This window comes from Fervidobacterium sp., from assembly GCA_026419195.1.
GTDB lineage: Bacteria > Thermotogota > Thermotogae > Thermotogales > Fervidobacteriaceae > Fervidobacterium.
Map to the genome: position 1 here is coordinate 267,574 of JANZZV010000003.1, position 57,671 is coordinate 325,244.

Sequence of the window (57,671 nt, forward strand, 5' to 3'; positions counted from 1 at the left end):
TAATTTCTGTGGGTTGTGAACCACTAACGTCATAAACAAGCTTATATATCTTACCTGAGAGCGTACCGAAAAACGCGTAAGCCTTATTATTTGTTTTATCTGAATAAGCAACAAGTCCTATGGAAGCATTGTCTATATCTTTCGTAACTGAAGAATTAGCCTCAACTTTGTGAATCACGAACTTATTTTGCTGGTTTTGCGCTTGCGCAGTAACGTAAACTACGTAGTTGTTATTTGAGCCAAACTCTAAATACGCAGGTGGAGCGACTACATTAACTATTGCTGGAGCTTGTCCTCGGGCGGTCACCGCTCCTGTTGGTGTTATTTCATACAGCTCTCCAAATTTTGATAAAAACAAAATATTACCACCGTTTTTTACTATTAACCCTGGTCCTTGTTTGCCTATCTGCTTAATGTATCCAGTTTCAGCCCACAGACCTTCGTAGTAGAATGAAAATATAACACTACTGAGAGCAAAACAAAAAATAACCAAAATGTTTGCAAACTTCATCTTATATCCCTCCAACTAAATGTCCTATCATAAGTAATTATCGACACAAGTTAATGGAAAGTTAAGAAAAATCCATTAATTTACTGAACGTAAATTAGAAATCTTCCAATGTCTCGCATTAGATTTCCACTTTTATCGGCAACATTCATAATAGATAGGTAATAGTATCCAACAGCAACATATGTTGAAACAGCAAATGTTACCTTTCTAAGATCACTTGAGACTTCAAAAACCTCCATAACAAGGTCTCTGTAAAATCCTTCGCTTTCATCTTCTTTAATAAGCAACCTTGGTTTTGTCGTTAAGCTTATTCCGCCAGGATCCTCAACTGTTAACTTAAATGTTATGAGCCCCGGTGAAACAAAATTATCCTGACCAAGTTTTAATTCAACATTATTAGCGTACAAGGAGACAAACTTTGGTCCATTGTAATCTCTTACAGCGATCGTAGTTTCAGCGATGCCTGCTCTCCCGTCCTCAGATTCCGCATAAATTGTTATGTAATGTTCACCCTCCTCCACTTCCCAGAGAGTGAACAATTGAGGATTTTTAACATTTTCATTTGGGTATTCAGCAATTCTTTTCCCATCCACAAGATATATTATCTTAGAATATTTTACATCCTTTTCCTCAGGTATCATAGCTATCACAGCAGTGCGACCGGCAGTTAGCTCACTAGGACTCAGCTCTACCTTGAACCTTAACGCTGTTCCACCGACGTATATTCTTTTTGCAAAGGTGTACATATTTCCTTCTTTATCATAAGCTACAACGTTTATCGCATGAGTTCCTGTATCTTTTTTACCTATGGAGATTTCTTCCGTATAAATGGTACCACTTATATTTCTTTCAACAACAGCCTCACCATCAAAGGTTAGTCTAAATTTAGAAAGCTCAACATTATCTCTCAAAGTAACCCTGAGTGTTATATTTGATTCTGGGGAATAAAAAGTATCAGCTGATACTGTTATTTCAGGTGGAATTTTATCATTCTGGTTTACCCGAAGAACTAAGGTAGTTGAATCTTGCGTATCGTATGCTTTCGTTCTTACAAACAACTGGATTAAACCACTTTTTTGAATTTTTCCAAGCCTAATAAAATTGTAACCAGGAGAAACTTGAATATTAGTCGTGTTTGACGAATCAACTAATAGACCATTTGCAGTCAGATCTATCTTTGGATTGCTACTTCCAATTTTTAGCTGTAATAATACTTCATCACCTTCGTACAACTTATTTGGTATAACACTTATTTTCTCTATATAAGGTGGTAAAGAATCATAAACAACAATTTGTTTTTGATCTACATAAGTTTTGCCATCAACAACAGAAAATCCTTTGGCTTCCAATTTATAAATTCCTGGTTTTTCTGGTTTCCAACTAAACTTGTAAGGATAAGATTTCAACAATTCTGTGATCTTTGTATCACTACTTTCTATACTCAAAAATATCTTTGGAATACCAGGTTCAAGTGTTTCAATCATCATATCAATAGTTTTCCCAACTTTTCCAACTTGACTCACTTTGATGTCCAGAGCTTTGAAAGGTTTGCTAAGTTCTGCTGATTTCATACAGCTTTGGAGCACTACAATCGAAATAACTGCCAAAACAAAAACTCCAACTGAAATTGCAAATCTTCCCACTTTCTCACTCCCCAAAATACTTCAGTTTTCATATGGATTATTCTTCGTTTTTCGTTTTATCTCCTAAATCCAACTTGATTTTTCAAAAATGTGTGTTATAATTTTGCTGGATTATGTCCGGGGCCGTAGCTCAGGTGGGAGAGCGCTACCATGGCACGGTAGAGGTCGTGGGTTCAAGTCCCATCGGCTCCACCAAAAAATCAACTTTTTTGTAGATTATTAACGTTGGGCATTCGTCCCAACGTTTATTTTTTATTTTCAAGCAAAAATTTACATTGGCTTGGTGCGAAAAAAAGCAAAAACGACATATAAAGATCAATAATTTCATTTAAAACAGATTAGTTGCAATTTTTCAGGATTCACAATTTGCTTTTTTTTGTTATACTCAAATTAGCACACGAAATATTAGAGTGATAATAAACCAAAACTGTGACAGGAGGGGGTAAAGTGTATGAAAGTGAAACCACTTGGTGAAAGACTGCTTATAAAGCCTATTGTTGAGGAAAAGAAAACAGCAGGAGGTATTGTACTTCCAGATGCTGCAAAGGAAAAACCTATGAAAGCTGAAATAGTTGAAATAGGTAAACTTCCCGAAGGTTGCGAGCTTAAAGTTGGAGATAAGGTTATCTTCAACAAATATTCCGGTACGGAAATAAAAATCGAAGAGGAAGACTATATCATTATTGATGTAAACGACATTCTTGCAAAAATTGAACAATAAAGGAGGAGGTGTGAGTTATGGCAAAGTTGTTGAGATACAGTGAAGAAGCAAGAAGGTCTCTTGAATCAGGTGTTGACGCAGTTGCTAATGCTGTTAAGATAACACTTGGTCCAAAAGGGAGAAATGTTGTTATCGAAAAATCTTGGGGTAGTCCGACTATTACAAACGATGGTGTTTCTATTGCAAAAGAAATCGAACTTGAAGACAAATTCGCAAATTTAGGTGCTCAGCTTGTAAAAGAGGTTGCAAGTAAGACAAACGATGTTGCGGGTGACGGTACAACAACAGCAACAGTACTTGCACAAGCAATGATTAAAGAAGGACTAAAAATGGTAGCAGCAGGTGCAAATCCAATACTTGTGAAAAGAGGTATTGATAAAGCTACAGCCAAGGTTGTCGAAGAGATTAAGAAGATTTCTAAGAAACTTTCAAGCACTGAAGATATTGCTCATGTTGCAGCAATCAGTGCAAACAGCGAGGAAATAGGTAAGCTTATTGCGGAAGCAATGGAAAAAGTTGGAGAAGACGGTGTTATTACAGTTGAAGACAGCAAAACGATCGATACTTATGTCGAATTTACAGAAGGTATGCAATTTGATAGGGGTTACATATCGCCATACTTTGTAACAGATCCAGAAAAAATGGAAGTTGTTTACAACGAACCATTCATACTTATAACCGACAGAAAGCTTTCGAATGTCAAGCCTCTCATTCCAATTCTTGAGAAAGTTGCTCAAACTGGCAGACCACTCGTAATTATTGCAGAAGACGTTGAAGGTGAAATGCTTACAACGCTTGTTCTTAACAAACTTAAAGGTACGCTCAACACAGTTGCAGTAAAAGCTCCTGGTTTTGGTGATAGAAGGAAGGCAATGCTACAAGATATCGCTATCTTAACAGGCGGTATCGTTGCAAGTGAAGAAGTCGGAATTAATCTTGAAGATCTGACATTGCAAGATCTTGGAAAAGCAGACGTTGTAAGGGTTAAAAAAGACGAAACGATAATCGTAGGTGGTAAAGGTAAACCAGAAGAAATCAAAAAGAGAATTGCTCAAATCAAAGCTCAGATAGAGCAAACAACAAGTGAGTACGAAAAAGAAACACTCCAAGAGAGAATGGCAAAACTTGCTGGTGGTGTTGCAGTAATTAAAGTTGGTGCCGCAACAGAAACAGAACTTAAAGAAAAGAAGCACAGAATCGAGGATGCTCTTAGCGCTACTAGGGCAGCAGTCGAAGAAGGTATAGTTCCTGGCGGAGGAATTACGTTGTTAAGAGCAAGAAAAGTTCTCGAACCACTCCTTGGTGAGCTCACTGGTGATGAAAAACTTGGTGCACAAATTGTTTACAATGCACTCGAAGCACCTATCAAACAAATTGCTACTAACGCAGGTTACGATGGTGCAATTATTGTACACAATGTGCTTTCAAAAGACGAAGTTGCCTATGGATTTGATGCATTGAAAGGTGAATACTGCAACATGTATGAACGTGGTATAATTGACCCGGCAAAGGTCACAAGAAGTGCTCTCCAAAATGCCGCATCAATCGCAGGTATGTTGTTGACAACCGAAGTTCTTGTTGTTGAAAAACCTGAAGAGAAAAAGGGTGCATCAACTCCTGAAATGCCAGAATATTAATTAACAAAATGATAAAGCCAGGGTGAATTTCCACCCTGGCTTTTTATTTTTTGTGGTTCTCAATCTACAGCTCAAAAGGAGTTGTTTTTATGCGTGTGAGGCTTTTGGCCGTAACCGATATTCGTGGGACGATTGCTTTGAGCGAATTTGATAAAATAGACTGGTCAAGTAAAGAAGATAAACAATTTTTTAAAAAGATAACGATGCAATCCGGCGTTGTAATCATGGGACGTAAGACATTCGAAACTATTGGTAAAAAGTTACCTCAAAGAGTTAATGTTGTATTAACTCACAACAGCGAATATGTTTTCGGTGATCTGTTACCAGACGTAGTATTATCAGGAAATTGTAAGAAAATTTTACAAGATCTTCTCGAACTTGGCTACAACGATGTTTGTGTTATTGGTGGTCAAAGTGTTTTTACACAATTCGTACGCGAAGGCGCTGTAACAGACCTCTACTTAAGTATAGAGCCTATCGTACTTCCAAGTGGAATAAATTTGTTTAGCAATGAAATATTGAAAAAGATGGAGTTAAAATTAGAAAATATCTTGAAATTAAACGATAAAGGCACAATAAACGTCCATTACGTGGTAAAAAGAGATGTTTAGACGTAATGGGTCACTGTGGATTATAAAAGAGATGATTTGAAAAAAGCAAATATTTTGGTAAAATATACATCAGTGTATCGTTTCCAATAAGCATGCTTGGAGGTGGGGAAATGGTTTCAAAGGATAAACGAACGGTGGTACTTGTAGGACACAACGGTTCAGGTAAGTCCACTCTCATGGTTGCTGCGTTGAACATGGGTGGATTCAACGTGACAAGGAAAGAGATCGACTCAGACCCAATTGAGATGCATAGGGGAGCAAGTATAAACTCGCACGTTGGGACATTCAAATTTGAAGGAAAACAGTATACGTTTATAGACACTCCTGGTTTCAGTGATTTTATAGGCGAGGTTATAAGCGCTGTATTCGTGTCTGAAAACGTACTTAGTGTGGTTAACGCAACAGCTGGTGTGGAAATTCAAACAGAAAGAACTTGGTCAATAGCAAACGAAATGGAAAAACCGATAATGGTATTTATCAACCAGATGGATAAAGAAAGGGCAAACTTTGAGAATACACTTTCTTCTTTAAAAGAAAGATTTGAAGCAAAGATAGTACCTATCGTCTATCCGATAGGTGAGGAATCAAGTTTTAAAGGTTTTGTTGATATACTTTCTGGTAAGGCATACATTTACGATGGAGGAAAATCTAAAGTATCCGAAATACCATCAGAAATAAAAGATAAAATTGACGAATTTAAAATGTCCATAATGGAAGACATCGTATCACTCGATGATGGCTTGATGGAAAAATACTTTGCAGAAGAACCGATCTCTCCCGCAGAACTAATAAGTGCCCTAAGAAAGGGGTACATTGAAAGGCAGGTAGTACCAGTACTTGTTGGTTCGGCAGAGAAAAACATAGGTATAGATTTCTTGCTAAGGATAATAAACGACATAGGTGCAACACCTCTTGAGGCAAAACCTTACAAAGGTAAACTTGAAAACGGAGACGAAATACAAATAAATCCATCGGAAACAGACCCACTTGTAGGATACACATTCAAAGCTGTAGTTGATCCATTTGTTGGAAAATTAAGCTTTATAAAGATAATTTCTGGCAATATGAAACCTGGCGATTCGTTTAACAATGTGACAAGAAGCACGCAAGAAAAAGCTGGACATTTGTATTTTGCCAAAGGTAAAGATACGTACGAAGTAGACGAAGTTTCATGTGGTGACATCGTAGTATTACCAAAACTGAAAGAAAGTGGTGTCAAAGATACTATCACCCACAAGGATAGAAAACTTACAATCGTTCCTCCAGAATATCCAGAACCAATGATCTCAAAGAGCGTTAATCCAAAGTCAAAATCTGATATCGATAAGATAAGTAATGGGCTTAGCCGACTTGCAGATTCTGATCCAACATTTGCTTGGGAATTTGATCCAGAGACTTCGGAGACAGTTATTTCCGGTATTGGTGGTATGCATTTAGATGTAATGGTTGAAAGACTGAAAAACATTTTCGGTGTAGATGTTGAAGTTGGAAAACCGAAGATAGCTTACAGAGAAACTATTCTCGGAAAAGCAACATCCGAACACAAGCACAAAAAGCAATCTGGTGGACATGGTCAATATGGGCATGTTAAGATCGAACTTGAACCAGCAGAGAGAGGCACAGGATTTGAGTTTGTTGATAAAATCGTTGGCGGTGTAATTCCAAGAAACTTCATTCCATCCGTTGAAAAAGGTATCAGAGAAGCTATGAAAAAAGGTGTGCTTGCAGCATATCCTGTCGTTGATGTCAGAGTTACGCTTTTTGATGGTTCATATCACGAAGTTGATTCTTCAGACATATCGTTCCAGATTGCCGCTATTCAAGCATTCAAGAAAGGTATGCAACAAGCAAAGCCTGTCTTACTTGAGCCAGTAATGTATGTTGAAATATTCACACCGGATGAAAATGCAGGAGATGTCATGGGAGACATAAGCTCAAGAAGAGGAAGACCCATGGGAATGGAACCAGCCGGTAAAGGTACAACAGTTGTTAAGGCTGAAGTGCCACTTGCTGAAATGCTCGATTTTCAAGGAAGATTATCCTCCATTACAAGTGGTAGAGGGTACTTTACCATGAGATTTGCTAAATACGAAGTTGTGCCACCAAACATCCAAGAAAAAATAATTGCTGAGCGCAAAAGATACCTTGAAGAACAAGCAGAAGAATAATCTAAAGCTAAGTCTAAATATCCTTAATAAAAAACCGAGGCATTTTCTACTGCCTCGGTTTTCATTTTTTGTGTATAGGAAACACCACACGTTTAGAAGAATAAATAAATGGAGGTGAACTAATGAAAAAAAGTAACTTGGTAAAGATACTCTTGGGTATATTCATAGCAATTGTTCTTATATTTATACTCTTTCTCATAGGTTACTCATCTTTCTTAGAAAAACAACTGTATGGCGAAAAATCAAGCCTTCTTCAGGCATGGAGAAATTACTTAAGTTATCTTTTTTCTCAAATACCGATTGTAAAAAACTTTGTAAAATATGAAAGCCTTGACATAATGAGTGCTAAGGAATATTTTGAAAAAATTTACAATCAATATTCTATCCAACTCAACGAAAAATTAAAAGAACTGGAGAAAAAAGAACTGGAAATCGCAGAAAAATCAAAACAAATTGACAATATACTAAATTCTTTGAAATCAATTGAAGAAAGTTGGAAAGAACAAAGACTGAAAGAAGAATTGAACAAAGTTGAAGACATTATAACATTAAAACGACTTCAAGACATAGTCGACACATTTTCTAATTCTGATCCTGCGCAATTGAGAAGATTGATGAGTTCCGATAACATGTCTGTTGAAACATTAGCAATTGTGCTTTCAAGATTGACACCAGATATAAGAGCAGAAATGATCCAGCAACTTACATCAGCTAACCCAACGAAAGCTGCACAAGTAGTTGAAAAAATTGGTGGAGTGGACCAGATAATAAGCGAGCTTGACCTTAGAACTGAAAGCTTGAGAAAAACAATAGAGGAAATGGTAACAACCGAAGCAGAAATTGTCACTCTGAGTGGATTTAGTAAAGGATTATCTGCATTTTTAAAAGAAATGAGCTATGAGCAATTATGGGATTTTATAACAAAGATAAGATCCAAACCTGATCTTGTTTTTTACCTTATATCAAGTGTAGACAACCAAACAATGGTAAGGTTACTCAAGGACATAAAGGATAAGGATGAAGAACTGTTTATCCAAATAATGAACAAGGGGGCAAAGTTTTGAGCAATATAGTAAATTTAGCAAAGATCTTTGAGATAGCCAATCCAGAGACGATAAAAACCGTAATAAATAAGATACAAAATTCTGCAGACGCGAACGGAAAAACATTCGAAGAGGTTCTGCAGCAAGTTTTTTCACAATTGAATGATGAAAAACTTAAAGAAATTTCTGAAGATAACAGCAATGCAATTAATCCAAGTCAAGCAATCGAAAAACAGAAAGGTAAAAATTCCACTTTACAAGCCTCATATGCAGATAAAAACAGCCAAAATCAACAAGTCTCTGAAAAGCCTGTCAATATTGACAAAGAAAGACCAACCGATATCAAAGATACCGAACAGAATTTAGTTATGGAAAACTCTGAAAGTACAGAAACAAGTGAAATAAACCAGAAAGATTTCGAAAATGACAATTCTCAGCTAATAAGATTAAATGTCAAAGATGAAAAATCAGGTATAACACAACAGTTACAAAGATTTTTCGCACAAAAAATCTATACTACAGATCCAATAGACCAAAAACCTAACACAGACACTGGTGAAAACAAAAAGATGGATTATGTCACAAATTTCGAAAATACACCCGAGTACTTGTCAAATAAGCAAAAAACTCTTCCAACCAAAGAACCTTTGCAATCTTTGAAAAGCATGGTAGGTGAGCTAAAAGACCGAACTCACACAAACAGTGGAGAAACTGTCGATTTAGAAAATATATACTTCGAACTTCCCAAAATAACCGAGTATCAAACCGGTAAAGATGCAAAGGTAGATAATCAGAAAGATACAACTCAACTATCAAATCAAGCAAATAATCCACAGTCACTGAATTTTGGCAATCAACAGAATTACATTAGTTACTCTGAAAACATGTTCAATGCAATACCAAGTAACATGCATTCTCACTCTCTATATACGAAGGAATCTGACAACAGGATTTCTGAAGATGTATTGCATTCTTACAACGAAATTGTTAATTTAATCAAAGAAATGGAAAATCACACAAAGTCCTCCGCACCAAAAAATTCATCAGCTCCCGAAGACACAAGAACTTATGTTCAAATCCATCCACACAATGCTGAAATGAAAGCGAGTAAAGATGAAATCATTTCTGTTTCTATTGATAAACTCAAAGAAAAATTACCAGTTGCATTAGAATCACCAACGTTTATAAATTCGCAGTCACAAGGAAAAGATGATGCCCGTTACAAAAATAATATTGGTGATACAAACAACAGTTTAATGGAGACAAACTCAGAGCAAACGTTTAAACTGGTTGGCGATGCTAGCAAAGAGTTTGGAAAAACCAGCTACGGTAGTTACAATTCACTTGATCAAGACCTCCAGAAATTGAAGCAAATAGTAATAAGCTTTAATTACATTGCGATTATTCAGAACAATATCGACAACTTAGATACAGTCAAACCAAACTTGGTCAATTACTCGAATGCTGAGAAATCAAACAAAACCAAGGCGCATGATAATACCATCAAGCTAATACCACAAATAACTTCAGAGAACATCCAAAATACTTACAAACCACAAGAAACCTCTAAGAAACTTACTGGAAATTTAACAACTTCAAATCAACAAAACAACGAAAATGGTTCAATAATAAACAACAAACTACAAGGAGATATCAAAAAAACCAATGGAAATCTAACAATCTTCAATCAACAAAACAACGAAAATAACTCAATAGCGAACAGAAAACCACAAGAAATTTATAGGAAAACTAATGAGAATGCAGCTATCTTCAAACAAGAAAACAATGAAAACAACTTAACAATAAGCAATAGACTACAAGAAGTTCAAAGAAAAACAGACGAAGATTTGTCGGGACTTGATGTAGAGCCTAAGAGTTATAACAAGATACAGCAAGTGGATAATAATCATAGATATTTTGTGCATAGCGATACTGTTGAAATGGAAAAAATTCATTCAGTCAACAGCGAAAAAAGAATGCAAGAAGATATAGAAGTATCGCCCTTAGTACTTGTAAATCAAGCAGGTCAGCAAGCTTTTTCGTTGAAATACAACACATCAGAGGTTGAAAGAAAAAACGATAAATTTTCATCGACTGATGTTGTAAACCCAGAAATCACAGACGTCAAGAAAAATGCAGAAAAGCCGAAAGTAGATGAAACTTCTGAATCTAAAACTTTAAACACAAATGAAAACATTGCTGAAGATCTCAAAGAAATTACAAGAGCAAGTGTAACAAATTTAGAAGATCGACGGATTGGTGAGCAAAGACAGCAAAATGAGAGTCAAATTGCAGACAATCAATCTGCTTCTCAAACCAAGCAAACAAACGAAAGTAATAAATCTGACCAACGTGGACAACAAACCAAACAAAGTCAGTATAATGATACAAACAATCAAGATAGTTTAAGGAAAAGTGCATCCGATTCAACGAAGAATAATATAGAAATAAAATCATTTCATGTAGAGTACAAAGAAAAATCTGAGAATAACGAAAAAGAAAATACATTAAACGGAGAAAAACCAAAAGTTTCAAATAAGTTTGTTGAAAGGTTAGCCGAATTAACCTACAAATTCTCTGAGCAAAAATTAGAAACAGTTTCGAATGTTTTAAATGGAAAATACGAGTTAGCCGAGAGACTACAAGCCTCAAGAAACCTTGAGGAAATATACGAAAAAATACGTGAATTTGGCCTTTCAAACAGGCTTGAAGAAAGAATCCAAATGAAGCTTGTACCTCAAAATCTCGGTAATCTAGATGTTGAAATGAAAAAGGAAGGTAGACAATTAACTGTGCTTTTTGTTGCGGAAAATGAACGAGCAAAAGAAATTATAGAGAAAAACATATACGTGCTTCGAGAAAAATTGAGTTCGCTTGATTTTGATGTAAGGAATATTGAAATTAGATTAAAGGAAGAAGAAAGATACTATGATCATGAGAAAAATCATCAACAATCAAATCAAAATAACCAAGATGAAAATAGAAGAAGATATATGAAAACAGAGGTGAACGAAGATGATGATGAACGTGAATACGATATCTAATCTCTTTTCACAAGCGAACGATAGAACAACAAAAAAGGATCTCGATAAAGAAGCCTTCTTAAGACTTCTTCTGACGCAGTTAAAAAGCCAAGATCCACTTGAACCGATGAAAGATAGAGATTTTGTAGCCCAGATGTCTCAACTTTCTTCACTTGAGCAGGTGATGAACATGAGTAAAGCAGTTCAAATGTTTGTTGACAACGCATCACAACTTTACAGAACCCAGGCTGTTTCGATGATAGGCAAAACAGCCGTAGTAAAAACGAATGTTATCAACGTTCAAAACGGTGTTGCTGAATCAAAGGTGTTTAAACTGGATTCACCTGCTAATATAATCATCAAAATATTTGATGAGAATGGAAAACTTGTCAAAGAGGAGAAAATAGGACAAGTCGAAGCAGGGATGAGATTTTTTGCATGGGATGGCAAAGATGAAAAAGGTACAAAAGTAAAAGATGGAAAATATATTTTCAAAATACTGAAAACTGCAGCAGATGGAAGCTATGAGGAAATACCTTCAATCGAAAGTGGTAAAGTATCAGGTGTGCAGTTTGATAAAAATAAGATCAATATAGTTGTAAACAATAAAATTTACGATATATCACAAATATCAGAAATTTATGCGTAGGGGTGAGTGTATATGATGAGATCACTATACAGTGGTGTTACAGGCCTACAAGGTTTTCAACAAGAAATTGATGTTGTTAGTAACAACATCGCCAATGTAAACACAATCGGGTTTAAAGGTTCGCGTGTTACATACGCAACTAACTTTTCCCAGATTCTTGCAATGTCCCGCAGAGCCTCTGACAGTACAGGTGGCACAAACCCCAAGCAAATTGGTTACGGAATACGTGTGGCATCGATTGATAAAATAATGAATCAAGGTAGCTTTCAAAACACCGGTAAGAAAACAGACCTTGCTATTCAAGGTGAAGGGTTCTTCATTCTTTCAAACGGTCAAAGACAATTCTATACGAGAGCAGGAAACTTCGATCTTGATTTACATGGAACCGTTGTGCAACCTACAACTGGACTGAAGTTACAAGGATGGGTTGCAGAGGTAGATCCTGTTAGTGGTAGAAGAGTTGTGGATACTAACAAACCAATAGGAGATATAAAGATATCTTCAGGACTCAGTATGGCGGCCAAACAAACATCAAGAATGCAACTGGCAGGAAACTTGGATGCCAGAGTTGGCCCTGAAAAATTCGTTATTGCAGTTAATGGTTACGGTGGTAGAACGATAAATACAAAAGTTTCCTTTGAAAGAGATTTTGGAGGTCTTGAGGATACGTTTGGAGATTATCAAATATACTTGGGAAAAATTGATGCAAATTTGGATGATAAAATTGATGGAAAAATCTTTATTAAGTTTGACAAATTTGGGAATGTAGTAAACGCTGGCGCAATTAAGCAAAAACTATCAGGTACTGCCTCAAACGGAGTGCTTAGTATAACTACACCCATTCAACAGCAAGATGGAAACTACTTGTTTATAATAAGAGATAACACCGGAAGGATAGTAGATACAATATCAAGAAATGTTTTGAACGGCACTACAACAGAATCTATAACTTCCGAAAAACTTCAAAATGGTGCTACTTATTTTGTTGAAATTGCTGCTTCCACTCAGGAAATTGTTCCACTCGGATTGCAATTTGATTACCAAACAATTTCCTCAAATACTAATGGGCAGCTTTCAAGAAATTTTACAGTACAATACATCGTCGAAAATCTTGATGGTACACCAACGACTGTACCTGCTCAAAACATAAATGCCCCTGGGACTCAAAGTGTCACAAGTAACGCTTTAACACCAGGTGTGCAGTACCGTGTTAAAATTTTGATAAACGGAAAAGTTTTCGGCTCTGAGATTGTAACAGCTACTGACGTTGGAGGAGGAAATAGCAAAATATCTTTTGATTACACTCAAGGAAAGTATGGCATTGTAAGGGTAGTAAGAGACTCTGTGTCAGGTAATGCTGTGGGTACTTATAATATGTTATTAGTTAATGGAGCAAATGTAGTTTACGATAACAATTTTTTGAACGGTAGTTCATACATAGACGAAATTTACCAACCATCGAAGATGGACTTACTTACAATTCCGGGTGCAGGTGAACCAAGATTTTACGAGGCAGACAATCCAACAAATTTTTCAGTAGTTTCATTTAAATCACCATTCTATACCACGTCCACACAAGTTTATGATTCTCTTGGAAATGCATACACACTGTATATAGATTTTGTCAAACTTGCCTCTGTTTACGGTGATAAAGAAAACGTTTGGGCGTTCAGAATCAGGAGTGCATCAGGTGAGAATATCAAGTACCTATCAAACTATGAAACTGGAACGGAAATAACAAGTGGTAAGTACGGAATTGTAAGATTTGACAAAACTGGTAGGTTGGTTGGTGTAAATCCATTTGATCCTTCTACAGGTAAAGTTGTCGAGGGAGAAAATATAGATGCTATAATGTTCAATGCCGGGGAAAATGGTGATGGTATAGTCAAGATAAAACTTGACTTAAACAGCATGACCCAATTTGCTGCCCTTGCTGATGCGTTTGTGAAATATCAAGATGGAAATGCGCAAGGTGTTCTTGAATCTTTCTCCATTTCCGAAAATGGTGACATAATAGGCTCGTTCACAAATGGTTTAGTTGATACTCTTGGAAGAGTAGCTCTTGCAACATTCAACAACCCAGCAGGTCTTCTTGAACTTGGTAACTCACTCTACGGAGAAAGTTCAAACAGTGGAACAGCTAGAATAGGGCAACCGGGCAAGGGAGGATTTGGTTCCCTTATAGCAGGTGCACTTGAAATGTCGAATGTCGATTTATCCGAAGAATTCACAAAATTGATAATCGCTCAGAGAGGTTTCCAAGCAAATGCAAGAACTATTACAACCGCCGATCAGATACTCCAGGAAGTTGTAAATTTGAGAAGATAATGATATACTAGAAACCTTAGCCATCGGTTGTGGAATTTGCAAGGTAAACTGAAGGAAGGAGTTTTCAAATGATAAGACTCACAACACTTAATGGTAAAGAATTTTATCTAAACGCAGAATATATAGAAAAAGTCGAAGCAAATCCGGATACCACCATAACTCTGTTTAACGGAAAAAAGTATATTGTTGCAGATCCAGTTGAAGAAGTAATTAAAAAAATAATGGAATACAAAAAAAAGATCTCTTTACCCCCCGTGGTAGGTGAGGAATAGTGGATATAACGGTTATAATTGGTGTTGTTCTTGGGTTTGGTATGATGATCTATGGTATAGTGAGCGGTGCCGGAGATTTTGCAACGTTTATAAACATACCTTCTCTTGTCATAACAGTTGGAGGAGCAATTTCATCTGCCATTACGGCAAACAAAAAGAATGTGGTTTTTGGAATTGTTAAAGTTATCATGAATGCTATAAAAGAACCCAAGATAGATTATGCAGGCACGTTGAGAACTCTTGTCAGTTTCTCTGAAAAAGCCCGTAGAGAAGGATTACTTTCACTTGAAGCTAACCTTGAAGAGATACAAGATCCGTTCTTTAAAAAGGCAGTGCAACTTGTCGTTGATGGTACAGAACCAGAAGTGTTAAAGAATATGATGGAAATTGAGATTGACATGGCAACTTCTGAATTGTTGGATCAAAAGGGATTTTTTGACTCACTTGGAACATTTGGACCGGCGTTTGGTATGATTGGTACACTTGTCGGATTGATTCAAATGTTGAAAAGTTTGAACAATCCCGAGACTCTTGGTCCTTCAATGGCTGTTGCACTGATAACAACACTTTACGGTTCGATACTTGCGAATATAGTTGGTATTCCTGTAGCAGAAAAGATCGCAAGACGAGCGGCAGATCTTGAACTATCCAAAAGAATGATCTTGGAAGGTGTACTTTCTATCCAAGCTGGTGAAAACCCAAGAGTACTTGAAGAAAAATTGAAGTCATATTTGCCGTCACAAGAACGTACAAAATATGAAGCCCAGGTCCAGGGAGCTGGTGCTTAGTGGCTAAAAAGGAAAGGTGTGTCTGCAAATCTGTTCCTGAATGGCTTAATACCTACGGAGATATGGTGACATTACTACTTACATTTTTCGTTCTGTTGTTTTCAATGTCAACGATAACACCGGGAAAATTTCAACAGGTGGTTGTGGGTATTACAGTCGCGCTAAAGGGAAATCCGCCAAGTGTTTTAACTGGCGGACAAACTTTGAGTGAAGAAGCTCTTATATCAAGCAAGCCCGGTGTTTATCAAGAACTTTTGAGAATATCCGAAGAGTACAAAGGAAAAATTACAATAGAAGATAAAGACGAAGGTACACTAATAACACTTAGTAATTTTAAAATATTCGATCCTGGTAGTGCAAGGCTAACTGCGGAAGCAAAGGAAATAATTGAAAAGCTCGGTGCTGTAGTGATTGAGCATACGTCGAATATTTTAGAAGTAAGAGGTTATGCAGATGATAGACCAGTCACACCGGATTCTATATACCCGTCAAATTGGCATTTGAGTAGCGCAAGGGCATCAAGTGTAGTTAATTTTTTATTAACGCAATTAAGGCAAAAAAGGTATGTTTTAAGATTAGCTGATATAAGGACAGGATTGTTTGACATTGACTATTTTTATTCGCCTGACAGATTCGTTCCCATCGGAAAAGGCGATGTGGACGTAAACAAAGAGCTTAAATCTTTGAAGGCAAACTACGATTTCGATATCTCAAAACTTCAAAGCGATTATGAGAGCGGTAAAATAACCTTTAATGAATATCAAACAAAAAAAGCGGAAATTACGTCTAAGTATAATAGAGATGTGGAAATAACAAGAAACAAACACAGAAAAATTGAGATAATGATAAAGCGTGAGACAAGGGGTGGATGATAATGCCAGAAGAAATGGAACAGCAAGAACAAGCCGGTAAGAAACCGAACCCTATAATGGGAATTGTAAAAATTTTGGTTATTCCTCTAATTATTTCGTTGGTTGTTAGCTTGACTGTATTTTTTGTCTTAGGTTCCAACAGACAACCACAAGAAACACAACAAGAACAACAAATGACAACACCTACGCAAATTAAAGCTGTTGTTATACAAGCTGGTAAGTTCCAAACGTTTATGCTTAAAGGTGGAAGAGATGTGGTAGTTGTAGATTCCCTGACTCTACTTGTCGGAAGTGAACCGTGCAGAGCTGCTGTGGCTGACAAAAATGATGAAATTATGGATGCTCTAAGTACCATCTTTTTAAGCAAAGAAAGATTTGAGCTTACCACTCCAGCAGGGCTTGATTTGTTGAAAAAGCAGATACGCGAGGCGGTGAATGAAATCACAGGGTTCACTGGTGAAAAAGAAAAATTCGGTGTTATTAATGTTTACATATACGTTAAATCAATAAGCAGTGTTCAATAAGTTCGTAATCCAATCTTTTTCACACTTGCTTGTGACCATGTAGCATAACAGTAAATAGTTAACGATCAGTAATCGAGAGAGTGAGGTGTCTCACTTGTCAGATGTACTTAGTCAAGAGGAAATAGATCGTTTGTTATCTGCGCTATCTCAAGGCGAAGTTAGTATAGAGGAAGTAAAGAAAGAACGCGAAGAAAAAAAGATTCGCACCTATGATTTTTTACGACCGCAAAAATTTTCTAAAGAGCAAATCAGAACCGTTCAAATGATCCATGAAAACTTTGCAAGAAGTGTCTCAACTTATTTCTCTGGAAAATTAAGATCTTTTACCTCTGTCAACGTTGTTGGTATAGACCAGCTTACGTATGATGAGTACATGAAATCCATAGGTAATCCTTCTTTTATAACAATTTTCACAGCAAGGGAATTTGTTGGGAGCGCGATACTCAATACAAGTCTTGAAATATTCTATGGTATATTGGATGTGTTACTTGGAGGACCAGGTGAAATCGTTGATGTGAAAAGAATACCAACTGAAATAGAGATGGGAATAATTAAGAAAGAGATAGTAAATATACTCACAGCACTCTCACAAGCTTGGATTTCAATCCATCCTTTCATACCCGTTGTTGAATCAACAGAGACTAACCCACAATTTGTCCAAATCGTACCAAGTAATGAAATGGTTCTTGCAGTTACATTTTTTGTAAATTTTGGAAAAGTCGAAGGTTATATGAGTATATGTTGGCCTTCATCTGTCATTGAGCCTATAGGCGAAAAACTAACAACACAGAGTTGGTTTAAGGTAAAGCAAAAAGAAATCACTCAAGAGTTAATTGATAATCTAAAGGAGAACATAAAAAAGACGAAGGTAGAAGTTATTGCAAAGATTGGAGAAACAGTTTTGACTCTTGGTGAGATACTCACCTTGGAGGCAGGAGATGTAATAAGATTGAAAGAACACTATGACGAACCTATAAAAGTTGAAGTTAACGAAAAGGTAAAGTTTTTTGGAAAACCAGGTCAATACAAAGGAAATTACGCAGTTAAAATCACTCAAGTCATAGAGGAAGGTGAAGAAGAATGATGATGGGAAACGAATTCCTTTCTCAAGAGGAACTTGACGCGTTACTTGGTCAAATTGCAAAAGTTGAATCGTTGACTGATATAGAAAAAGATATGATAGGAGAAGTTGGGAATATTATACTTGGTGCTGGCGCAACTGCACTGTCAAATATTTTGGGCAGGAAAGTTGATATATCCACACCGGAGGTCGAAGTAAAGACTCTAAAAAGTCTCAGAGAGGAAATAAAAGGAGAAAAGGTTTGTGTTGTTATCCATTTTGAAGGAGCAGTAGAAGGACTTAACGCACTTGTACTTGAGAAGAGAACAGCTGCGCAGATTGCAGATATAATGATGGGTGGTGTTGGAAAAATAGAAAGCGACGAACTCGATGAATTAAAATTAAGTGCAGTTGGTGAATCAATGAATCAAATGATGGGATCTGCTGCGACATCGCTATCAGATATGATCAAAAAACCGGTCAATATAACTCCACCTGCTGTTGAAATATTAGACTTTAGTAGACAAGATGTCAAATTCCCACCGATAGGCGATGAAAGTGAGAAAGTGGCGAAAGTGAACTTCAATATGTCTGTAGAAGAACTTGAATCGGCAAGGTTTTTTCTTGCAATGCCTATACCTTTTGTAAAAAAATTGCACGAAATGATCTTTGGTGCTACTACTTTTGAATCCAAACCAGCTGCACAAACTGCACAAAAACCTTCCACTACCGTTTCACAAGGATTTACACCACCAAAAAAAGAAGAAAAACCAGTGGTAGCAGCAAGACCTGTTCAATTTGAAGACTTTGGTAAAACATCGACTGTTGAACAAAAACCACAAGTTATCGATGAAAGATTGCAATTGCTTTTTGATGTACCGCTAAATGTTACAGTTGAGCTCGGACGAACCAAACTAACACTAAAAGAAGTTATGGAACTTGGCGTTGGTTCACTTATAGAATTGGATAAACTTACTGGCGAACCTGTTGATGTATATGTGAATAATAAGTTAATAGCACGCGGAGAAGTTGTCGTGATAGATGAAAACTTTGGTGTCAGAATCACCGAGATAGTTAGCCCAAAGGAACGATTGTACGGAATTAAATAAACATAAATCCGGGATTTAATCTTGCGCAAATCCCGGATTTAGCTTTACGTTCAGCTTTTCAAGAATTCCTTAAGCCAATAGGCACTTTTTTTCAATATTCGCTTCTGTGTGTTGTAATCTATATAAACGATACCGAATCTCTTTGAATAACCATATGCCCATTCGAAGTTATCCACAAGTGACCATATGAAATATCCTTTTAAGTTTACGCCAGCGTTTATAGCTTCAAGTGCCTTTTCAAAATGTTTTACGAGATACTCTATTCTGTAATCGTCCTCTACTTTTCCATTCACTACTTTGTCAGGTCCTGCCATACCATTTTCGGTGATATACAAAGGTAATCTATACCTCTCCTTGAGATAAACAAGCATGTCAAACAGTCCTTGTGGATAAATTTCCCATCCCATCTCCGTTTTCGGAAGGTTACCTTGTACGTAAGAAAATCTCATAGGATTGCTTTCATCATGGATAACTAAAGTTCGGGTATAGTAGTTAACACCAAAGAAATCTATCGGTGTTGATATTATATTTTGCTCATCTTCTGGCACATTTATTCCCATCTCAATATAATTTTTCACAGCTTCTTCTGGATACTTTCCAAACACTACAGGATCATAAAACCATGCATTAACAACTTTGTCCACAATACTTGCCATTAGAAAGCTTTCTGGTCTTGAGTCACCTGGCTCTACTTTCATTGCGACGTTTGTTATACCAATTTGGCCATCTTTTATTTCTTCCCTAAATGCCATCACAGCATGTCCATGTGAACGCAGTAAATTATGTGCGGCTATGATAGCTTCTTGTAAATTTTTATGCCCTGGTGCATGTTCTCCAGTGAAATACCCAAGGAAAGATGAACACCATGGTTCATTCAATGTTATCCAGTGTTTTACCCTATCTCCAAGTTCATTAAACATCAGTGTTGCATATGCTCTAAAGTACATGGCAGTATCTGGATTTAACCATCCACCTTTTTCGTACAACGCATATGGTAAATCCCAATGATATAGTGTTATGAAAGGTGTTATGTTATTTTCAAGTAGCTCGTCAACCAATCGATTATAGAAATCAAGCCCTTTTTGATTTATATTCTTCCCATCTGGCATAACCCTTGACCAGGAGATGGAAAATCTATACGCATCAAGTCCTATCTCTTTCATTATAGCTACATCTTCCCTGTATCTGTGATAATGATCACATGCAATATCACCGGTGTCACCATTAAGAATTTTTCCTGATGTGTGAGAAAAGACATCCCAAATGGACGGGCCTCTTCCGTCTTCCTTTGCAGCGCCTTCTATTTGATAAGCCGCTGTGGCTGTACCAAAAATAAAATTTTTCGGAAAGTCAGACCTCTTAACCATTATCCTCACCTCACTTCTTGAATAATTCAACTTGAACAATTCATCACAACTGCTCTTTCACTTACTTTTCTAAAACTTTCTCAGATTCAGGATTATCAATTCTTAGTTTCGAACTTCGAATATCGTTTGTCTGCTTTGCAAGGTAAGAGTTGGCTACCGCCGAGAATATTCCGAGTAACATAACAACGGGTAATAATCCATAAATAGCAGAAGAACCTATGAGCACACTACCGACGAGAAATTGTGTAATGTTGTTCGTTACCATACCTATGATACTAACACCAACAATACTGAACAGATGTGATTTTGAAGCTAATCCTTGGAAAAAAGCAGCACTTAAACTACCCAAAAATCCCATGAAAAAGCCAGGTGTAAGAAAAGTACCAGACAATACCGAGCCAATCAAAGACTTCAACACCGCAAGTAATACACCATCTGCTATGTTTTCGTAATATGAAAAGTACAAGACGAGAAAATTAGAAAATCCCCATTTTCCTCCTGGCACGGGAAACGGAATCAAGCCTTCGACCACGTACACTACACTACTAAGTGCTGTGAAGACACCAAAGATTACCACGTCTGTGCGTCTGCGTTCTTTTGAAAACTTCTGAATTCTATTATCATCCGATTGGGGACACATATTATACTTCCTCCCGGCCCAATTTTACCTGTCTTTTCACAAATCTTATCAGGACAATCCGAATCAGTCACCCAAATTAATCTTCCGTCGTAGTGTAAGGTTGTTATGTACTTTCCCTGCTTATTTTTAATCTCCAAATTACCTGGTTTAAATATCTTGTAAGTTTCTTGACCAGCTATTTTTACAACTACCTCCTTCGTATTTGGTAAAATTCTAAACTTTCCAAACAGAATGCTTACAAGCGAGATGAAAATTATAATAAAAATAACAACAAAATCAGCTTTTTTCAAACTACCATCCTTCCATCTATAAAAACGTGTTCAACAAAATTTTCTTGGAACATATATGGTACGTCAAGAAAATCAGATGTTTTCCAAATTATTAAATCGGCCGGAAAGTCAGGTTTGATGATTCCAGATCTAAATCCAAGCAAATGTGCACTATTAACCGTGTATGCATTTAATACTTCTTCTGGTTCCATATTTAGAAATCTAATAGCTAAATGCATTACAAAAGCCGGTAAATAAATTGGACACGAGCCCGGGTTAAAATCAGAGCCTAAAGCTACCGGTATACCAGAATCTATTAATTTCCTCGCAGGAGCGTACGATTCGCCAAGATAAAAACTCGTAGAAGGCATTAGGGTTGCCATTGTGTTGCTTTTTGAAAGAATTTGTATGTCTTCATCTGAGATTTTCAATACATGATCAACACTTACGGCCCCAATGTTGGCTCCGAATATTGATGCTCCAACATTTTCTATCTCGTCCGCATGCAACCTAACTTTAAAACCAAGATTTTTTGCTTTTGAAAAGAAATCCTGAAGCTCTTGTGGCAAATAAACACCTTTATCAACAAACGCGTCAACAAACTCAGCTAATTTTTCTACTTTAACAACGTCAAGTAAATTTTTCATAGCTTCAATATACTCTTTAACAGTATCTTCATCTTTCTTTTCAGAGTCCATCAAAGGTTTTGCATGAAGCCCCAGAAACGTGCTTGCAATTTTATTTGGTAAGTCAGCTCTCAATTTTTTTATAACCCTCAGTTGCTTTAGCTCGTTTTCCAAATCAAGTCCATAACCACTCTTACACTCCAAGCCGACAACACCGTAAGAAGTGAGTTTGCTGATGTAAGATTTACTAGTCAAATATAAATCATCCTCTGTCGCACTCTTAACAAATCTTGATGTATAGTAAATTCCTCCACCAGCGTTTAATATCTCAATATAACTCTTACCCTTAGCTCTCATTAAGAATTCTTTTGCTCTCGATCCAATAAACGGTATATGGGTATGCGCATCAAAAAATCCAGGAGTCACCAACAATGCGTGCATATCCGCATTTTTATGTTTTCTGATATCTACAATCTTTCCATCTTCGATAACTATGTCCACGTCGAAATCTTCTGTTATACGTTTCATTTCATCACCTTTAGCTGGTTGAACAACAGGACTTAATAGTCTATCCGCGTTTATAGTAAACATTCCACATCACTTCCCATGGTTATTCAGTTCTCCAAGCTTGATTAGTATGTCAAACAATTTTCTAAAGGCTATGCTTCTATGACTTATAATTTTCTTAACATCTTCTCCGAGTTCTCCAAATGTCTTATCATAACCATCCGGAACGAATATCGGATCATACCCAAAACCTTGGTCGCCACGTATTTGATATGAAATTATACCCTCAACATGACCTTCTACGGAAACCAAGAAACTATTGAGTGGATTATAATACGACGCAACACAAACAAATCTTGCTTTTCTTTCTTCTTGACTCTTAAAATTCTTCATCAATTGGAGGATACTTTCCATTTTCTGAACATAACTTGCACCTTCCATGTACCTTGCAGACATAACACCCGGGAATCCATCAAGAGCCTTTATGGAAAGCCCCGAATCATCAGCTATAACTGGTCCATTTACGTATTTTCCATATTCTATAGCTTTTATAATTGAGTTCTCAAGAAAAGTTTCACCATCCTCAACGACGTCTATCTCGGTATCTACATTTAACAACTCAACAAAATCAGGTGCAACAAGTTTGATTTCATAAGCTTTATGTTTGTTCTTACTTGCTATATAGATTGTAAATGCCAAATCAATCCCTCCAAAGAACCGACTTTAGATATTTACCTGTCCAAGAATTAACATTTGTCGCAACCTCTTCTGGAGTTCCAGTTGCAACAATATATCCTCCATTATCTCCACCATCCGGTCCAAGGTCAATTATGTAATCTGCACATTTTATTATGTCAAGATTATGTTCAATGACAATAACCGTATTACCCTTATCTACTAACCTGTTGAGCACGTCAATTAACTTTTTAACATCTTCAAAGTGCAAACCAACTGTTGGTTCATCAAGTATGTACAAAGTTTTCCCCGTCGCCTTCTTTCTGAGCTCAGAGGCCAGTTTTACCCTTTGTGCTTCACCACCTGATAGTGTAGTAGCTGGTTGTCCGAGTTTTATATAGCCAAGACCAACGTCAGATAGCACCTGCAATGTATCTTTTATATTAGGTATATTTTTGAAAAACTCAAGTGCTTCGTCAACAGTCATATCAAGCACGTCTGCAATGTTTTTGCCCTTGTAAGTTACCTCTAATGTTTCGGAATTGTACCTTGTACCTTTACATACTTCACATTCAACGTAAACTTCTGGAAGAAACATCATTTCAATCTTCACAACACCTTGTCCACTACAAGCCTCACATCTTCCGCCTTTGACATTAAAACTGAATCTGCCTTTATCATAACCTCGAGCTTTTGCTTCTGGTGTCATCGCGAATAACTCCCTAATACTGTCGAAAACCTTTGTGTAAGTAGCCGGATTACTTCTTGGGGTTCTTCCTATCGGAGACTGGTCTATGGCAATTATTTTATCTATCCACTCAACGCCTTCTATTTTCTCGTATTCGCCAGTTTCATATTTTGTTTTGTACAGTTTATTAGAGATCGCAGGGTAAAGTGTATCCAGTATTAACGAACTTTTTCCAGAACCACTGACACCTGTTACGCATATAAATGTTCCAAGCGGAAATTCAACAGTTATATTTTTCAAATTATTGTGCTTTGCTCCTGTTATCCTGATAAACCTTCCGTTACCTTTTCTTCTTTCTCTAGGTGTATCTATGCGCAATTTACCGGACAAGTACTTGCCGGTTAACGAGTCTTCTGACTTTAGCAATTCATCAACAGTACCTGAGAACACTATATATCCGCCGTTGACACCTGCTCCAGGTCCTATATCGATTACATAGTCCGCATTTTTAATAACATCTTCATCGTGTTCAACAACGATTACCGTATTTCCAAGATCTCTTAATTGTTTTAACATGCTTATCAGTTTATCATTATCCCTTTGATGCAATCCTATGGTTGGTTCGTCAAGCACATAAATAACACCGGTCAATCTTGAACCAATTTGAGTCGCAAGCCTTATCCTCTGCGCCTCTCCTCCAGAAAGTGTACGCACATTACGTGATAAAGTGATGTAACCTAAGCCGACTTGTTCTAAGAAATCTAATCTTTTTTCTATTTCATTTATTAATTCGTGTATAGCCTCTAGTTGTCTAAACGTCAGTGAACTTTTTAAATTTCTAACTAACTGCAATTCTCTTGATATAGGTAATTCTGTGAAATCGACGATACTAAGTCCATTGATTGTAATACTCAAAGCCTCATGTCTTAACCTTTTGCCTTTACAAGTTTGACAGGTTCTTTCAACGAAAAAATTTTCTACAAGCCATTCTCTTGTTTCTTCAGAAGAGTATTCTTCGTAACGTTCTTTTACAAGTGCGACTATTCCTTCAAAATATTGTGTACCATAAAGTATTGCCTGCTTCACTTCATCGGGTTGATGAAAGAATGATTTTTCTGGAAATCCTCCGTACTCTCTTACAATCCTTTCAATCCTTCTTGGAAGCCATCCATCACTTTTGTGTCCTATTTTTAGACCTTGTGACACAGGCTTATCTTCTTCAAAAAGTGAATCTTCATCAACTTCAAGTTTGAACCCCAAGCCGTGACAATCGGGACATGCACCGTATGGACTGTTAAAAGAAAATAATTTCGGAGTAATTTCTGGCATAGAAAAACCACACGATAAACAAGAAAGCTTTTCAGAATACAGATGCTCATGTCCTCCATCTTCCGTACGTACAAGCACAAAACCGTTTCCTTCTTTTAGTGATAATTCAATCGATTGAAACATTCTATGTGGATCCGCACCGTTCACAGAAAGTCTATCAATAACCAAGTTAATATTATGACGAACGTTCTTATTCAACTCCGGCACTTCTTCAAGTCTGTAAACTTTACCATCCACCTCTATCCTTGTAAAACCACGATTGATGAACGAATCAAATTCATCTTTAAAAGTACCTTTCTTTTCACGTGCGATAGGAGCTAGTATTAAGATCCTTCCGTTGGTGAAGTTTTGTTTAATATGACTTAGTATCTCATCAACACTCATTTTTTGAAGTTTCTTCCCACAACTTGGACAATGTGGTATACCAATTTGGGCATACAGTACCCTTAAATAATCGTATATTTCCGTAACTGTACCCACAGTTGAACGCGGATTGTGAGATACACTTTTTTGATCAATCGCTATTGAGGGGGAGAGACCTTCTATACTCTCAACGTCTGGCTTTTTCAATTCACCTATGAATTGTCTTGCGTACGTTGACAGACTTTCCAAATAGCGTCTTTGTCCTTCGATAAAAATTGTATCCATCGCCAAAGAACTCTTCCCAGAACCAGAAAGCCCCGTTATTACCACAAACCTATTTTTAGGTATCTCAATATCGATACCCTTCAAATTATGAACTCTAGCTCCCTTTACAAGTATTTTGTCCATTATATTATTTCCTAAACCTCCTCAAGAATGCAGCGGAAAGAACAAATAACATTATTATACCAAAAAACAGCGCCTCTACACTCAAAGCTATTAGTTTTCTTCTCACGTCGTCCGGTGACAAGTAACCGTATGCCCTAACTTGAAACGGAAAAAACCATGTTATAGCCATTATCGCAAATATAACCACCATGGTTATAAAGGCAGTTCTCAGGGTAGACCATGTATCATCAATATCGTTTCTGAGCCTTTCGATTTTAAAATTCAGTTCTTGAATATCTCTCTCATATCTTTCAATATGCTCATCAAGTTTTTCTAAAGACTCGAACAATTTCTTCTCAAGTTCTTCTTTTTCCAAACATTTCACCTCTTTAAATTATACTCTCAAGATGGCATGAGCTATATAGAAATAAATCATTATACCTCCAAGGTCTGCTAATGTTGTTATAAGTGGACCAGACATCAAAGCTGGATCTATGTGAAATACTTTACCTATAAATGGCAACATAGAGCCTAAGGTATTTGCAAAAACTATTATAATTAAAAGGGAAATCGCTGCTGAGAAATTCACCATTACGTTATTAGATATCATAAACCCTCTCAAAAATAGCACGCCACCAAGTATACTACCAATTATCAAACCAATGGATAGTTCCCTAATTAAAACACGCCACCAATCTTTCATTTCTATTTCACCTAAGGCCATACTCCTTATTACCAACGTACTACTTTGTCCTCCGGCATTACCACCAGCATCGACCATCGTGGTCATGAATGCTGCAACAATTGGAATAGCTGCAAGAAACTCTTCAAACCGATGCACAATAAATGCATTTACACTTTCTAATAACAATAAACCAACAAGCCATGGTAATCTGTTTTTAATAAATACCAAGGGAGATGTGTGGAAATACGAAGTTCTTGTTTCACTCATACCAGCCATTCTATGCATGTCTTCCGTTGTCTCTTCCTCGATTATATCTACTATATCATCGATTATAATAACACCAACAAGCCTCATGTCGTTATCCACAACGGCGATAGCATTTAAGTCATACTTTTTCATAATTTCTGCAACTTCTTCTTGGTCCGTTGTTGTCTTAACGTACGGTGGATCTGGTGTAAAAACTTCCTCAACCAAGGCATCGGGTTCGGCAAATATCAAATCTTCTAAACGAACAGTTCCAATGAGTGTTTTATCTTCTTCAACAACGAAGATCGTATAAATAGTTTCAGCATCTTTTCCAAACTTGCGCACTTTTTCTAAAGCCTGTTGAATGTTCATTGTCTTTGCAACATAAACAAAGTAAGGTGACATTAGCCTTCCAGCTGAATTTTCTGGATAATTTAAAATTTCTATTGTCTGTTCTCTTTCACTTTTCGGCAAAAATGAGAGAAGCTTAGTCACAACATCGGCAGGCAACTCATCAAGTAATTCTACGCGGTCGGCTGGATTCATGTTTCTTATTATAGACTTTATTTCATCATCGGTGAGCATACGTACTAACTCGAATTGCTCATCAGGCTCAAGTTTGGAAAAGACTTCCGCTGCTACGTCTTTGTGTAATAGGCGGAAGATAATAGCTTTTTCCGAAGTTTCAAGTTCCTCTATCATCTCAAAGACGATGTTTGGATCTTGGTCTTCCAAAAGAAATTTGAGTGTTCTGAAATCACCACGTTCGATGAGCTTCCTTACGTCAACTTGGAATCTGACCTTCATTCATAACAAACCTCCCCTTTAAGTTTTTGTGCTTCATGGTGGTTGATTAGATAGGCAGCAACTCGGGTACTCCACAGAAAATCACCTCGCTTCACATGAAATTGTACAAAGATAAGGCTTAATAGACATCCAACACATAAGCAAAAGCAAACTAATCCTGTTTAATTTATTATACCAAACTTTTCTTAGCTTATGCTACCTCAATTTTTGAATTTTTCGTTAATTATACTTTTACCTTTCATCATTCTACATTTCCCTTAATTCCATCATCCAACGCAATGGCATTTCAAAAAATATAATGCAAATATTTTGAACTTTATGATATAATTTATTGATAGACTTTCAGATATCAGAAAATTTTTATACAAACGGAGGGACGTTGAGATGAAGGAGTATAAACCTCAGGAAATTGAGAATAAATGGCAAAAAGTATGGGATGAAAGAGGTGTTTTTAAAACACCGCAGTATTCGGAAAAGAAGAAGTACTACGCGCTTGTCATGTTCCCTTATCCTTCCGGTACTCTGCATGTTGGTCATGTAAAAAATTACGTTATTGGAGATATTGTTGCGAGATACAAAAGAATGCAAGGTTATAACGTATTACATCCGTTCGGTTACGATGCATTCGGACTTCCTGCAGAAAACGCTGCTATTGCACACAAAATTCACCCAAAAAAGTGGACGCTTGATAATATAAATACAATACGCAGTCAGATTAGAAAAATCGGTATCAGTTACGATTGGGATAGGGAAGTTATAACATGTATGGAGGACTATTACAAATGGACTCAGTGGATTTTTTTAAAATTGTATGAAGCTGGATTAGCTTATAAGAAACCAGGAGCAGTAAATTGGTGCCCAAGTTGTCAAACAGTACTTGCCAACGAACAAGTAAAGGAAGGTAAATGTGAACGCTGCGGCACAACGGTCACAATGAAGTACCTTGAACAGTGGTATTTCAAAATAACAGATTATGCGGAAAAATTGCTCGAAGGCCTTGACAGATTGCAAGGCTGGCCAGAACATGTGAAGATAATGCAAAGAAATTGGATAGGAAAAAGTGTAGGAGCGGAAGTTGATTTCCCAGTTGAAGGGATGGATAAAAAGATAAAGATATTTACAACAAGACCTGATACAATTTATGGTGTCACATTCATGGCTATTGCTCCTGAATCACCACTTGTAATGGAGCTTGTTACAGAAGAGTACCGTGAAGAAGTCGAAAAGTTCTTAGCAAAGGTTGCTCTTGAAGACAGATTTAAAAGAACTAGTCTTGAAGCTAAGAAAGAGGGAGTTTTTGTTGGTAGATACGCAATTAATCCGCTGACAAATGAAAAAATACCTATTTACGTTGCAAATTATATACTTTACGAATATGGTACAGGCGCTATAATGGCTGTCCCCGCACATGATCAACGGGATTTTGACTTTGCTAAGACATATAATTTGCCAATCAAACAAGTCATAAAACCTGAAGATGGTGAGTGGAACATTCAGGAAAAACCATATGAGTCAGAAGGAATAATGGTAAACAGTGGTCCATTTGACGGTTTAAAAAGCGCTGAAGGCAAGGAAGCGGTAATGGAATATATTCAAAAAAAAGGTTTTGGTAAAAAGAGTGTTCAGTACAAACTTAGAGACTGGCTCATATCAAGACAAAGATACTGGGGTGCACCAATTCCTGTGATTTATTGCGAAAAATGCGGTATAGTACCCGTTCCAGAAAAAGATCTACCAGTGAAATTACCTGAAAACGTAGAATTTTTACCAACAGGTCAGTCACCACTAACGTTGAGTGAAGAGTTCAAACACTCAATATGTCCAAAATGTGGCAGTCACGCACACAGAGAAGTTGAGACCATGGACACATTCGTAGACAGCTCATGGTACTACTTAAGATACGTGAATCCAAAAGATGATCATAAACCTTTTGACACAAACGATGTAAATTACTGGTTACCAGTTGATCAATACATAGGTGGTGTAGAACACGCCGTGTTGCATTTACTTTATTCAAGATTTATAACCAAAGTGCTTTATGATCTGGGATATATAAATTTTGATGAACCATTTGAAAACCTTTTTACGCAAGGAATGATTTATAAAGATGGCTGGAAAATGAGTAAGTCGAAAGGAAATGTGGTCTCACCAGACGAAATGATTGAAAAATATGGTGCTGATACACTTAGAATGTATATACTCTTTATGGCCCCACCGGAAAAGGACGCTGAATGGAATGACGCGGGTATAGAAGGAGTGAACAGATTTGTAAAAAGACTGTGGAACAATTTCTATAAAGTTCTTGAAATAATAAAACAAAACAACGACGATAATGCTGCGTTTGGAAAAGAAGAGAAAAACCTAAGAAGGAAATTGCATTATATGATTAAGAAAATAAAGGAAGATATAGAAGGTGGATTCAAATTTAACACAGCAATAGCTGGCTTAATGGAGTTTAATAATCAACTGAGTGACTATTTAGAAAACACAAAGTCACCAAACAAAAAACTTTTGGAAGAGGTGGCTGAGAAACTTGTACTCATACTCTCACCTTTTGCCCCACATATGGCAGAGGAGATGTGGAGCGATCTTGGCAAAAATACACTGATAGTCGAGGAGAAATGGCCAGATTATGATGCAAATGCTCTCAAAGAAGACGAATTAACTGTTGTGGTGCAAGTGAATGGTAAGGTAAGAGGGAGAATAACGATACCTGCAGACTTATCGGAAGAAGACGTGAAAAAAGTAGCCTTGGAGAATGTTTCAAAAGTCATCGAAGGAAAAAACATCAACAATATATTCTATGTCAAAGGTAAACTTGTTAATATAGTAGTTAACTAAAGCAATTTATAGCTATAGTTTTTATAACCAATAACTTTAGAGAGGAGGAAAGAAGATGAAAAGAGTAACAAAGATACTCGTATTGTTAAGTTTGTTTTTTGCCGCTCTTTTATTTTCACAACAAGAGATCGTCGCAGTAGTCAACGGAAGGATTATCACCATGGATGAATGGAACAGAGAAGCCAACATTCAAAAGCTCTTATTTGACATCCAAAATTCAAACGAGGTATTTCACCAAATTTTGACTACTTCACAAGAAGGTGTAATATTAATCGAAAGATATAAACTCAAAGTTCTTGACACACTTATAAGAAAGATTGCCTTTGTGCAGTTTGCAGAAAGTTTAAAGGTAGCGCCAACCGATGCAACCGTCAAAAATGATGTGGAAAACGAAATAAAGAAGATGCTAACCGATTTGAAAATGACAGAAGCACAACTGAACGACTATCTTGTAAAACTTGGAATGGGGCAACTTGAAGATTACAGACAAAGACTATATATGCAGCGTAGATATTCGCTTGCTCTTGCAAATGTTTATATATACTACTTAGATCAAGAAGCGAAAACTCAGTATGAAAAAAACAAAGAAAAGTACAATGTTCCAACACAATATGATTTAATCGTTTTCAAGACAAAGGATAAAACAAGTGCTGATAACATAAGACAAGAGTTAATTAAAAACACACCTGTTGACGAAATAGCAAAGAAGTACAATATAAATAACTACATAAACGGATTTGTAAATCAAAACGATACAAGCAAAGTGCCACAAAGCCTCTGGGTGCTAATTACAAACGTATCTAAGGGAACTATTTTACCAGTACAAAGCGTTGCTGGTGAGTTTTACATAATTCGCGTAAGGGATGTAAAATTAGGTGGAGCAAGAACATTTGAAGAAGTTAAAGAAGAGATTAAAAAAGAATTGCTGAACGCCAAACAAGATGAAGTGAGGGAAAAGGTTTCTAAGGACTTTGAAGAGTTTTACAAGAAATCAAAGATAGAAATAAGATACAAAAGCCAAATAATAAAGCAGTAACCATTTGCAAGACCGAATGAAAACAATGAACAAAGATACTACTACTTTCGAAGGACGACTGAAAAGAAGAATAAAAATATCTGTTGTGGGAATAGTTTTTGTATTTACAGTTGGGACTTTATATTACTGGATTTTTGAAAAGATCCCGTTTTTAGAAGCGTTGTTTTTCACTGGTATAACAATCTCAACGGTAGGATATGGTATTCCCAAGGAACTATCGCCGCATGGAAAATTGTTTACATTGTTACTCATATTAGTTGGACTTTCGTTTGTATTGTACAGTATTTCTTATATTACCGCAACAATCGTTGAAGGTGAGCTTGGAAAAGTCTTCAAAAACAGACGTGTTGAAAGAAGGGTTTCAAAGATGAAATCTCATGTTATCGTCGTCGGGGTTGGTAACATAGGTACGCAGGTGGTAAAACAACTGCTTAGATACGAAAATTACGTTGTGGCTATAGACAAAAATTTAGACGAAGAAACTGCCCTGAGCAGAATTCCTAACGGCAAAGAAAAATTAGTATTAATCAACGGTGACGCAACAAGTGAAGATACACTTATAAAAGCTGGCATAAATCAAGCAAGGGCATTGATAACTACTCTACCAGACGATGCGTTGAACATATTCGTTGCCTTAACAGCAAAGAACTTGAATCATAACCTTTACATAGTGTCTAACATATCGAATATAGCAAATCTAACAAAGTTCATATACGCTGGTGTTGACTATCCAATAGCTACTGCAGAAATTGCGGGTGTGAAGATAGTAGAGACTGTTGTACAAAAAAGAAGTCGAGAAGATGTGTTGGATATATTAAATATAAAAGATAAGATTTTCAAAGTAGAGGTCGTCGACATTAGAAACACAAAACTTGCAAAGAAGAAAATAGAAGATTTAAGGTTAAAGGAAAATTATAACCTTTTTATAGTTGCTGTTATAAAAGATAATGACTTTTTGCTTGGGCCATCTAAGAACCATGTAATCAATGAAGATGAGAAATTGGTTGTTTTTGGAGAAGAGCGAGGACTTGAAAGATTTAGAAAAGACTTTCTTGAGAAAATATAAGAGAAAAAACAATAAAGAAGTCTTAGGAGGGAACCTTATGAAATTGAAGACGATGACTATGGAATGGACAGGTGACAGTCTAATACTCGTAGACCAAAGAAGACTTCCTTTTGAGGAAGTTTACGTTACATGTGCAGATTATAGGGCTGTAGCACTTGCCATAAGAGAGATGGTTGTAAGAGGTGCACCGGCCATAGGAGCATCAGCTGCATTTGGATACGTGCTTGGTGCAAAGGAGATACTCAAAAAAAGCTATAATTATGAACAAGTTGTTTCGCAAATGAGAAATGTTAAGGAAACCCTTGGAAGAACCCGCCCAACCGCTGTTAATTTGTTCTGGGCCCTCGAAAGAATGGAAAAAAGATTGTTATCTCATGGAAAATACGAAGGTTTGATTAGGATTTTGGAAGAAGAAGCAATGACAATAGCTAAGGAGGACATAGAGGTTAATAAGGCTATTGGCAGAAATGGCGCCGAATTAATCAAAGACGGATTTACTGTGCTAACACACTGCAATGCTGGAGCCCTTGCAACAGTGGATTATGGAACAGCACTTGGTGTGTTGCGGGCCGCTAAAGAACAAGGCAAACGAATCAGAGTATTCGTTGACGAGACAAGACCTTATCTACAAGGTGCAAGACTAACTGCATGGGAACTTATGAAAGATGGATTTGATGTAACACTTATAAGTGATAATATGGCAGGTTGGGTTATGAAACAAGGTAAGATCAATGCGGTGATAGTTGGTGCTGATAGAATAGCAGCAAATGGTGACGTAGCAAACAAAATAGGCACTTACATGGTGGCAGTACTTGCGAAAAAGCACAACATCCCATTTTATGTTGCTGCTCCGACAAGTACCTTAGACTTATCACTCAGTAACGGTATGCAGATTCCCATTGAAGAACGCTCACATGAAGAAGTAGCCACATGCGGAGGCAAAAGGATAGCACCCAACAACGTAAATGTTTATAATCCGGCATTCGATGTCACAGAACATGAACTTGTGACTGCAATTATAACAGAGAAGGGAATTGTGTATCCACCGTATGAAGAAAACCTAAGAAAATTGTTGGGAGAGTGAATAATCTATGGTAGATCTAAAGTTGCTGAGAAAATCGCCGGAGATTTTTTACGAAGCTCTGAGAAAAAGAAATCAATCAACCGAAATATTAGATGAAATAATCGCTCTTGACAAAGAGTGGAGAAACTACCTTAATACTGTGAACAATCTTAAAGCAAAAAGAAATGAACTGTCAAAACTTGTTGCTAAGTACAAAGCTGAAGGTAGGTCAGAAGTTGAGGATATAATTTCAGAAAGCAAAAAGATAGGTGATGAAATAACCCAGTACGAGGCAAAACAAAAAGAACTTGAAGACAAAATGTTCGAGCTTGCTTTGTACATCCCAAACATCCCCCATGAGAGTGTACCTGTTGGGAAAGACGAAACAGAAAATGTTGAAATAAGAAAATGGGGAGAACCAAGGAAATTTGACTTTGAACCAAAAGCACATTGGGATATCGGTCCGGAACTTGGCATGCTTGATTTCGATAGGGGTGCTAAGTTAAGTGGGTCAAGGTTCACGGTGATGTTTGGTGCAATTGCCAAACTTGAAAGGGCTATAGCTCAATTTATGCTCGATGTACACACACAAAATGGTTACACAGAAGTAAATGTTCCGCACCTTGTAAAAAGAGAAACTATAACAGCCACGGGGCAACTACCAAAGTTTTCTGAAGAACTTTACACATGTGAAAAGGATGATTTATTCCTTATCCCAACTGCGGAGGTGTCACTTGTAGCATTGCATATTAATGAAATTATTGAAGAAAGTAAACTTCCTATAAAATATACAGCTTTCACCCCATGCTATAGAAGAGAGGCGGGAAGTTATGGAAAAGATGTACGAGGACTTATCAGACAACATCAGTTTGAAAAAGTTGAATTAGTGTGGTTTACAACACCAGAAAGATCATTTGAAGATCTTGAACAATTAACACGTGATGCGGAAAAAATATTACAATTACTTGAATTACCTTACCGAGTTATCGCATTGTGTACAGGCGATCTAGGATTTGCCGCTGCTAAGACGTACGATATCGAGGTGTGGTTACCATCTTACAATGCATATAAAGAAATTTCTTCGTGTAGTAACGTTACAGATTTTCAAGCACGCAGAGGAAACATGAGATACAGAACAAAGGATGGTAAGATAAATTACGTTCATACTTTAAATGGTTCAGGTCTTGCAATTGGAAGAACACTTGTTGCCATTATCGAGAATTATCAAAATTCTGATGGAACAATAACCGTTCCAAGAGTCTTAAGACCATATATGGGAGTAGATATAATTGGAAAGTAAAAATAGTTCTTATGTCAAATGAAACTTACAAAGGGTGAGTATTTGTACATGAAAGATACTTTCAAAAGCAGAGAAATGATAGACAAGATTCGCAAAATGAACTACGATGAGCTTTACAAATTTGCAAATCAAATAAGAGAATACATGATCTCGGTGATCTCTCAAAATGGTGGGCATCTTGCAAGCAACCTTGGTACAGTGGAACTCACGTTGGCACTGTATCGAGTATTTGATCCATTTGATGACTACATAATCTGGGACACTGGGCATCAAGCTTATACACACAAATTGTTAACTGGTCGTTGGGAAGAATTCAAAACACTCAGAAAGTTCGGTGGAATTTCCGGATTTACAAATATATTCGAGAGCGAAGTTGACAGGTTTGGTGCTGGCCACGTTGGTACTTCAATAGCAGCTGCTCTTGGGATTGAAAAAGCACTGAACTTGGAGGGTAAGAAAGCAAACGTTTTAGTGATAATAGGAGACGGAGCATTGACCAGTGGTCAAGCACTCGAAGCCTTAAATCAGATTAAGAGCCAAAATTCAAAGATTAAAATAATTTTGAACAGCAATGGAATGAGTATTTCTAAGAACGTTGGAGGACTTTCGATGTTATTAGAAACACTCAGAACAAATAAAATTTACTTAACACTTAAAGAAAGCATAAAGAAAGGTATGAATGATAATGTCGAGTTTGAATTGAAAAAAATCCGTGAAGCCTTGAAAGTTGCATTAATTGGCGAAGATTTCTTCGAATCTATAGGCTTAAAACATTTTGGACCAGTGGATGGACACGATCTAAAAATCTTAGAAGAAGCCTTTAAGCAAATAAAGGGCTATCCATACCCAACTGTGTTAACTGTTTTTACCGTGAAAGGGAAGGGTTACACCCATTCAGAAACCAACCCTACGAGATATCATGGTGTAGAAAAATTTGATCCGGATTCAGGAGACTTTGACAAACCTGAAGATACGTTCTCTTACAGCGAGGTATTCGGAAGAGTTATCACTAAATTAGCAAAAGATGACAGAAAAATCGTGGCGCTAACCGCCGCAATGCCAGATGGCACGGGACTGAGTACATTTGCCAAATCGTTTCCAGAAAGATTCATAGATCTTGGTATTACAGAACAGTCCGTAGTAACATACGCAGGTGGGCTTGCTTTAATGGGTTACAAGCCTGTTGTTGCCATATATTCAACTTTTCTTCAAAGAGCGTACGATCAGATAGTCCACGATATAGCACTCCAAAACCTTAATGTTTTGTTTACCATAGATAGGGCTGGACTTGTGGGAACAGATGGACCAACTCATCACGGTGTTTTTGACATTGCTTATCTAAGAAGTATTCCCAGATTAAAAATTCTTACTCCAATCAATGCATCAGACCTGGTAAGTATGCTGTATGCTATTTTAACGCAGCGTGACAAATACAAAGGTCCAATAGCAATTAGGTATCCACGCGATGTTGAATTTGGAAATTTAGACAAGATTTGTGATAAAATAGAACACGAAGACCCATTTAAGTGGAAAATATTGGTAAAAGGAAAAAATATAGCTTTACTTAGCGTTGGAACTATTACACAAGAATATATTGAAATGTGCAAAAGAAATGATTATACGCTCGTTGGAGTAAGAAGTGTGAAACCATTTGACGAACAAGTCCTAGAAAATGTAATTCATGAACATAATTTCATTTTCACGATAGAAGAGGCATGTCTATTAGGGGGGTTTGGAGAAGGTTTATCTTGCCATTATGTGAACAACTTATCTTGGAAGTATCCGGAGACCAAGATATTTAATCTTGGAATTCCAGATGAATTCATCCAACATGGAACAAGAAAAGAATTGTTGAAATTGGTAGGTCTTGATAACAAAAGTGTAGAAATCGTTGTAAAAGAGACTGTTGAGAAATACCTGATGAAAGGAGTGAAAAATTTATGAAATTCCAGACAGAATACGGAGAAGTCGAAATAACTGTAAATGCCATCAGAAAACTTGTTTACTTAGCTGTTATGGAAACTTATGGACCAATAAGCATAGGAACAGATAATTGGTTTTCAAAATGGTTTTCCTCAGAAGAAGGAAAAATAAAAGTTGAAGAGGATGAATATGGAAGAATCACTGTAGATATATTCGTCGAAGTTGAATACGGTACAAAGGTTACAGAAGTTGGAAGAAATATAGAGGAAAACGTAAAACACAAACTTTCTCACTTTGCAAATTGCGACAACGTGGAAGTCAACGTCCACATCATTGGTGTAAGATAGAAATGAGGTGATAATTTGACCACAAGCATAAATGGAGTTGAATTGAAAGGTATCTTCATGAAAGGTACCGAAAATTTGTTGGCCCATAGAGACGAGATAAACGCACTAAATGTTTTTCCGGTGCCTGATGGAGACACTGGCTCAAATATGAGCTCAACATTGCTTGAAGCTTGCAAATATCTGGAAAATCTCAGCGACACAAAATTGAAAAATGTGCTTGATGCAATCAAGCGTGGAACACTGATGGGGGCAAGGGGAAATTCTGGAGTTATACTTTCCCAAATCTTTCGAGGTTTTTGCGAAGCACTTGATAAAAAATCAAAACTTACAGTGGCTGATTTTGTAAAAGGAATTAAAAGCTCTAAAGAAGTTGCATACAAAGCAGTTTTAAAACCTGTCGAAGGTACTATATTAACTGTTGTTAGAATGTTGGATGAGCACTCAAGAGAACTAGCATCTTTGGAGAGCTTTGAACAACTTTTTGAAAAAATGGAAGAAATTGCATTAGATGCCGTGAAAAAAACACCTTCTCTTTTACCTAAGCTCAGAGAAGCCAACGTTGTCGATGCCGGTGCCAAAGGGCTTTATTACATTATCCAAGGATTCAAAATGTACATGCTTGGCGATACAAGGATCAATTTGGAAGGCGTTGAAACAAAACCTGCAGAAGAAATATCGATAGCCCTCGAAGAATTAAAATACCAATATTGTACAGAATTGATTGTTCAAACAAAGAAAGTGATATCTGTTAACGAACGACAAATACTTGAGTCATACTTAAACGAAATTGGTGATTCTGTGGTGTTCTTTGTCCAGGACGATGTGATAAAGTTGCATGTGCATACAAATAATCCAGGTAACGTTATAGAGAGGTTTTTAAAACATGGCGACCTTGTTAAGGTGAAGATAGATAACATGAAAATGCAACACGAACACGTTGCAGGAGAGTTATATGCCAAGAAAGAAAGGAAAAAACTTGCATTTGTCTCAGTTTCCCCGGGTGAAGGTATATCAAAGGTGCTCAAAGATCTTGGAGTAGACGAGATCGTTTCAGGAGGGCAATCGATGAATCCAAGTATGGCAGATATACTCGATGCTGTAAGAAGAGCAAACGCTGAACATGTGATAGTATTCCCAAACAATTCCAACATAATCCTTGCGGCGGAACAAGCTGCAAAAGTTGCTGAAAAAGAAGGAATCAAAGTGATAGTCATAAAAACAACAAATGTGCAAGAAAATATAATGGGAATGATTTACAAAATCGGCGAGGAACCTGAAGAGGTAGTAAATAGTATAAACGAAAATATCCAAAAAACTGTGGCTATATCAATAACTATAGCGGTAAGAGATTCAAAGTATTCTGGCGAGAAGATTAAAAAAGGAGAATATCTAGGTTTTCTAGCCAAGGAATTAGTTTCTCATCACAGAAATCTTCCAAACGTACTTGATAAAATCTATCAAAAATGCAAAATGGAGGAAAAGGAAATCTTAACAGTATTTGTTGGTTTAAATGCAACACCAATTGAACAGAGTATCGTTGAAAAATATACAAAAAAGAAATACCCAAATATACAAATCGAATTTCTACAAGGTGGTCAACCACATTACCCATTTTTGATGATGGTAGAATAAGCAGCTGAATGATTCTGTTGTAAAATCAAAAATCCGAATACGAGGTGTTTTATGCGCGAAGTTATGAAAGTATCGAATGTTGATGATAGGTACATTTATTTGTCGTTAAGTGTAAGTGAAACAACCTGTTCAACGTGCGCTATAGCTGGTTCTTGTTCAATTAAAGAAAGTGGTAAAGAGCTGAGAATATTAAAAAATTCTGTGAGAAAGGAATTTTTACCGTTGGCTCCTGGGGATATAGTCGTTGTTGATATGAAGTACAATCAAGCTGTACTTTCATTAATAGTTTATGGGATACCGCTCTTGGGATTTATCGTAGGTATATTGTTAGGTTATTTTCTTAAATTATCAGACATAGCATCTTTTATTATAGGTATACTACTTGCTGGTGGAAGTACTGTTGTATCACGTACATTCGATAAAAAATACAAAATAGATATATTAGATGTAAAGCATCAAAACTTAACAAAAGATCTTATTTCTGAATACACGGAGAACTAGCACCCCATTTTTACTTTTCAAAAAAGTTTGCTTTTCCCACAGGGGGGATAAAAGTGATTTATTCTTTCAAAGAAGGAGTTTCTGAAAAAGGTTGGGTTGTAATAGTACATGGACTTGGTGAACACATAGGTAGATACGAAAAATTAATCAATATACTAAAAGAATCATCTTACGGCGTGATTGGATTTGACCTGCCAGGTCATGGTAAAAGTTCTGGAAAACGTGGTCATACTTGTATTGAAGATGTACTGGAAATAATAGATGAACTAACTAAACAAACAAAATCTTTCTCGCTGTTTGGGCACAGTCTTGGTGGATTAATAGCCATAAGATACGCTCAAACAAGACCACAAAAAGTTGAAAAACTTATTGTCTCATCACCGGCATTGTACATTAAACCAAGTAACTCGCAGAAGATAATATTAAACCTATTTGCATACACTTTGCCAAGTTTGGCAGTTAGCAACGGCATAGAGCCAAGATTACTCTCTCGAAACATGGAAGCTGTACAAAAGTACATTTCCGATCCACTTGTTCATGATAGAATATCTATAAAGCTTGGTAAAAGCATGCTCAAAAACTTGCAAAATGCACACGAACAAGTTGAAAGAATAACATGTCCTGTTGCCATATTAGTTGGTACTGAAGATAAAGTAACTCCTCCACATGGTGCAAGAAGCTTTTATGAGAGGTTAAAAGTTAAGAAGATACTAAGAGAGTTTGAAGGTGGATACCATGAATTATTTGAAGATCCAGAATATTCTGAGCAATTTTATAAAGAAGTGATAAAATTTCTACAAGAAGACTTCTAATTAGGAGAGATAAAGTATGTACAAAACACGATTGGGTGATTTTGACTTGAACGAAAATGAAATACTCTTTTTCCCCGAAGGTATCCCTGGATTCGAAAGTTTAAAAAAGTTTGCGATTATAGCTTTAGAAGAGACAAGACCTATATTTTGGCTTGTAAGCCTCGAGGATGAAACTGTTGCATTACCCATAATAGATCCATGGATTGTAGAAGAAGACTATGAGGTTGAATTATCACAAAATGAATTACAAATACTTAAAATAGAAGATCCAAATGATTTAGTAGTATGGTGTGTTGTAACTATACCAATTGGAAAACCGGAGGAAACAACTGTAAATCTCAAAGCACCGATCGTAATAAATCTAAAAAATGGGATAGGATTGCAAGTAATATTGGAAAAATATGAGCTAAAACATCAAATAAAAAAAAAGTATGACCCAACGCTGAAAAGTGGTGATTAAAATGCTTGTTTTGTCCAGAAAAATAGGTGAAAGCATTATAATAGGGGATAATATAGAAATTAAGGTTTTGAAGATAGAAGGTGGAAGCGTAAAAATTGGTGTAATAGCTCCACCAAGTGTAAGAGTTTACAGGCAAGAAATATATAAAAATGTCGCAGAGCAAAATAAACAAGCCATTACAGAAACGCCTGAAAAATTAAAGGAAATAACCTATTTAAAGGAGGTTTTGAAAAATGTCAATAAAAATCGATGATAAACTCATCCAACACCTTTCGAAACTCTCAAGATTGACCGTTTCTGACATCCAGAAGCTAAAAAACGATCTACAAAAGATCTTGGACTACTTCGAAATACTTTCAGAAGTAAACACCGAAAACGTGGAACCAATGTATACTCCTATAGAAGAAAGCTTTGAACCACGTTCAGCAGAACCTAAAAGTTGTGAAAATGTGCAAGAAATTATAGATAACTTTCCAGATAGAGTTGGTAGACTGATAAAAGTGCCAGGGATTTACGGATAAATCTGCTATGGAGAAACTGTGCAAACCCAAAAAAGATTGGCAAATAGCAGAAAATTTAGCGGTAGAATATTTAGAAAAGGCTAAAAGATATAAAATACTCGAAAAGAATTTTAGAACTCCTTTTGGAGAGATAGACATAATAGCGTGCTGCAAAGATGTGGTAATATTTGTCGAAGTCAAATCTGGAAATGGAAAACGCATACTACCTTCTGAACGTGTTGATAAAGAAAAATTCGATAAAATCATAAAAGTTGCAGAGTACTATTTGGAACATCGTTTGAAAGATAAAATTTATACTAAAGTACAGATCGATGTTGTGGAAGTTGTAGGTTCAGCGATTAAACACTACGAAGATATAGGGTGGGATTTCAGTTGAAAATAATAGCTACAAACAAAAAAGCTTACACTGATTACTTAATCAACGAAACATACGAGGCAGGAATCGTTTTGGTTGGTACGGAAGTTAAATCATTAAGAGAACATGGAGCAAGCTTCAAGGACTCATTTTGCAAAGTTAAAGACGGTGAACTTTGGCTATTGAATCTACATATACCACCTTACCGATTTGGTAACATATACAACCACGAACCGGAAAGACCAAGAAAACTGTTGTTACACAGAAAAGAGATAGATAGAATATGGGGTAAAATAAGGCAAGAAGGTTATACTATCATCCCAACGAAGATTTACTTCAATAACCAAGGGAAGGTCAAAGTAGAAATAGCAGTAGCAAAGGGTAAAAAGAGTTATGATAAACGTGAAGAGATAAAGAAAAAAGAAACACAAAAAAAGATAAAAGAGTACTTAAAATACAACAAATAAAAGTCTTTGAAGGGAGATGTATAACTATGGAAATTACCAAGCTGTTAGAAGAAAAAATTTCACAGTTTCATGTCGATTACAAACCACTCACCGTTGAAGTGGACAAAAATATAAAAATCAACGAATTTATAGATCACACAAACTTAAAGCCAACAGCTACAAGTGATGAAATAAAGAAATTGTGCGAAGAGGCTTTACAATATAACTTCAAAGGAGTGTGTGTTAATCCTTCTTTTGTGCCTATGGTGCGCGATTTACTGAATGGTAGTAATGTGTTAACAGTAACAGTTGTTGGTTTCCCACTCGGTACTACAAGTACAATGGCAAAGGTTTATGAAACAAAATGGGTCGTAGAAAACGGTGCTCAAGAAGTTGATATGGTTATCCATATAGGAAAACTAAAAGAAAAAGATTATGAATATGTGTATAATGACATAAAAGCTGTGGTTGAAGCAGCAAATGTTCCTGTAAAAGTTATAATCGAGACATGTTACTTAACTGATGAAGAAAAGGTTGCCGCAAGTTTTCTTTCAAAACTTGCAGGTGCGGCTTTTGTTAAGACTTCAACTGGTTTTGGAACATTCGGTGCAAAGTTTGAAGACGTACAATTAATGCACTGGGCAGTTGATGGTCAGATAGAAATTAAAGCATCAGGCGGCATAAAAACTTATGAAGATGCTTTAAAAATGATAACAGCAGGGGCGACTCGGATAGGCACCAGCTCAGGTGTATCGATCGTAAAAAAATGAAAAGCTAGATAAGCGATCCGGATTCTTGAATCCGGATTTGAGAAAACAGGGGGGATTCTTGTGAAGGTACTTGGATTGATTTTGGCTGGAGGAAAGAGTGATGCACTGGGAAAGCTAGTGTTCAAGAGAGCAAGCGCCGCCTTACCTGTTTTTGGTAAATACAGAGCAATAGATTTCACACTAAGTAATATGGTAAACTCTGGAATATACAAAGTTGGCGTTTTAACTCAATATAACCCCAGAAGTCTGATGGACCATCTTGGTTCTGGGAAGGAATGGGACCTTGATAGAAAACACGGTGGACTGTACATATTACAACCTTACTTAGGAATGACAGGGGAATATTGGTACAGAGGTACAGCTGACGCATTGTTTCAAAACACAACTATGTTACGACGCGGGGACGAAGATTATGTCTTAATAGGCTCCGGTGATCATATATACAAAGTGTTGTATAATGATATGTTCAGTTATCACTTTGCAAAAGGTGCCGATGTAACTTTGATGGTTAAAGAATTAGACGAAACATACGATATTAAGGATTATGGAGTGGTAGTTACAGAAGCAGATGGTAGAATAAAAGAGATACACGAAAAAGTCCAAAACCCCCCATCAAGAAAGGCGTTTCTTGGTGTTTACTTCATAAACAAATATCTGCTCCTTGATCTGTTGTATGATACAGTTCCAGCGGGCAAATACGATTTGCTATTGGATGTGATAATTCCCAATCTTGATAAATTGAGGGTATACGCTTACGAGTTTAACGGATATTGGAGAAACATCAAGAAAGGTATCAGTGAATATTATAAAACAAACATGGAAGTAGTTAACAACAGAAAAATACGCGAAGAGCTCTTCTTAAAATACGGAAAGGTATACACAAAATTGAAAGATTATCCACCAGCAAAATACACAGGTACTGCAAGAGTCTCAAATTCGATGATAGCAGACGGTTGCATAATATCTGGAACGGTAAGAAATTCGGTTATATTCAGGGGTGTAGTCATAAGGGCAGGAGCACGAGTTGAAAATTCAATAATAATGCAAGATTCAGTAATTGAGGAAGGTGCAGTTGTTAAAAACGCAATAATCGATAAAAATTGTGTTGTCAGAGCCGAACAAGTGCTTGTAGGTGATTTTGAGCCTGTAGTACTTGAAAAGTGGATGGTTATTTAGTCAGGGGGGCTGCAAATGAAAAACGTAATCGGACTAATCCTTGCTGGAGGGCAAGGTACACGCTTAGGTGTGTTAACCGAAAAAATTCCAAAACCTGCTGTACAATTTGGTGGAAAATACAGAATTATAGATTTTACACTGAGTAATTGTGTAAACTCCGGTATATACAGAATAGGTGTATTAACACAATACAGACCTCATCTTTTAAACAAACATATAGGGATTGGCAAACCTTGGGATCTTGATAGGAAAGGTGGAGGTGTAACCATTCTCCAACCTTATTCGACGTTGACAGAAAGTGTATGGTACAAAGGAACTGCTGATGCTGTATATCAAAACATAGAATTTATTGAGGAGTACGATCCTGAGTACATAGTTGTCCTGTCAGGTGATCATATCTACTCCATGGATTACAGTGAATTTGTTTATTATCATATTTCAAAAGGTGCCCTTGCAACTATTGCGTGCATGGAAGTACCTCTTAGCGAAGCACACAGGTTTGGTATAATGATAACAGACATAGATAACAAGATAATAGACTTTCAAGAAAAACCAAGAGAACCTAAATCGAACCTTGCATCACTTGGTATATACGTTTTTACCTGGGAATTTATAAAACAAATGTTAATTGATGATGCGAGAGATGAAAAAAGTGATCATGACTTTGGTAAAAATGTAATACCAAAAATTCTCTCAACGGAAAAAGTTTACGCTTATCCATTTGAAGGCTACTGGCAAGATGTTGGAACAATACAATCTTACTGGGAAACAAATCTTGAACTTGTTAGACCTATACCCCCGTTTAATCTACACGATCCTAACTGGCGCATTTACACACGTTCTGAGGAAATGCAACCAGCATATGTGTCAGAAAGTGGTGAGGTTAGGAATTCTATAATAAGTGAAGGATGTGAAATATACGGATATGTCGAAAATAGCGTTATATCTCAGGGTGTTTTAATTGGTGAAGGTAGTGTGATTAAAAATAGTGTCATTATGACGAAAGTAGAAATCGGTAGCAATGTTATAATCGAAGACTCAATAATAGCCGAGAATACTATAATAAAAGACGGTTGTAAGATAGGAATCGGAAAATTCGCAGAAAGTAAGTACGATAAAAAAGTGTACAACTCTGACATTACAGTTATAGGTATGGACAGTATTTTAGAAGAAAACTGCTCCTTAGGAAAAAATGTTGTTGTAGGGAATGATAGAATCATACCAAAGGGTACACAAATAGAAAGTGGAGGATTCTTCATGTGAGCCTTTTAAATACCAGCTATCAAGCATCAATCAAATGTTTGGGGAGGAGTCGTTCTGGATCTTTATTTTATAAAAGTTAGGGCACGGAGTAAGGGTACAGCAGAGGATATAGTAGGATACTTCTTTGGGAAAACCAACAGTGCTCCCGATTATGATTTTATTGTTGTGCCTATTCGATACGCGAACATGCTTGACGAAATAACGCTTGATGAAAAATTAAATGATTTTAAAGAAAAGATCGAGAAAGTAAGAAAACAAATAAAAGAATTACCTGGAACATACGACATATCTCTCGCTTTTATATCTTATCTTAACAACATAATGAATCGGAGAGGAAAAATTCCCCTTGGTATTGAATTTTCCACAGCTATAAAAGAAAATGACGAAGAAGTTTTAAGAGTTATTATATCAGATCTTTTAGAAGAATGGAGTCCAAAAATGGATGTTAACATAAAATTCGAAGGCATGTTACTTGAGGAATACTCCGCACTCACATTTTTAGAAATACAAGAAGATTTTACAGACGAAAACGTTGTTAAAGTGTACTCTCGACCAGACGTAGTCGATTTAATAGAAGTGTTCCCAGTAATAGATCCGATAAATGGCTCAACAGTCATGCAATTTGATATCGGTGACAAAATGCCAGTAGTTATATTAAATCCTGGAAAGTATGAAAAACAATTAAGAGAAAAACTACCGAAGTTTGATCTACAAAAAATTTCTATTGAGGGGACTATAGTAAGCAAAGAACTCATAAAAGTCAGAGGAGGAAGCTTATATTTAGTCAAATTGGAACTGTTTGAAGGAATACTTGCAAAATCACTTGTAAGCCCTGCTTTGAAAATTTTAAGTGATGAATCTTATTTTTTAAAAAAACAAAAGCAAGTTTTCGAAGGTAAAGAGTATATAAAAGAAGAAATACCAAGACAAATAAGGGTAGAGGTACCACCTACAACAGGTTCTGAATTGCTTATCTCATTCATGACCACACTGCTTATAACCGGTGCTTTATTAATAATAATTTATTTATTTACAAAATAATCTATCCATTCTATCCATTAGTTCGATGAATGCAAAATTTTGAGGTGGTAATTTGGAAATAACAAAAATCAATCAATCAAATATTGAAGAAATTTCAAAGCTAATATACGAAGATAAAAAAGAATTTTTCGACGAATTGTTCGGAAGTAAAGCAATAAAATATATATTGGATGCTCTTTCAAAAGACATCCCACCATTTGTAAAACAAAATTCGTTAGTACTCAGGGGTGCGGATAAGATTAAGGGGGTTTTGTTATACTCTGACAAAGCAGGATTTAGGCATGGGTATCAAAAATGGTTTGGGATACTTGGATTTAAAATATTCCCAGTAGGTTCAAAGATGATATACATAATTGAAAGGATACTGATGGATTTTTCAATCAATGACTTGTACATAGTTTCTCTTACTGGTGAAATGAAAGAATATCTGCTGTACAAATTCATCAAAGAAAACAGATATAAAAGGATCATTGTTGATACCTTCGATTACGAATTCTTCCAAAAATTTGGTTTTCAAGAAGAAAAACCTGTCCATCAGAAGATGAAAAGACTTTCGAAACTCTCTGATTATAAAACATTTACTGGTATAGGTTGGGACACTCACCCACTTGTGGAAAACAGGCAACTTGTGTTGGGCGGGGTAGAAATTGAATCAAATCTTGGTCTATTTGGCCATTCTGATGCAGATGTTTTATGTCACGCAATCATAGATAGTATCGTTGGTATAACACATAAAAAAGATATTGGAACAATATTTCCGGAAAATGAATTAAATAAAGGTAGAAGAAGCCTTGATATGTTGTGTGAAATAGTAAAGTATATTAGCTCTACAGGATTCTTTGCTTCTTCCGTAGATTGTGTTATAATCTCTCCGGTAAGACTTAAAAACTACAGAGAAGAAATCATCAAAAGTTTAGAAGAGGTATTAAACTGCCCAGTCTCCGTGAAATTCAAAAGTGGGAACGATGTATACCCAGAATCCCAAATGAAAGGTATTACAGCCATATGTGTCAGTAATATTGATAAGATATAATTAAATGTTTAGTGATTCAAAACACTCGAATCGGAGGTGGAAAACTTTATGGTTAATTCGTACATAAAAACAACTGAGGATAAGATGAAAAAGTCAGTTGAGAAGATTTCAGAAGAGCTAAAACACTTAAGAACAGGTAGGGCTTCTCCTGCTGTTTTAGAGGAAATAAAAGTAGATTATTACGGCGTTCCTACTCCCGTCCTTCAAGTAGCCCAAGTAACCACCGAAGAAAGGCAATTAATCATTAAACCTTGGGAAAGGAACCTACTAAGTGCGATTGAAAAGGCTATACTTGCAAGTGATCTTGGATTAACACCTGTTAACGATGGTAGTGTAATACGCTTGACATTTCCGACACCTACTACTGAACAACGCCAAAAATGGGTTAAGAAGGCAAAAGAGATAGTGGAAGAAGGTAAAATAGCGGTAAGAAATATAAGAAGGGATATTATCAAAGAAATTAAGGATAAAAAGAAAGATGGAGAGATATCTGAAGACGACGAAAAAAGGCTCGAAAAGGAAATACAAAATATCACAGATAAGTATGTAGCCGAACTTGATAAGCTGTTTGAAAAAAAGGAAAAGGAGATAATGGAATTTTGAGCTTAAGTGGACAGATTCAACATATTGCTTTTATAATGGATGGAAACGGCCGGTGGGCAAAAAGGCAAGGTAAACCAAGAACATATGGACATTACGTAGGTGCTTATAAGATAGAAGATGTGGTTAGATGGTGCGCAAATCGTGGTGTTAAATACACCACGTTTTACGCTTTTTCCACCGAGAATTGGAAAAGGCCAAAAGAAGAAGTAAACTTTATATTGAATTTGCTTGTGGAAAAAATAGACGAGTTTTATGAGAGAATGCATAAAGAAAATGTGAGACTGAGATTCATCGGGCGTTTAGATGAGCTAGCAGATACTGTAAAGAAAAAGTGTGAGTACTATCAGGAAAAAACAAAAAACAACAGTAAAATCCAGGCAATAATGGCGTTCAATTATGGTGGAAGGTACGAAATAATAGACGCTGTAAAAAAAATCATCGATGATACAAGAAATGATAAATTAAATATAGATTCTTTAGATGACAGCACATTTAGAAACTACCTGTACGCACCGGATATACCCGACCCAGATCTTGTTATTCGTACTTCAGGAGAAATGCGGGTGAGTAACTTTCTTATTTGGCAAATAGCATACAGCGAACTTTATTTCTCAAATTTGTTGTGGCCGGAATTTTCAGAAGAAGAACTTCAAAAAGCTATAGACGAATATACCAAGAGGGATAGGCGTTTCGGGGGGATAAAATGACAGCAGAAAGTTCGAGCAATCTGAGAAAAGAAACCATTCAGAGGACTATCAGTGCGTTTATCGTTGCACCATTTGTAGTTCTGTGCTTTTTATCATATACCAGCTTGGTTGGTCTTGTTGCAGCTATAGTTATGATCTGCTCAGCGGAGTTATTTTTCACAACGATAAAGAAATACAACATATGGTTATCTTTTACTTATACAGCTGTGGTTACAACTTATCCAATATTGTATGGAATAACTTTTAGAAAGTATCCTATGGAGTTACTTGCAATTATTTATATTACGGGTATTGTAATTGCCTTAAATCGCGTGAAAAATCGAGATATTATAACAGAAGTTTATTTTGCTTATTCAACGGCACTTATTTACATAGCGTTTTTATTGTCTTTTTTTATACCTATTTACGATGAATTTGGTCCGGCATTGGCATTACTTACACTAACAATTTCGTGGGCATATGATAGCTTTGCTTACGCTTTTGGAATGTTGTTTGGAAAACATAAGTTTGGCAGTTACTATAGCCCGAACAAAAGCTGGGAAGGCTTCGTAGGAGGTATATTTGGTACGTTCATTTACATTGTTTTTTACCAGTTAGTAGCTAATACCGTTTTTAAATCCAACATGCAATTGGATTTAATTTTGAAAATAACATTCGCTATAGTTACTGGTTTACTCGATACTTTCGGAGATATATTCGAATCATCTATAAAAAGACATTATAACGTTAAGCATATGGGTAATCTCATGCCAGGACATGGCGGTATGCTTGACAGAATCGACGGATTACTTTTTATAACCCCTGTTATTTATATCCTTTTGAGTATAACGTACAAGTGATCTGCGGAGGTGTAAATGGATGAAATTTATGACAAGTGAAGAGATCAGGGAAGCTTATCTTAGCTTCTTCGAAACAAAAGGACACAAAAGACTACCAAGCGCGTCTCTTATCCCTGACGATCCTCAACTGATGTTCACGGTCGCGGGAATGGTACCTTTCAAACCAATATTCTGGGGTAAAGTAGAGCCAGTGTACACAAGGGTTACAACATGTCAAAAATGCGTGAGAACAAATGATATAGAAAATGTTGGAAGAACACCCAGACATCACACTTTCTTTGAAATGCTTGGAAATTTTTCATTTGGTGATTATTTCAAAAAAGAAGCTATACAATGGGCTTGGGAATTTGTAACAGAAGTATTGCAAATGCCGGAAGAAAAACTTTGGGTTTCTGTTTACGAAAACGATGATGAAGCCTACGAAATCTGGAAAAACATCGGTGTTCCTGAAAGAAAGATCGTACGTATGGGAAAAGAAGATAATTTCTGGGGTCCAGCAGGTCCAACTGGTCCTTGTGGTCCTTGCTCAGAGATATTTTACGACACAGGAATTCAAGTACCTGTACCAGAAGGACAAGATCCTACACCAGCTAATACAGATGGTAGGTACATCGAAATTTGGAATCTTGTTTTCACAGAATTTTACCAAGACGAAGAGGGAAAACTCCATCCACTCCCCAAAAAGAACATAGATACCGGTGCTGGTCTTGAGAGAATATCTGCCATGATGCAGGGAGTCTACTGGAATTTTGATACAGATCTTTTTAAACCTATTATCCAAAGAATCGAAAGTGTGCTGAATGTATCATACAAATCAGATCAAACAAAAGATATCTCGATAAGAGTTATAGCAGACCATGTAAGAGCGGTAACATTTATGATAGCAGATGGTGTTTTACCCTCAAATGAAGGTAGAGGATACGTACTTAGAAGAATTTTAAGAAGAGCATTAAGACATGGAGTGTTACTTGGTGCGAGAGAACCATTTTTGTATAAAATCGTTGATAGTGTCGTAAATAAAATGAAGACAATCTATCCTGAAATCGCTGAAAAGCAAGGTTTTGCGGAAAATGTAATAAAAAGCGAGGAATTTAAATTTATAAACAACCTCTCAAAAGGTTTAGAGATAGTTCAAAAAATTGTACAAAGTGCAGGTAAAATTTCTGCTGAAGATGCATTTAAACTCTACGACACATATGGATTTCCAATTGATATTCTAAAAGATATAGCAAAAGAAAATAGCTATGAACTCGACGAAGAGGGATTTTACAAACATCTTGAATCTCAACGTGAAAGATCAAGAAAAGCTCAAGGTGAGATCGAATTTGCACAAAAGACTGGATATGAAAATCTTGACGTTGAAGTGATTTTCGTTGGTTACGAATCGCTTGAAACAGATGCGACAATTCTTAAGATACGTTCAAGTAACAGTTTTGTTGACAGTGTAGAAGGGAGTAACTTAGAAGTGGAGCTGGTACTTGATACAACTCCATTCTATGCAGAGAAAGGTGGTCAGGTTGCCGACACTGGTATTATATACGCAGAAAACGCGCAATTTAACGTCGAATACGTTTATTCACCTGTTGAAGGCATAATTGTCCACAAAGGAAGGCTCACCGGAAAATTGTTAGTTGGTCAAAAAGTACATGCCAAAGTTGATGAAAACAAGCGGAAATCGACTATGAGGAACCATACTGCAACACACCTTTTACATGCAGCCTTAAGAAGAGTGCTTGGTTCACACGTCAGGCAAGCGGGTTCTTTGGTTGAACCAACAAGATTAAGGTTTGATTTTACTCACTACAAGGCACTAACGAAAGAAGAAATAGATAGTATTGAAAATATAGTTAACGAAGTTATATTAAAAGCCATACCAACTGAGACGGAAATTAAAAGTTATGATGAAGCAGTTAAAGAAGGTGCAATTGCACTTTTTGAAGAAAAATATGGTGATTTCGTTCGCGTTGTAAAGGTTTCTGATTTCAGTGAAGAACTCTGTGGAGGAACACATGTCAAAAATACAGGAGAAATAGGCTTATTTAAAATAGTTTCCGAGACTGCAGTAAGTGCGGGTGTGAGAAGAATAGAAGCCCTAACAGGAACGAATGCTTTGGTTTATTTAAGAGAAAACGAGGAGATTATCGAATTACTAAAAGAAGAACTTGAATCTTCAAAATCAGAACTCTTACTGAAAGTAAAAAAATTGAAAGAAGAAAAGAAAAACTTAGAGAAAGAACTAGCCGAAGTTAAAAGAAAACTAATAAATCCGGAACAAATTGCAAGTTTATCTAAAACCTATGATAAAGTTCGTTACGTCTCGGCCGTCTTTGAAAAACTTGAACCAGATATTCTAAAAGAACTTACAGATGATGTTTCAGAAAGAGTTAAAGGAATCGTATTACTTATTTCAAAAATGGATGATAAAATTATCTTGACCGTCAAGGTCCCAAAAGAACTTTCAGTTGATTACCATGCTGGCAACATAGCTAAGGTTGTTTCGAAAGTACTCGGTGGTGGTGGTGGCGGGAGCACAACGTTTGCGCAGGCCGGAGGTAGGTACTTTGATAAGTTGGAAGAAGCTTTGACAGTTTTTGAAAAAATGATTAGAAAGGAAGTGTAGTAATGTTTGGTAGGTCTGATCTCGGAATAGACTTAGGTACTGCCAATACATTAGTTTACGTAAGAGGAAAAGGGATAGTTTTGAATGAACCATCGGTAATCTCTATAAACACCGAAACAAATGAGATAATCAAAGTAGGTGTAGAAGCAAAAAAAATGATAGGTAAAACACCTTCTTTCATACAAGCCATACGACCTTTGAAAGATGGTGTTATCGCTGACTATGATGTTGCACTCGCTATGCTTACATACTTTATTGGCAAAGCACAGGAGAAATTTTCCTTATTCAGACCAAGAGTAGTAATAGGCGTTCCTTATGGAGTTACCGAAGTTGAAAGTAGAGCTTTACTCACAGCTGGTAAAGAAGCAGGTGCAAAAAAGGTTTTTCTTATAGAAGAACCGATGGCAACTGCAATCGGAGCCGGATTACCCGTTGAGGAACCGCAAGGAAGTATGGTAATTGATATAGGTGGTGGAACAACTGAAGCAGCTGTGATTTCGCTCGGTTCAATCGTAACAGCAAATTCTTCACGTATTGCAGGTGACGAATTTGATGAAGCCATAATCCAATATGTAAGGGAAATCTACAGAGTAACAATAGGTGTTCGAACAGCTGAGCGCGTAAAGATAGAAATTGGAAACGTTTATCCATTGAAAGAATTTGACGAACTTCAAACTGAAGTGGTTGGTATAGAACTTTCAAGTGGATTACCAAAGAAATTGATACTTACTGGTGGAGAAATAAGAGAAGCCATAAAATCAACAGCAATGCAAATAGTTGAAACAGCAAAAGCAACACTTGAAAAAACTCCTCCTGAGCTTGTTGCCGATATAACGGAAAAAGGGATAGTAGTTGCCGGTGGAGGCTCCTTACTCAGAGGCATATGTGAATTACTTGAAAAGGAAACAGGTATAAAGGTTACCAGGGCTGATGATCCAATGAGTTGTGTTGCTAAAGGTGCCGGAATGGTTCTTGACAAAATGGACATACTTGCGAGGCTGAAGAGTGTAGAATGAAAACTAACATCTTAGCTTTGGTTTTTCTATTTCTAATTTTTGTTATGTTCTTAGATATATTTACAAACAACCTAATTTCAACGAATTTGCATACTGTATTGTATAAGTTGTCCACTCCTTTATACAACGTAAGAACAAACCTGGAACAAGTTTTTGAGAAAGAACACAATACTATTAACGTAACATTATTTGGTGATACTCGTCCAACAGCACTTAGGGTTCTAAGCGTAGATTCAAAAGGTATCTACGTAAGAAATGTAGAAAAAAAGGGGATAGTGATTAGTGCAACAGATGGTTCGTTGATAGGTTTTGTAAAAAAGACCGGTAGCGTGGGATATGTATCTAAATGGTGGGAGGAGGAGTTCCCAGTTACAATAGAGTCAAGTGAGGGAACTGATGTAAACTTCAAGGTCAAAGTTGTAGGTTACTATAGCAATTATCGGATTGAAATTCCTGATCCAAGTCCTGTCAACGATGGTAAAGTATATATGTCGGAATATCTACCGTACGGGAAGTTGTTAAAATCATTTGGACTTTCTATTGGAGAATATCAAAACGGTGTATTTAAAATGTCAATTCCGAAAATCCCAGAATATGTTCTTATTTTGGAAAAATATGAACCGAACGGGGGGAATTAATCATGGAGTATGAAAGACTTTCTCACGAAGAATTATTACAAAAAGTTAGAGAACTCGAAGATGAAATTTTCAGATTAAGAATGAGAGAATCAGAACTTGAGATGTTACTTAACGAATATTCTTCTATAATGAAAAAGCAGTTTGAAGTTTTTGATGACTTCATAAAAGATGTTGGAACAAGAAGAATGATAGATCCTCTTACCAGGGTGTACTCGAAAGAACATATGATGAAATTACTATCTTACTACCATCAAAAGGCGTTCGAAGAAAATTTTGGATATGCATTAATTACGGTTACAATTGATGGTTTTGAGAAGATGGAACAAATCGAAAAAGAACAAGCACTTTTAAGCACAGGTAAGCTCTTAAAAGAACTCGTCAGAGTTCCTCTTGATAGTGTTGGAAGAACTTCAGAAAATCAATTCATGATACTTCTCACAGAGGTGAATAAAGAGAATAGCCAAAAGGTTAAAGAAAGAATAGAAAATGCATTAGCACTTCACAATATTCCAGCATCAGTAAAAATTTCCAATTATCCTGATGACTCAACAAACATAGAAGAACTTGTAAAGAAAGTAGAGTAATCAAAAGAGTAAAGGAGTATAACGCGTATGGGATCAATAATTGTCGAAAGAAGTGTTTTGGATGGTGAGGTTGAAATCTCGGGAGCGAAGAATTCAGCTTTACCTCTTCTTGCTGCTACGTTGCTAACCGATGAAGAAGTGGTACTACATAAGGTTCCTGTTTTATCTGATGTAGAAACAATGATAGACATATTAAGAACAGCTGGCAAGAATGTCTTTTTTAACAAAGAAAGTGGTACAGTAAAAATTTCAGGTAAGATTCTTTCAACGCATGTACCGTATGATCTTGTTAGAAAGATGAGAGCCTCTTTTAACGTTCTCGGACCGATAGCTGCATTGATGGGCGAATCAAGCACACCGTTACCAGGAGGTTGTGCTATAGGGGTTAGACCCGTTGATTTCCACCTTGAAGGTCTGAAAAGATTAGGTTTTGAGATCACTTACGATCATGGCGAAATTCTTGCAAAACGTGGAAAAAAGGACGAAGAAACATCTGTATATCTACCATTTCCCAGCGTTGGTGCCACAGAACACATAATGAGTACAGCAGCTATACTTCCTGGTATAACAATTATAGAAAATGCTGCAATGGAACCAGAAATAGTTGACTTACAAAACCTACTCAACAAAATGGGAGCAAAAATTTCGGGCGCTGGTACAAGTAAAATAATTGTTGAAGGTGTAAGGCAATTACACGGTTGTGAGCATACAATAATACCTGACAGAATAGAAGCAGGAACGTATGCTATTGGTATACTTTCAACAGGAGGAAATGGATTGATAAAAAATATCGTTCCAGAGCATCTTGATGCGCTTTGGTTTACCCTAGAAAGAACGGGCGCAATTGTGAAAAAAGGAAAAAATGAAGTAGAGTTGAAGACTTGGCATAGATGGAAAGGTTGTGATATAAACGTATTACCTTATCCAGGTTTTCCGACAGATTTGCAACCACAGATAATAGTTTACCTATCCTTAGCGCAAGGAACAAGTACAGTAACGGAAAATGTATTCAAAACCAGATTCGCACACGTTGGTGAGCTTGTCAGAATGGGGGCAGATATGAAAATAATTGAAAATACAGTTTTCATAAACGGTGTCGAAAAATTGCAAGGCACAACAGTTATGGGAACAGATTTGAGAGCAACAGCAGCGCTGGTTATCGCTGGGCTATCAGCTGAGGGTAAGACAGAAGTAACACATGTGGAGCATATCTTTAGAGGTTACGAAAATGTTGTTGAGAAATTCAGAAAACTTGGAGCTAAGGTAGATTACATACCCGGAGGTGCACCAGAAATTTGAAAGAAAACACCAAATTTCCTATAGTACTAAATAAAAGAAACTTTTGGCTTTTCTTAATCGATAATTTACTACTTATCCTTGCCGGTTTAAATGCACTGTTTGTGAGATTTGGTTTTGACTTCAAAGAAATGTCGAAATTTTCAAAAGGAGTTTACATACTCATCGCAGTTACAATAATGTCAAATATACTGAATGGTACTTACAAAATAATATGGCGTTATGCTACCCCCAAGGAGTTTATCGTACTTCTGAGGGGGCTATTTTTTGGTTACGCTTTTACTTTGATGATAATTTATTTTTCGCACGTTGCTTCTTTACCACGTTCAGTTGGAATGCTTACTTTTCTTGGAAGTTACTTCCTACTTGTAAGTGCAAGGTTATTTTACCAATTTTTTATAAACTGGAGAAGAAAAAGCGGAAAACGTATAGGGATTATAGGAGCAGGTGATGTTGGTGTATTATTACTCAACGAAATAAAGCGCACAAATTATGGTTATGTGGTTGCATTCTTTGATGACGATCCGACAAAAATAGGTAGATATATAGCCGGAGTAAAGATTTTTGGTTCGATTGATAGTATAAATACCTACCTACCAACACTTGAAATAGAAGAATTGATTGTTGCAATTCCATCTGCTTCAAAAGAGCTTATGAACAAAATAGTGTCAAATGTAGACACAAGTAGGATAAGTATTAAAACATTTCACTCCATATCGCAGCTTTTAAACAAAGAACCAACGATCAGTGATTTGAGAGAAATATCCATCCAGGATATAATAGGTCGAGAGCCTGTTGACGTGGATATCTCATCTATCAGTCAGTACATATCAGGGAAAACTGTACTTATCACTGGCGCTGGTGGAAGCATAGGTTCTGAAATAGCAAGGCAAGTTTCAAAATTTTCACCAAAAAAACTTATAATTCTTGGAAGAGGAGAAAACAGCATTTACGAAATATTTAACGAGTTAAAATCAGACTATTCTCAGCTTGACATCCAGCCAGTGGTTGCCGATGTATCCGATGAAAAACATATTGAAAAAATTTTTGAACAGCTGAAACCAGAAATTGTGTTTCATGCAGCAGCTCATAAGCACGTATTTTTTATGCAATCAAATCTTTACGAGGCACTAAGAGTTAATGTACTTGGAACGATAAACCTTGCGAAGATATCGTGCAAACACCAAGTTGAGAGATTCGTTTTTATTTCCACTGATAAGGCAGTTAACCCCTCTTCTTACATGGGCATGAGTAAGCGCATAGCAGAGATCTACCTACTCTCGATTCCCGATAGTTGTCAAACGTACTTTTCCATTGTGAGGTTTGGAAACGTTATAGGTAGTAGAGGCAGTGTGCTATGGAAATTCAAAAAACAAATAGAACAAGGGATGCCTGTTACTATCACAGACCCGAGGATGAAAAGGTATTGGATGAGTATATCTGAAGCTGTTTCGCTCGTTATACAAGCCGGTGCATTTTCAAAAGGTAAAGAATTATTTGTACTTGATATGGGTGAACAGATTCCTGTTGAACAAGTAGCAAAATCACTTGCAAAAATTATGGGAAAACAGAATATAGAAATTAAATATACCGGTGCATTGCCTGGTGAAAAACTTGAAGAAGAACTATTTTACAGCTTTGAAAAACCAGAGAAAACATCACATCCAAAGATAAGTCGAATAAGTTACAACATTACGAAATTATCCATAGAGGAAATAGAAGATTACGTAAAAAAAATAATGGAAACGTATCTTCTGGGAAACGAAAAGCAAGCAAGCGAATTAATAAAAAAACTAATTCATATCTATCATTGATTTTTTCTTTTGTCTTCAAGAATTTTTTGAAGTTCGTCTTTTTCAAAAACATATTGATTACCACACCATTTGCAAGTTATTTCCGCTTTAGCTTCTGCAATTAGTTCGTAAATATCACTTATATCAAGAACTTTCAACGATTCAAACGCTTTTTGCCTGCTACAGTTACACCCAAAAACTACATTCATTTCTTCAAATAGTATAGCATCAGTATTTAGAACAAACCTTACAATATCTTCTAACGAATTATTTTTCATCATTGAGCTTACTGAGAAATCTTTCAGTCTTTCCTCAATTTTTTCAACAATACTATATGAAAGGTTTTTATCAAGAATTTGTACAGCTATACCACCAGCACTCACCACTCCATTCCCATCCATCAAAACACCTAATGCAAAGGCGGATGGTAATTGTTCTGAT

At 36.5% G+C, this 57,671-nt stretch carries 54 protein-coding genes and 1 tRNA gene (2 of these 55 only partly in view); 44 read left to right on the forward strand and 11 right to left on the reverse strand.

The features are described 5' to 3' along the window. Positions 1–511, reverse strand: partial view of a hypothetical protein gene (locus N2Z58_03170; protein ID MCX7653665.1) — the 5' portion only. The gene continues 2,198 nt to the left of window position 1, outside the view; only the first 511 of its 2,709 coding nucleotides appear in the window; it begins with the start codon at positions 509–511; its stop codon lies off the left edge, out of view. Positions 512–591: 80 nt separating this feature from the next. Further along, positions 592–2,154, reverse strand: a complete 1,563-nt coding sequence (locus tag N2Z58_03175; GenBank protein ID MCX7653666.1) for a hypothetical protein — start codon at positions 2,152–2,154, stop codon at positions 592–594. A 119-nt stretch (positions 2,155–2,273) separates the two neighbouring features. On the opposite strand from N2Z58_03175, the gene N2Z58_03180 reads away from it, so the two are divergent. The 15 genes from N2Z58_03180 to fliY all read left to right on the forward strand — a co-directional run bounded on the left by N2Z58_03180 (position 2,274) and on the right by fliY (position 18,959). Next, a tRNA-Ala gene (locus N2Z58_03180) sits at positions 2,274–2,349 on the forward strand. 256 nt (positions 2,350–2,605) lie between these two features. Next, positions 2,606–2,875, forward strand: coding sequence for a co-chaperone GroES (gene groES, locus N2Z58_03185; GenBank protein MCX7653667.1), 270 nt, complete (start codon positions 2,606–2,608; stop codon positions 2,873–2,875). Positions 2,876–2,892: 17 nt separating this feature from the next. Further along, positions 2,893–4,512, forward strand: a complete 1,620-nt coding sequence (gene groL / locus N2Z58_03190; GenBank protein MCX7653668.1) for a chaperonin GroEL — start codon at positions 2,893–2,895, stop codon at positions 4,510–4,512. An 89-nt stretch (positions 4,513–4,601) separates the two neighbouring features. Next, positions 4,602–5,123 (forward strand): dihydrofolate reductase family protein, encoded by a 522-nt coding sequence (locus N2Z58_03195; protein MCX7653669.1) that lies wholly within the window; start codon positions 4,602–4,604, stop codon positions 5,121–5,123. Between the two features lie 110 nt (positions 5,124–5,233). Next, positions 5,234–7,291, forward strand: coding sequence for an elongation factor G (gene fusA / locus N2Z58_03200; protein MCX7653670.1), 2,058 nt, complete (start codon positions 5,234–5,236; stop codon positions 7,289–7,291). Between the two features lie 122 nt (positions 7,292–7,413). Further along, entirely contained in the window at positions 7,414–8,355 is a 942-nt protein-coding gene (locus N2Z58_03205; GenBank protein ID MCX7653671.1) for a hypothetical protein, read from the forward strand. Next, complete coding sequence (locus tag N2Z58_03210) at positions 8,352–11,378, forward strand: flagellar hook-length control protein FliK (GenBank protein MCX7653672.1); 3,027 nt, start codon at positions 8,352–8,354, stop codon at positions 11,376–11,378. The genes N2Z58_03205 and N2Z58_03210 overlap by 4 nt, the downstream gene beginning before the upstream one ends. After that, complete coding sequence (locus N2Z58_03215; GenBank protein MCX7653673.1) at positions 11,350–12,006, forward strand: flagellar hook assembly protein FlgD; 657 nt, start codon at positions 11,350–11,352, stop codon at positions 12,004–12,006. The genes N2Z58_03210 and N2Z58_03215 overlap by 29 nt, the downstream gene beginning before the upstream one ends. Positions 12,007–12,018: 12 nt before the next feature. Beyond that, positions 12,019–14,334: a flagellar hook-basal body complex protein gene (locus tag N2Z58_03220; GenBank protein MCX7653674.1), complete on the forward strand. Its 2,316-nt coding sequence runs from the start codon at positions 12,019–12,021 to the stop codon at positions 14,332–14,334. Positions 14,335–14,402: 68 nt separating this feature from the next. Continuing rightward, positions 14,403–14,606 carry a flagellar FlbD family protein gene (locus N2Z58_03225; protein MCX7653675.1) on the forward strand — a complete coding sequence of 68 codons (204 nt, stop codon included), beginning with the start codon at positions 14,403–14,405 and terminating at the stop codon, positions 14,604–14,606. Next, positions 14,606–15,394 (forward strand): motility protein A, encoded by a 789-nt coding sequence (locus tag N2Z58_03230; GenBank protein ID MCX7653676.1) that lies wholly within the window; start codon positions 14,606–14,608, stop codon positions 15,392–15,394. Before N2Z58_03225 ends, N2Z58_03230 begins: the two co-directional genes overlap by 1 nt. Further along, on the forward strand, positions 15,394–16,266 hold the full coding sequence (locus tag N2Z58_03235; GenBank protein MCX7653677.1) for an OmpA family protein: 873 nt from the start codon (positions 15,394–15,396) through the stop codon (positions 16,264–16,266). The genes N2Z58_03230 and N2Z58_03235 overlap by 1 nt, the downstream gene beginning before the upstream one ends. A gap of 2 nt (positions 16,267–16,268) precedes the next feature. Then, positions 16,269–16,790 carry a flagellar basal body-associated FliL family protein gene (locus N2Z58_03240; protein MCX7653678.1) on the forward strand — a complete coding sequence of 174 codons (522 nt, stop codon included), beginning with the start codon at positions 16,269–16,271 and terminating at the stop codon, positions 16,788–16,790. 94 nt (positions 16,791–16,884) lie between these two features. Beyond that, positions 16,885–17,874 (forward strand): flagellar motor switch protein FliM, encoded by a 990-nt coding sequence (gene fliM, locus N2Z58_03245; GenBank protein ID MCX7653679.1) that lies wholly within the window; start codon positions 16,885–16,887, stop codon positions 17,872–17,874. Next, positions 17,874–18,959, forward strand: a complete 1,086-nt coding sequence (fliY, locus tag N2Z58_03250) for a flagellar motor switch phosphatase FliY (GenBank protein MCX7653680.1) — start codon at positions 17,874–17,876, stop codon at positions 18,957–18,959. The genes fliM and fliY overlap by 1 nt, the downstream gene beginning before the upstream one ends. 50 nt (positions 18,960–19,009) lie before the next feature. Here the strand turns inward: fliY and N2Z58_03255 are convergent, their stop codons facing one another. The 8 genes from N2Z58_03255 to mgtE all read right to left on the reverse strand — a co-directional run bounded on the left by N2Z58_03255 (position 19,010) and on the right by mgtE (position 27,548). Next, on the reverse strand, positions 19,010–20,326 hold the full coding sequence (locus N2Z58_03255; GenBank protein ID MCX7653681.1) for a GH1 family beta-glucosidase: 1,317 nt from the start codon (positions 20,324–20,326) through the stop codon (positions 19,010–19,012). A 61-nt stretch (positions 20,327–20,387) separates the two neighbouring features. Further along, positions 20,388–20,966 carry a Gx transporter family protein gene (locus N2Z58_03260; protein ID MCX7653682.1) on the reverse strand — a complete coding sequence of 193 codons (579 nt, stop codon included), beginning with the start codon at positions 20,964–20,966 and terminating at the stop codon, positions 20,388–20,390. Then, positions 20,897–21,256, reverse strand: coding sequence for a NusG domain II-containing protein (locus tag N2Z58_03265; GenBank protein ID MCX7653683.1), 360 nt, complete (start codon positions 21,254–21,256; stop codon positions 20,897–20,899). Before N2Z58_03265 ends, N2Z58_03260 begins: the two co-directional genes overlap by 70 nt. Further along, the gene (hutI, locus tag N2Z58_03270; GenBank protein MCX7653684.1) at positions 21,253–22,452 is read right to left on the reverse strand and encodes an imidazolonepropionase; all 1,200 of its coding nucleotides are present in this window, start codon (positions 22,450–22,452) and stop codon (positions 21,253–21,255) included. Before hutI ends, N2Z58_03265 begins: the two co-directional genes overlap by 4 nt. A 6-nt stretch (positions 22,453–22,458) precedes the next feature. Further along, positions 22,459–23,067 carry an RdgB/HAM1 family non-canonical purine NTP pyrophosphatase gene (gene rdgB / locus N2Z58_03275; protein MCX7653685.1) on the reverse strand — a complete coding sequence of 203 codons (609 nt, stop codon included), beginning with the start codon at positions 23,065–23,067 and terminating at the stop codon, positions 22,459–22,461. Between the two features lies 1 nt (position 23,068). Then, entirely contained in the window at positions 23,069–25,831 is a 2,763-nt protein-coding gene (gene uvrA, locus N2Z58_03280) for an excinuclease ABC subunit UvrA (GenBank protein ID MCX7653686.1), read from the reverse strand. A 4-nt stretch (positions 25,832–25,835) separates the two neighbouring features. Beyond that, complete coding sequence (locus tag N2Z58_03285; protein MCX7653687.1) at positions 25,836–26,186, reverse strand: hypothetical protein; 351 nt, start codon at positions 26,184–26,186, stop codon at positions 25,836–25,838. Positions 26,187–26,204: 18 nt separating this feature from the next. Further along, entirely contained in the window at positions 26,205–27,548 is a 1,344-nt protein-coding gene (gene mgtE / locus N2Z58_03290) for a magnesium transporter (GenBank protein ID MCX7653688.1), read from the reverse strand. Positions 27,549–27,932: 384 nt separating this feature from the next. On the opposite strand from mgtE, the gene leuS reads away from it, so the two are divergent. The 29 genes from leuS (at position 27,933) to N2Z58_03435 (ending at position 57,251) form a co-directional block, all read left to right on the forward strand. Continuing rightward, positions 27,933–30,389: a leucine--tRNA ligase gene (leuS, locus tag N2Z58_03295; protein MCX7653689.1), complete on the forward strand. Its 2,457-nt coding sequence runs from the start codon at positions 27,933–27,935 to the stop codon at positions 30,387–30,389. Between the two features lie 55 nt (positions 30,390–30,444). Further along, complete coding sequence (locus N2Z58_03300; protein MCX7653690.1) at positions 30,445–31,425, forward strand: peptidyl-prolyl cis-trans isomerase; 981 nt, start codon at positions 30,445–30,447, stop codon at positions 31,423–31,425. 25 nt (positions 31,426–31,450) lie between these two features. Then, positions 31,451–32,491, forward strand: coding sequence for a potassium channel protein (locus tag N2Z58_03305; protein ID MCX7653691.1), 1,041 nt, complete (start codon positions 31,451–31,453; stop codon positions 32,489–32,491). Between the two features lie 37 nt (positions 32,492–32,528). Further along, the gene (gene mtnA, locus N2Z58_03310) at positions 32,529–33,575 is read left to right on the forward strand and encodes an S-methyl-5-thioribose-1-phosphate isomerase (protein ID MCX7653692.1); all 1,047 of its coding nucleotides are present in this window, start codon (positions 32,529–32,531) and stop codon (positions 33,573–33,575) included. A gap of 7 nt (positions 33,576–33,582) precedes the next feature. Continuing rightward, positions 33,583–34,854, forward strand: a complete 1,272-nt coding sequence (gene serS / locus N2Z58_03315) for a serine--tRNA ligase (protein ID MCX7653693.1) — start codon at positions 33,583–33,585, stop codon at positions 34,852–34,854. Positions 34,855–34,902: 48 nt separating this feature from the next. Continuing rightward, a complete protein-coding gene (dxs, locus tag N2Z58_03320) occupies positions 34,903–36,798 on the forward strand; it encodes a 1-deoxy-D-xylulose-5-phosphate synthase (protein ID MCX7653694.1) in 1,896 nt (631 codons plus the stop codon). Beyond that, positions 36,795–37,124: an Asp23/Gls24 family envelope stress response protein gene (locus N2Z58_03325; GenBank protein MCX7653695.1), complete on the forward strand. Its 330-nt coding sequence runs from the start codon at positions 36,795–36,797 to the stop codon at positions 37,122–37,124. The genes dxs and N2Z58_03325 overlap by 4 nt, the downstream gene beginning before the upstream one ends. A gap of 57 nt (positions 37,125–37,181) precedes the next feature. Then, a complete protein-coding gene (locus tag N2Z58_03330) occupies positions 37,182–38,756 on the forward strand; it encodes a DAK2 domain-containing protein (GenBank protein MCX7653696.1) in 1,575 nt (524 codons plus the stop codon). 51 nt (positions 38,757–38,807) lie between these two features. After that, on the forward strand, positions 38,808–39,257 hold the full coding sequence (locus N2Z58_03335; protein ID MCX7653697.1) for a SoxR reducing system RseC family protein: 450 nt from the start codon (positions 38,808–38,810) through the stop codon (positions 39,255–39,257). A gap of 53 nt (positions 39,258–39,310) precedes the next feature. Continuing rightward, a complete protein-coding gene (locus N2Z58_03340) occupies positions 39,311–40,069 on the forward strand; it encodes a lysophospholipase (GenBank protein MCX7653698.1) in 759 nt (252 codons plus the stop codon). A gap of 16 nt (positions 40,070–40,085) precedes the next feature. Further along, complete coding sequence (fliW, locus tag N2Z58_03345; GenBank protein ID MCX7653699.1) at positions 40,086–40,529, forward strand: flagellar assembly protein FliW; 444 nt, start codon at positions 40,086–40,088, stop codon at positions 40,527–40,529. Position 40,530: 1 nt separating this feature from the next. Then, entirely contained in the window at positions 40,531–40,782 is a 252-nt protein-coding gene (gene csrA, locus N2Z58_03350) for a carbon storage regulator CsrA (GenBank protein ID MCX7653700.1), read from the forward strand. Then, positions 40,763–41,050 (forward strand): Asp-tRNA(Asn)/Glu-tRNA(Gln) amidotransferase subunit GatC, encoded by a 288-nt coding sequence (gene gatC, locus N2Z58_03355; GenBank protein ID MCX7653701.1) that lies wholly within the window; start codon positions 40,763–40,765, stop codon positions 41,048–41,050. The genes csrA and gatC overlap by 20 nt, the downstream gene beginning before the upstream one ends. Positions 41,051–41,057: 7 nt before the next feature. Continuing rightward, positions 41,058–41,426 (forward strand): YraN family protein, encoded by a 369-nt coding sequence (locus N2Z58_03360; protein ID MCX7653702.1) that lies wholly within the window; start codon positions 41,058–41,060, stop codon positions 41,424–41,426. Next, on the forward strand, positions 41,423–41,872 hold the full coding sequence (gene smpB, locus N2Z58_03365; protein MCX7653703.1) for an SsrA-binding protein SmpB: 450 nt from the start codon (positions 41,423–41,425) through the stop codon (positions 41,870–41,872). Before N2Z58_03360 ends, smpB begins: the two co-directional genes overlap by 4 nt. Before the next feature lie 110 nt (positions 41,873–41,982). Continuing rightward, entirely contained in the window at positions 41,983–42,621 is a 639-nt protein-coding gene (deoC, locus tag N2Z58_03370; GenBank protein MCX7653704.1) for a deoxyribose-phosphate aldolase, read from the forward strand. 60 nt (positions 42,622–42,681) lie between these two features. Continuing rightward, entirely contained in the window at positions 42,682–43,797 is a 1,116-nt protein-coding gene (glgD, locus tag N2Z58_03375; GenBank protein MCX7653705.1) for a glucose-1-phosphate adenylyltransferase subunit GlgD, read from the forward strand. A 15-nt stretch (positions 43,798–43,812) separates the two neighbouring features. Continuing rightward, complete coding sequence (locus N2Z58_03380) at positions 43,813–45,060, forward strand: glucose-1-phosphate adenylyltransferase (protein MCX7653706.1); 1,248 nt, start codon at positions 43,813–43,815, stop codon at positions 45,058–45,060. A 54-nt stretch (positions 45,061–45,114) separates the two neighbouring features. Further along, the gene (locus tag N2Z58_03385; protein ID MCX7653707.1) at positions 45,115–46,101 is read left to right on the forward strand and encodes a DUF4899 domain-containing protein; all 987 of its coding nucleotides are present in this window, start codon (positions 45,115–45,117) and stop codon (positions 46,099–46,101) included. Between the two features lie 52 nt (positions 46,102–46,153). Next, positions 46,154–47,134 carry a 2-C-methyl-D-erythritol 2,4-cyclodiphosphate synthase gene (locus N2Z58_03390; GenBank protein ID MCX7653708.1) on the forward strand — a complete coding sequence of 327 codons (981 nt, stop codon included), beginning with the start codon at positions 46,154–46,156 and terminating at the stop codon, positions 47,132–47,134. Between the two features lie 48 nt (positions 47,135–47,182). After that, the gene (gene frr / locus N2Z58_03395; protein ID MCX7653709.1) at positions 47,183–47,737 is read left to right on the forward strand and encodes a ribosome recycling factor; all 555 of its coding nucleotides are present in this window, start codon (positions 47,183–47,185) and stop codon (positions 47,735–47,737) included. Then, a complete protein-coding gene (locus tag N2Z58_03400) occupies positions 47,734–48,444 on the forward strand; it encodes an isoprenyl transferase (protein MCX7653710.1) in 711 nt (236 codons plus the stop codon). The genes frr and N2Z58_03400 overlap by 4 nt, the downstream gene beginning before the upstream one ends. After that, the gene (locus N2Z58_03405; GenBank protein ID MCX7653711.1) at positions 48,441–49,283 is read left to right on the forward strand and encodes a phosphatidate cytidylyltransferase; all 843 of its coding nucleotides are present in this window, start codon (positions 48,441–48,443) and stop codon (positions 49,281–49,283) included. Before N2Z58_03400 ends, N2Z58_03405 begins: the two co-directional genes overlap by 4 nt. Before the next feature lie 19 nt (positions 49,284–49,302). Continuing rightward, entirely contained in the window at positions 49,303–51,903 is a 2,601-nt protein-coding gene (gene alaS / locus N2Z58_03410) for an alanine--tRNA ligase (GenBank protein MCX7653712.1), read from the forward strand. Between the two features lie 2 nt (positions 51,904–51,905). Continuing rightward, positions 51,906–52,919 (forward strand): rod shape-determining protein, encoded by a 1,014-nt coding sequence (locus tag N2Z58_03415; GenBank protein MCX7653713.1) that lies wholly within the window; start codon positions 51,906–51,908, stop codon positions 52,917–52,919. Then, positions 52,916–53,557, forward strand: a complete 642-nt coding sequence (locus N2Z58_03420; GenBank protein ID MCX7653714.1) for a hypothetical protein — start codon at positions 52,916–52,918, stop codon at positions 53,555–53,557. The genes N2Z58_03415 and N2Z58_03420 overlap by 4 nt, the downstream gene beginning before the upstream one ends. Before the next feature lie 2 nt (positions 53,558–53,559). Beyond that, positions 53,560–54,141: a diguanylate cyclase gene (locus N2Z58_03425; GenBank protein MCX7653715.1), complete on the forward strand. Its 582-nt coding sequence runs from the start codon at positions 53,560–53,562 to the stop codon at positions 54,139–54,141. A 27-nt stretch (positions 54,142–54,168) separates the two neighbouring features. After that, positions 54,169–55,440 (forward strand): UDP-N-acetylglucosamine 1-carboxyvinyltransferase, encoded by a 1,272-nt coding sequence (gene murA / locus N2Z58_03430; protein MCX7653716.1) that lies wholly within the window; start codon positions 54,169–54,171, stop codon positions 55,438–55,440. Continuing rightward, on the forward strand, positions 55,437–57,251 hold the full coding sequence (locus N2Z58_03435; protein MCX7653717.1) for a polysaccharide biosynthesis protein: 1,815 nt from the start codon (positions 55,437–55,439) through the stop codon (positions 57,249–57,251). Before murA ends, N2Z58_03435 begins: the two co-directional genes overlap by 4 nt. Here N2Z58_03435 and N2Z58_03440 read toward each other — a convergent pair. Continuing rightward, a protein-coding gene (locus tag N2Z58_03440) for an Hsp33 family molecular chaperone HslO (GenBank protein ID MCX7653718.1) crosses the window boundary here: on the reverse strand, positions 57,245–57,671 show its 3' portion. The gene runs 443 nt beyond the window's last position; only the last 427 of its 870 coding nucleotides appear in the window; its start codon lies off the right edge, out of view; the stop codon is at positions 57,245–57,247. The two genes, N2Z58_03435 and N2Z58_03440, sit on opposite strands and share 7 nt — an antisense overlap.

Bases quoted from the DNA above. Each gene is read 5' to 3' on its own strand.
- N2Z58_03360 (MCX7653702.1), top strand. From the start codon at position 41,058: ATGGAGAAACTGTGCAAACCCAAAAAAGATTGGCAAATAGCAGAAAAT.
- N2Z58_03195 (MCX7653669.1), top strand. From the start codon at position 4,602: ATGCGTGTGAGGCTTTTGGCCGTAACCGATATTCGTGGGACGATTGCT.
- groES (MCX7653667.1), top strand. From the start codon at position 2,606: ATGAAAGTGAAACCACTTGGTGAAAGACTGCTTATAAAGCCTATTGTT.
- uvrA (MCX7653686.1), bottom strand. From the start codon at position 25,831: ATGGACAAAATACTTGTAAAGGGAGCTAGAGTTCATAATTTGAAGGGT.
- N2Z58_03325 (MCX7653695.1), top strand. From the start codon at position 36,795: ATGAAATTCCAGACAGAATACGGAGAAGTCGAAATAACTGTAAATGCC.
- dxs (MCX7653694.1), top strand. From the start codon at position 34,903: ATGAAAGATACTTTCAAAAGCAGAGAAATGATAGACAAGATTCGCAAA.
- frr (MCX7653709.1), top strand. From the start codon at position 47,183: ATGGTTAATTCGTACATAAAAACAACTGAGGATAAGATGAAAAAGTCA.
- N2Z58_03220 (MCX7653674.1), top strand. From the start codon at position 12,019: ATGATGAGATCACTATACAGTGGTGTTACAGGCCTACAAGGTTTTCAA.
- N2Z58_03300 (MCX7653690.1), top strand. From the start codon at position 30,445: ATGAAAAGAGTAACAAAGATACTCGTATTGTTAAGTTTGTTTTTTGCC.
- N2Z58_03255 (MCX7653681.1), bottom strand. From the start codon at position 20,326: ATGGTTAAGAGGTCTGACTTTCCGAAAAATTTTATTTTTGGTACAGCC.
- N2Z58_03225 (MCX7653675.1), top strand. From the start codon at position 14,403: ATGATAAGACTCACAACACTTAATGGTAAAGAATTTTATCTAAACGCA.
- serS (MCX7653693.1), top strand. From the start codon at position 33,583: ATGGTAGATCTAAAGTTGCTGAGAAAATCGCCGGAGATTTTTTACGAA.
- fliW (MCX7653699.1), top strand. From the start codon at position 40,086: ATGTACAAAACACGATTGGGTGATTTTGACTTGAACGAAAATGAAATA.
- leuS (MCX7653689.1), top strand. From the start codon at position 27,933: ATGAAGGAGTATAAACCTCAGGAAATTGAGAATAAATGGCAAAAAGTA.
- N2Z58_03330 (MCX7653696.1), top strand. From the start codon at position 37,182: ATGAAAGGTACCGAAAATTTGTTGGCCCATAGAGACGAGATAAACGCA.
- N2Z58_03420 (MCX7653714.1), top strand. From the start codon at position 52,916: ATGAAAACTAACATCTTAGCTTTGGTTTTTCTATTTCTAATTTTTGTT.
- gatC (MCX7653701.1), top strand. From the start codon at position 40,763: ATGTCAATAAAAATCGATGATAAACTCATCCAACACCTTTCGAAACTC.
- csrA (MCX7653700.1), top strand. From the start codon at position 40,531: ATGCTTGTTTTGTCCAGAAAAATAGGTGAAAGCATTATAATAGGGGAT.
- N2Z58_03205 (MCX7653671.1), top strand. From the start codon at position 7,414: ATGAAAAAAAGTAACTTGGTAAAGATACTCTTGGGTATATTCATAGCA.
- N2Z58_03335 (MCX7653697.1), top strand. From the start codon at position 38,808: ATGCGCGAAGTTATGAAAGTATCGAATGTTGATGATAGGTACATTTAT.
- N2Z58_03415 (MCX7653713.1), top strand. From the start codon at position 51,906: ATGTTTGGTAGGTCTGATCTCGGAATAGACTTAGGTACTGCCAATACA.
- N2Z58_03240 (MCX7653678.1), top strand. From the start codon at position 16,269: ATGCCAGAAGAAATGGAACAGCAAGAACAAGCCGGTAAGAAACCGAAC.
- N2Z58_03405 (MCX7653711.1), top strand. From the start codon at position 48,441: ATGACAGCAGAAAGTTCGAGCAATCTGAGAAAAGAAACCATTCAGAGG.
- mgtE (MCX7653688.1), bottom strand. From the start codon at position 27,548: ATGAAGGTCAGATTCCAAGTTGACGTAAGGAAGCTCATCGAACGTGGT.
- hutI (MCX7653684.1), bottom strand. From the start codon at position 22,452: ATGTTTACTATAAACGCGGATAGACTATTAAGTCCTGTTGTTCAACCA.
- N2Z58_03260 (MCX7653682.1), bottom strand. From the start codon at position 20,966: ATGTGTCCCCAATCGGATGATAATAGAATTCAGAAGTTTTCAAAAGAA.
- mtnA (MCX7653692.1), top strand. From the start codon at position 32,529: ATGAAATTGAAGACGATGACTATGGAATGGACAGGTGACAGTCTAATA.
- murA (MCX7653716.1), top strand. From the start codon at position 54,169: ATGGGATCAATAATTGTCGAAAGAAGTGTTTTGGATGGTGAGGTTGAA.
- N2Z58_03380 (MCX7653706.1), top strand. From the start codon at position 43,813: ATGAAAAACGTAATCGGACTAATCCTTGCTGGAGGGCAAGGTACACGC.
- alaS (MCX7653712.1), top strand. From the start codon at position 49,303: ATGAAATTTATGACAAGTGAAGAGATCAGGGAAGCTTATCTTAGCTTC.
- N2Z58_03305 (MCX7653691.1), top strand. From the start codon at position 31,451: ATGAACAAAGATACTACTACTTTCGAAGGACGACTGAAAAGAAGAATA.
- fusA (MCX7653670.1), top strand. From the start codon at position 5,234: ATGGTTTCAAAGGATAAACGAACGGTGGTACTTGTAGGACACAACGGT.
- N2Z58_03425 (MCX7653715.1), top strand. From the start codon at position 53,560: ATGGAGTATGAAAGACTTTCTCACGAAGAATTATTACAAAAAGTTAGA.
- N2Z58_03215 (MCX7653673.1), top strand. From the start codon at position 11,350: ATGATGATGAACGTGAATACGATATCTAATCTCTTTTCACAAGCGAAC.
- fliY (MCX7653680.1), top strand. From the start codon at position 17,874: ATGATGGGAAACGAATTCCTTTCTCAAGAGGAACTTGACGCGTTACTT.
- groL (MCX7653668.1), top strand. From the start codon at position 2,893: ATGGCAAAGTTGTTGAGATACAGTGAAGAAGCAAGAAGGTCTCTTGAA.